The sequence below is a fragment of the Cupriavidus phytorum genome, from assembly GCF_003254285.1.
GTDB classification, from domain to species: domain Bacteria; phylum Pseudomonadota; class Gammaproteobacteria; order Burkholderiales; family Burkholderiaceae; genus Cupriavidus; species Cupriavidus phytorum.
On record NZ_QKZN01000002.1, the window covers coordinates 305,831 to 363,501 of the forward strand.

General features: G+C 67.0%; 47 protein-coding genes, 1 tRNA gene and 2 pseudogenes (2 of these 50 running past the window's edge). 41 read left to right on the plus strand and 9 right to left on the minus strand.

What is annotated here, in order from left to right:
- A protein-coding gene (locus C7416_RS06820; RefSeq protein ID WP_111517718.1) for an adenylosuccinate synthase crosses the window boundary here: on the plus strand, positions 1-1,241 show its 3' portion. The gene continues 100 nt to the left of window position 1, outside the view; the window shows 1,241 of its 1,341 coding nt (coding positions 101-1,341); the start codon falls outside the window, past its left edge; its stop codon occupies positions 1,239-1,241.
- Between the two features lie 126 nt (positions 1,242-1,367).
- Complete coding sequence (locus C7416_RS06825) at positions 1,368-1,937, plus strand: phosphoribosyltransferase (protein WP_111517719.1); 570 nt, start codon at positions 1,368-1,370, stop codon at positions 1,935-1,937.
- A gap of 12 nt (positions 1,938-1,949) precedes the next feature.
- Here the strand turns inward: C7416_RS06825 and C7416_RS06830 are convergent, their stop codons facing one another.
- From C7416_RS06830 to C7416_RS06840, 3 genes are all read right to left on the minus strand, one after another.
- On the minus strand, positions 1,950-2,561 hold the full coding sequence (locus tag C7416_RS06830) for an NAD(P)-dependent oxidoreductase (protein WP_111517720.1): 612 nt from the start codon (positions 2,559-2,561) through the stop codon (positions 1,950-1,952).
- 63 nt (positions 2,562-2,624) lie between these two features.
- Positions 2,625-3,059, minus strand: a complete 435-nt coding sequence (locus C7416_RS06835; RefSeq protein WP_111517721.1) for an Rrf2 family transcriptional regulator — start codon at positions 3,057-3,059, stop codon at positions 2,625-2,627.
- Positions 3,060-3,401: 342 nt separating this feature from the next.
- A tRNA-Leu gene (locus tag C7416_RS06840) sits at positions 3,402-3,488 on the minus strand.
- A gap of 70 nt (positions 3,489-3,558) precedes the next feature.
- Here C7416_RS06840 and rnr point away from each other — a divergent pair.
- The 3 genes from rnr to C7416_RS06855 all read left to right on the plus strand — a co-directional run bounded on the left by rnr (position 3,559) and on the right by C7416_RS06855 (position 7,758).
- The gene (gene rnr / locus C7416_RS06845; RefSeq protein WP_111517722.1) at positions 3,559-6,153 is read left to right on the plus strand and encodes a ribonuclease R; all 2,595 of its coding nucleotides are present in this window, start codon (positions 3,559-3,561) and stop codon (positions 6,151-6,153) included.
- Positions 6,154-6,242: 89 nt separating this feature from the next.
- Positions 6,243-6,986, plus strand: coding sequence for a 23S rRNA (guanosine(2251)-2'-O)-methyltransferase RlmB (gene rlmB / locus C7416_RS06850; protein ID WP_012353149.1), 744 nt, complete (start codon positions 6,243-6,245; stop codon positions 6,984-6,986).
- A gap of 4 nt (positions 6,987-6,990) precedes the next feature.
- Positions 6,991-7,758: an SIR2 family NAD-dependent protein deacylase gene (locus tag C7416_RS06855; RefSeq protein ID WP_111517723.1), complete on the plus strand. Its 768-nt coding sequence runs from the start codon at positions 6,991-6,993 to the stop codon at positions 7,756-7,758.
- A 33-nt stretch (positions 7,759-7,791) separates the two neighbouring features.
- Here C7416_RS06855 and tal read toward each other — a convergent pair whose 3' ends face one another.
- Positions 7,792-8,751: a transaldolase gene (gene tal, locus C7416_RS06860; RefSeq protein ID WP_111517724.1), complete on the minus strand. Its 960-nt coding sequence runs from the start codon at positions 8,749-8,751 to the stop codon at positions 7,792-7,794.
- Positions 8,752-8,920: 169 nt separating this feature from the next.
- On the opposite strand from tal, the gene rpiA reads away from it, so the two are divergent.
- Positions 8,921-9,607: a ribose-5-phosphate isomerase RpiA gene (rpiA, locus tag C7416_RS06865; protein ID WP_111517725.1), complete on the plus strand. Its 687-nt coding sequence runs from the start codon at positions 8,921-8,923 to the stop codon at positions 9,605-9,607.
- Between the two features lie 83 nt (positions 9,608-9,690).
- Here the strand turns inward: rpiA and C7416_RS06870 are convergent, their stop codons facing one another.
- Complete coding sequence (locus C7416_RS06870; RefSeq protein WP_018007757.1) at positions 9,691-9,963, minus strand: oxidative damage protection protein; 273 nt, start codon at positions 9,961-9,963, stop codon at positions 9,691-9,693.
- A gap of 98 nt (positions 9,964-10,061) precedes the next feature.
- Positions 10,062-11,525 (minus strand): amino-acid N-acetyltransferase, encoded by a 1,464-nt coding sequence (argA, locus tag C7416_RS06875; protein WP_111517726.1) that lies wholly within the window; start codon positions 11,523-11,525, stop codon positions 10,062-10,064.
- A 23-nt stretch (positions 11,526-11,548) separates the two neighbouring features.
- Between argA and hrpA the strand changes: the two genes are divergently transcribed.
- From hrpA to C7416_RS06905, 6 genes are all read left to right on the plus strand, one after another.
- Positions 11,549-15,595: an ATP-dependent RNA helicase HrpA gene (gene hrpA / locus C7416_RS06880; protein ID WP_111517727.1), complete on the plus strand. Its 4,047-nt coding sequence runs from the start codon at positions 11,549-11,551 to the stop codon at positions 15,593-15,595.
- A gap of 142 nt (positions 15,596-15,737) precedes the next feature.
- On the plus strand, positions 15,738-16,724 hold the full coding sequence (locus C7416_RS06885) for a YVTN family beta-propeller repeat protein (RefSeq protein ID WP_111517728.1): 987 nt from the start codon (positions 15,738-15,740) through the stop codon (positions 16,722-16,724).
- 24 nt (positions 16,725-16,748) lie between these two features.
- Positions 16,749-17,597 carry a polysaccharide deacetylase family protein gene (locus tag C7416_RS06890; RefSeq protein ID WP_181461162.1) on the plus strand — a complete coding sequence of 283 codons (849 nt, stop codon included), beginning with the start codon at positions 16,749-16,751 and terminating at the stop codon, positions 17,595-17,597.
- Positions 17,597-18,571: a sterol desaturase family protein gene (locus C7416_RS06895; protein ID WP_111517729.1), complete on the plus strand. Its 975-nt coding sequence runs from the start codon at positions 17,597-17,599 to the stop codon at positions 18,569-18,571. Before C7416_RS06890 ends, C7416_RS06895 begins: the two co-directional genes overlap by 1 nt.
- Positions 18,572-18,755: 184 nt before the next feature.
- Positions 18,756-19,643, plus strand: coding sequence for an EI24 domain-containing protein (locus C7416_RS06900; protein ID WP_111517730.1), 888 nt, complete (start codon positions 18,756-18,758; stop codon positions 19,641-19,643).
- 12 nt (positions 19,644-19,655) lie between these two features.
- A complete protein-coding gene (locus tag C7416_RS06905; RefSeq protein ID WP_111517731.1) occupies positions 19,656-20,480 on the plus strand; it encodes a competence/damage-inducible protein A in 825 nt (274 codons plus the stop codon).
- Between the two features lie 66 nt (positions 20,481-20,546).
- Here the strand turns inward: C7416_RS06905 and C7416_RS06910 are convergent, their stop codons facing one another.
- Positions 20,547-21,011, minus strand: coding sequence for a rhodanese-like domain-containing protein (locus C7416_RS06910; RefSeq protein WP_092309185.1), 465 nt, complete (start codon positions 21,009-21,011; stop codon positions 20,547-20,549).
- A gap of 493 nt (positions 21,012-21,504) precedes the next feature.
- Here C7416_RS06910 and C7416_RS06915 point away from each other — a divergent pair, with 493 nt between their 5' ends.
- The 5 genes and pseudogenes from C7416_RS06915 to C7416_RS29430 all read left to right on the plus strand — a co-directional run.
- On the plus strand, positions 21,505-22,920 hold the full coding sequence (locus C7416_RS06915; protein WP_062800560.1) for a 3-hydroxylaminophenol mutase: 1,416 nt from the start codon (positions 21,505-21,507) through the stop codon (positions 22,918-22,920).
- Between the two features lie 150 nt (positions 22,921-23,070).
- On the plus strand, positions 23,071-23,655 hold the full coding sequence (locus C7416_RS06920; RefSeq protein ID WP_111517732.1) for a DUF4124 domain-containing protein: 585 nt from the start codon (positions 23,071-23,073) through the stop codon (positions 23,653-23,655).
- Between the two features lie 4 nt (positions 23,656-23,659).
- Positions 23,660-24,838, plus strand: a complete 1,179-nt coding sequence (glnL, locus tag C7416_RS06925; RefSeq protein ID WP_111517733.1) for a nitrogen regulation protein NR(II) — start codon at positions 23,660-23,662, stop codon at positions 24,836-24,838.
- Positions 24,839-24,923: 85 nt separating this feature from the next.
- A pseudogene (ntrC, locus tag C7416_RS06930) lies at positions 24,924-26,061 on the plus strand (nitrogen regulation protein NR(I)); the annotation flags it as partial.
- 164 nt (positions 26,062-26,225) lie between these two features.
- Positions 26,226-26,486: pseudogene (locus tag C7416_RS29430) on the plus strand (helix-turn-helix domain-containing protein); the annotation flags it as partial.
- A 78-nt stretch (positions 26,487-26,564) separates the two neighbouring features.
- Here the strand turns inward: C7416_RS29430 and C7416_RS06935 are convergent.
- Positions 26,565-27,356: an HAD-IIB family hydrolase gene (locus tag C7416_RS06935; RefSeq protein WP_111517735.1), complete on the minus strand. Its 792-nt coding sequence runs from the start codon at positions 27,354-27,356 to the stop codon at positions 26,565-26,567.
- Positions 27,357-27,558: 202 nt separating this feature from the next.
- Between C7416_RS06935 and ugpB the strand changes: the two genes are divergently transcribed.
- From ugpB to C7416_RS07025, 18 genes are all read left to right on the plus strand, one after another.
- Positions 27,559-28,875 (plus strand): sn-glycerol-3-phosphate ABC transporter substrate-binding protein UgpB, encoded by a 1,317-nt coding sequence (ugpB, locus tag C7416_RS06940; protein ID WP_111517736.1) that lies wholly within the window; start codon positions 27,559-27,561, stop codon positions 28,873-28,875.
- A gap of 160 nt (positions 28,876-29,035) precedes the next feature.
- Entirely contained in the window at positions 29,036-29,917 is an 882-nt protein-coding gene (gene ugpA, locus C7416_RS06945; protein WP_062800547.1) for a sn-glycerol-3-phosphate ABC transporter permease UgpA, read from the plus strand.
- 11 nt (positions 29,918-29,928) lie between these two features.
- Entirely contained in the window at positions 29,929-30,777 is an 849-nt protein-coding gene (ugpE, locus tag C7416_RS06950; protein ID WP_092309164.1) for a sn-glycerol-3-phosphate ABC transporter permease UgpE, read from the plus strand.
- Positions 30,778-30,787: 10 nt separating this feature from the next.
- Positions 30,788-31,888 carry a sn-glycerol-3-phosphate import ATP-binding protein UgpC gene (locus tag C7416_RS06955; protein WP_111517737.1) on the plus strand — a complete coding sequence of 367 codons (1,101 nt, stop codon included), beginning with the start codon at positions 30,788-30,790 and terminating at the stop codon, positions 31,886-31,888.
- Between the two features lies 1 nt (position 31,889).
- Positions 31,890-32,636: a glycerophosphodiester phosphodiesterase gene (ugpQ, locus tag C7416_RS06960; protein ID WP_111517738.1), complete on the plus strand. Its 747-nt coding sequence runs from the start codon at positions 31,890-31,892 to the stop codon at positions 32,634-32,636.
- 328 nt (positions 32,637-32,964) lie between these two features.
- Positions 32,965-35,817, plus strand: coding sequence for a 2-oxoglutarate dehydrogenase E1 component (locus C7416_RS06965; RefSeq protein ID WP_111517739.1), 2,853 nt, complete (start codon positions 32,965-32,967; stop codon positions 35,815-35,817).
- An 87-nt stretch (positions 35,818-35,904) separates the two neighbouring features.
- Complete coding sequence (gene odhB, locus C7416_RS06970; RefSeq protein ID WP_111517740.1) at positions 35,905-37,161, plus strand: 2-oxoglutarate dehydrogenase complex dihydrolipoyllysine-residue succinyltransferase; 1,257 nt, start codon at positions 35,905-35,907, stop codon at positions 37,159-37,161.
- Between the two features lie 102 nt (positions 37,162-37,263).
- Positions 37,264-38,688 (plus strand): dihydrolipoyl dehydrogenase, encoded by a 1,425-nt coding sequence (gene lpdA, locus C7416_RS06975; protein ID WP_111517741.1) that lies wholly within the window; start codon positions 37,264-37,266, stop codon positions 38,686-38,688.
- An 88-nt stretch (positions 38,689-38,776) separates the two neighbouring features.
- A complete protein-coding gene (gene zapE / locus C7416_RS06980; RefSeq protein ID WP_111517742.1) occupies positions 38,777-39,874 on the plus strand; it encodes a cell division protein ZapE in 1,098 nt (365 codons plus the stop codon).
- Between the two features lie 104 nt (positions 39,875-39,978).
- Positions 39,979-42,582, plus strand: coding sequence for a heavy metal translocating P-type ATPase (locus tag C7416_RS06985; protein WP_111517743.1), 2,604 nt, complete (start codon positions 39,979-39,981; stop codon positions 42,580-42,582).
- Positions 42,583-42,584: 2 nt separating this feature from the next.
- Positions 42,585-42,731: a cbb3-type cytochrome oxidase assembly protein CcoS gene (ccoS, locus tag C7416_RS06990; protein ID WP_010809469.1), complete on the plus strand. Its 147-nt coding sequence runs from the start codon at positions 42,585-42,587 to the stop codon at positions 42,729-42,731.
- Between the two features lie 149 nt (positions 42,732-42,880).
- Positions 42,881-44,329: a cytochrome-c oxidase, cbb3-type subunit I gene (ccoN, locus tag C7416_RS06995; protein WP_111517744.1), complete on the plus strand. Its 1,449-nt coding sequence runs from the start codon at positions 42,881-42,883 to the stop codon at positions 44,327-44,329.
- Between the two features lie 18 nt (positions 44,330-44,347).
- Positions 44,348-45,007 carry a cytochrome-c oxidase, cbb3-type subunit II gene (gene ccoO / locus C7416_RS07000; RefSeq protein ID WP_111517745.1) on the plus strand — a complete coding sequence of 220 codons (660 nt, stop codon included), beginning with the start codon at positions 44,348-44,350 and terminating at the stop codon, positions 45,005-45,007.
- Between the two features lie 3 nt (positions 45,008-45,010).
- Positions 45,011-45,175 carry a cbb3-type cytochrome oxidase subunit 3 gene (locus C7416_RS07005; RefSeq protein ID WP_010809472.1) on the plus strand — a complete coding sequence of 55 codons (165 nt, stop codon included), beginning with the start codon at positions 45,011-45,013 and terminating at the stop codon, positions 45,173-45,175.
- A gap of 2 nt (positions 45,176-45,177) precedes the next feature.
- Positions 45,178-46,095, plus strand: coding sequence for a cytochrome-c oxidase, cbb3-type subunit III (ccoP, locus tag C7416_RS07010; protein WP_111517746.1), 918 nt, complete (start codon positions 45,178-45,180; stop codon positions 46,093-46,095).
- A 49-nt stretch (positions 46,096-46,144) separates the two neighbouring features.
- A complete protein-coding gene (gene ccoG, locus C7416_RS07015) occupies positions 46,145-47,617 on the plus strand; it encodes a cytochrome c oxidase accessory protein CcoG (RefSeq protein ID WP_111517747.1) in 1,473 nt (490 codons plus the stop codon).
- Positions 47,618-47,660: 43 nt separating this feature from the next.
- The gene (locus C7416_RS07020) at positions 47,661-47,870 is read left to right on the plus strand and encodes a FixH family protein (RefSeq protein WP_111517748.1); all 210 of its coding nucleotides are present in this window, start codon (positions 47,661-47,663) and stop codon (positions 47,868-47,870) included.
- The gene (locus tag C7416_RS07025) at positions 47,867-48,112 is read left to right on the plus strand and encodes a hypothetical protein (protein WP_111517749.1); all 246 of its coding nucleotides are present in this window, start codon (positions 47,867-47,869) and stop codon (positions 48,110-48,112) included. Before C7416_RS07020 ends, C7416_RS07025 begins: the two co-directional genes overlap by 4 nt.
- A 54-nt stretch (positions 48,113-48,166) precedes the next feature.
- On the opposite strand, the gene fnr is transcribed toward C7416_RS07025, so the two are convergent.
- Positions 48,167-48,892, minus strand: a complete 726-nt coding sequence (gene fnr / locus C7416_RS07030) for a fumarate/nitrate reduction transcriptional regulator Fnr (protein WP_018007730.1) — start codon at positions 48,890-48,892, stop codon at positions 48,167-48,169.
- A gap of 77 nt (positions 48,893-48,969) precedes the next feature.
- On the opposite strand from fnr, the gene C7416_RS07035 reads away from it, so the two are divergent.
- The 6 genes from C7416_RS07035 to infB form a co-directional block, all read left to right on the plus strand.
- Positions 48,970-49,728 carry a sulfite exporter TauE/SafE family protein gene (locus tag C7416_RS07035; RefSeq protein ID WP_111517750.1) on the plus strand — a complete coding sequence of 253 codons (759 nt, stop codon included), beginning with the start codon at positions 48,970-48,972 and terminating at the stop codon, positions 49,726-49,728.
- Between the two features lie 586 nt (positions 49,729-50,314).
- Positions 50,315-51,136 carry an SMC-Scp complex subunit ScpB gene (scpB, locus tag C7416_RS07040; protein ID WP_111517751.1) on the plus strand — a complete coding sequence of 274 codons (822 nt, stop codon included), beginning with the start codon at positions 50,315-50,317 and terminating at the stop codon, positions 51,134-51,136.
- A 5-nt stretch (positions 51,137-51,141) separates the two neighbouring features.
- Positions 51,142-53,013, plus strand: a complete 1,872-nt coding sequence (rluB, locus tag C7416_RS07045; protein WP_111517752.1) for a 23S rRNA pseudouridine(2605) synthase RluB — start codon at positions 51,142-51,144, stop codon at positions 53,011-53,013.
- A 302-nt stretch (positions 53,014-53,315) separates the two neighbouring features.
- On the plus strand, positions 53,316-53,804 hold the full coding sequence (gene rimP, locus C7416_RS07050; RefSeq protein WP_018007726.1) for a ribosome maturation factor RimP: 489 nt from the start codon (positions 53,316-53,318) through the stop codon (positions 53,802-53,804).
- Complete coding sequence (nusA, locus tag C7416_RS07055) at positions 53,801-55,276, plus strand: transcription termination factor NusA (RefSeq protein ID WP_012353109.1); 1,476 nt, start codon at positions 53,801-53,803, stop codon at positions 55,274-55,276. The genes rimP and nusA overlap by 4 nt, the downstream gene beginning before the upstream one ends.
- 89 nt (positions 55,277-55,365) lie before the next feature.
- A protein-coding gene (gene infB / locus C7416_RS07060) for a translation initiation factor IF-2 (protein ID WP_111517753.1) crosses the window boundary here: on the plus strand, positions 55,366-57,671 show its 5' portion. It continues 586 nt past the right edge of the window; only the first 2,306 of its 2,892 coding nucleotides appear in the window; the start codon lies at positions 55,366-55,368; its stop codon lies beyond the right edge, outside the window.

A 57,671-nucleotide genomic window follows, 5' to 3' on the forward strand; every position in this document is an offset into this window, starting at 1 on the left:
ATGCAAAGGGCGTGGTGCGGTTCCAGGGTGGCCACAACGCTGGCCACACGCTGATCATCGGCGGCAAGAAGACCATTCTCCGGCTGATCCCCTCGGGCATCATGCGCGCCGGCACGGTCTGCTACATCGGCAACGGTGTGGTGCTGTCGCCCGAAGCTTTGTTCCGTGAAATCGAAGAACTCGAAGGCGCCGGCCTGCAGGTACAGAGCCGGCTGCGCATTTCCGAGGCGGCCACGCTGATCCTGCCGTACCACGTCGCCATCGACAAGGCGCGCGAAGCGCGCCGGGGCGCCGCCAAGATCGGCACCACCGGCCGTGGCATCGGCCCGGCCTATGAAGACAAGGTGGCACGCCGCGCGCTGCGCGTGCAGGACCTGTTCGACCCGCAGCAGTTCGCCGAACGCCTGCGCGAGAACCTGGACTTCCACAACTTCATGCTGACCCAGTACCTGGGCGCCGAAGCCGTCGACTTCCAGCAGACCCTGGACGAGGCACTGGCCTACGCGCCGCGCCTGGCACCGATGGTCGCCGATGTCTCGGCCGAGCTGTACGCAGTCAACGCCGCCGGCGGCAACCTGATGTTCGAAGGCGCGCAAGGCACGCTGCTCGACGTCGACCACGGCACCTATCCGTTCGTCACCTCGAGCAACTGCGTGGCCGGTGCCGCCGCGGCCGGCGCGGGCGTGGGCCCGGGGCGCCTGAACTATATCCTCGGCATCACCAAGGCCTACTGCACCCGCGTCGGTGCCGGCCCGTTCCCGAGCGAGCTGTACGACAACGACAACCCCTCGCGCCAGGATGCGGTGGGCGTGCGCCTGGCCAATGTCGGCAAGGAATTCGGCTCGGTCACCGGCCGTCCGCGCCGCACCGGCTGGCTGGATGCGGCCGCGCTCAAGCGCTCGGTGCAGATCAACGGCGTGTCGGGCCTGTGCATGACCAAGCTGGACGTGCTCGACGGCCTGGAAAGCATCAAGCTGTGCGTCGGCTATACGCTCGACGGCAGCACCGTCGACATCCTGCCGCGCGGCTCGGATGCCGTGGCGCGCTGCGAGCCGGTCTACGAAGAATTCCCGGGCTGGAACGAGTCCACCTTCGGCGTGAAGACGTGGGACGCGCTGCCCGAGCAGGCCCGTGTCTACCTGAAGCGGGTGGAAGAAGTGGTCGGCATCCCGATCGACATGATCTCGACCGGCCCGGACCGCGACGAGACCATCCTGCTGCGCCATCCGTACAAGGCCTGAGCGCCTGCGCAGTACCCGCAGGACCGCCGCGCCACGAGCGCCGCGGCCTGCCAGAAAATAAATCGGCCCGCGCAAGCGGGCCGAGCCATATCGGTCAGCCGACCGAACGATATCACGAGTAAAACGATGAACCTGCCTACCAACGATGACGAGAACCTGTGGGTCTCCTGGGACGAATACCATCGCCTGATCGCACGCCTGTCGCTGAACGTGCATGAGTCGGGCTGGAAGTTCGACAAGATCCTGTGCCTCGCGCGCGGCGGGCTGCGCGTGGGCGACCAGATGTCGCGCATCTTCGACGTGCCGCTGGCGATCCTGGCGACCAGCAGCTACCGCGAGGCCGCCGGCACGCAGCAGGGCGAGCTCGACATCGCGCAGTACATCACCATGACCCGTGGCGAGTTGAGCGGCAAGATCCTGCTGGTCGACGACCTGGTGGACTCGGGCATCACGCTGGAGCGCGTGGGCCGCCATCTCAAGGAGCGCTATCCGGCGGTGACCGAGGTGCGCTCGGCAGTGCTGTGGTACAAGGCCTGCTCCAAGGTGGAGCCGGACTACCACGTCACCTTCCTGGAGTCGAACCCCTGGATCCACCAGCCGTTCGAAGAGTACGACACGCTGCGCCCGCACAACCTCGCCGCATGGCTCAAGCGCGGCAGGCGCGCCAGCCTGCTGGACGACGGCGCGCGCGACTGAGCGCGCTCGGGCTCAGTACCCCACCGTGAAGCGCTGGCGCGAATGCGCCGGCGTCTCGATTTCATCGAGCATTGCGATGGCATAGTCTTCCATCGAAATCCAGCTCTTGCCTGCTGCGTCGCTCAGCAGGTCTTCCTTGCCGATGCGGAAATGGCCGGTGCGCTCGCCCGGCTCGAACAATGCGGACGGCGACAGGAAGGTCCAGTCGATCTGCGGCTCGCCGCGCAGCGCGTTCAGGAAGTCGCGGCCGGCCAGCGCCTCGGCCTTGTAGGCATCGGGAAAATTCGGGGTGTCGACCAGCTGCACGCCCGGCCCGACCTGGAGGCTGCCGGCACCGCCCACCACCAGCAGTCGCGGCACGCCTGCCTGGCGCACCGCCGCGGTCACCTGCTGCGCGTTCAGCTGCACGAAGCGCGCGGTGCTGATGACGACATCATGGCCGGCGAGGGCGGCGCTCAGTGCCGCGCTGTCGGTCGCATCCACATCCTTGCTGGTCACGCCCGCGCGCGCCGGCAGTCGGCTGGCCTGGCGCGCGATGGCGGTCACCTGGTGGCCGCGGCGCACAGCTTCGTCGGTCAGGCGCGTGCCAACGCGGCCGCTGGCTCCAATGATGGCGATCTTCATGGTCACTCCTTGGTTGAGTCAGTGGATATGAAACTGATGTGGTTACACATCGGGATAAAAAAATCAGCGCTTGCGGCGCTGGCTGCCGCGCTCGACATCGGCAAGCATGCTGGCGATGGTGATGCCGGCCAGGGTCTCGTCCATGGCCGCCTGCGCGCGGTCGGCGACCTTGCGCAGCGCACCGGTGATCTCGCGCCCGACCAGGCAGGCCGGATTGGGGGCACTCTGGTGCAACGCGATCAGCGCGGTGGTTTCGACCACGCGGAAGACTTCCAGCAGCGTGATCGAAGCGGCCGGGCGCGCCAGCGTAGCGCCGCCGGTGCTGCCCATGGTGGTCGCCACCAGGCCTGCTTCAGCCAGCTGGCCGACCAGGCGCCGGATCAGCGCCGGGTTGGTGCCGACGCTGCCGGCAATCAGCGAGGACGGCACCGGCTCGGCGGAACTGGCCAGCAGGGTGAGGATATGGACGGCTACGGCAAACCGGCTGCTTGTGCTCATGGTGTCGTGCGAGATGTGAAACCATGATAGTTACACATCGGGGCACCGTCAAGCGTTCGGGGAAAGTGGTTGCGGTGAAATGATTTGCAGTGGCCGCCGGAATGCCGGAATCGCCACTGAAGCTGTTACACTCCCCGACATTGCCGTAACCTTGTGGTGCGGCTGCCGCGCGGGGTACGGTGCGCGGTTTCACGGACGGGAAAAAACCCGTACGCTCGCAGGTAAGACATCGCGGCAGTGCCGCCAAGCAAGGAGTGCAAGTTGCCGGATCTGATGCGCGAAACAGGCGTCAAAAACAAAAAACCCGCAGGGCTCGAAAGCGCTGCGGGTTTTCCGGTGATCTGGTGCCCAGGAGAGGACTCGAACCTCCACAGTGTTGCCACCGCTAGGACCTGAACCTAGTGCGTCTACCAATTCCGCCACCTGGGCAGGTGTCGAAACAACCGAAGCGCTCATTATAGAGAGCGCGAGAATTTTGTCAAATAGTTTCCAGAAAAAATTGAATCAGAATAACTATCCGATCCCCAGCCGGGAAGAAATCCTGGGCGTGCTGAGAACGTCGGGATCCCCCCAGTCGGCAGGCGATATCGCCAAGGCGCTGGCGGTCACGCGCAAGGAGCATGACGGCTTCCAGAAGCGCCTGGCCGCGATGGAGCGCGACGGCCAGATCGAACTCAACCGCAAGGGCCGCTACGAGCTGGCGCACCAGCCCAACTTCGTCACCGGCCGGGTGCAGGGCCACCGCGATGGCTTCGGCTTCCTGATCCGCGACGACGGCGAGGACGATATCTTCCTGCCCGAGCGCGAGCTGCAGAAGGCCATGCACAACGACCGCGCCCAGGTGCGCGTGGTCGGCTACGACCGGCGCGGGCGCCCCGAGGGCCAGATCGTCGAGATCATCGAGCGCGCCAACCGCTATGTCATCGGCCGCCTGCTCAGCGAGGGCGGCGTGCTGGTGGTCGCGCCCGAAGACAAGCGCATCAGCCAGGACATCCTGATCCCGCCCAAGGCGCAGGGCAAGGCCCGGGTGGGGCAGGTGGTCAGCGTCGAGCTGACCGAATTCCCCGACCGCTATGTGCAGCCGGTGGGCCGCGTGGTGGAAGTGCTGGGCGAGATCGACGATCCCGGCATGGAAATCGAGATCGCGGTGCGCAAGTACGGCGTGCCGCACCAGTTTTCGCCGGCCGCCGCCCAGGAAGCCGCGGGGCTGCCCGATGAGGTGCGCCAGGCCGACCTGGACCATCGCATCGACCTGCGCGACATCCCGCTGGTCACCATCGACGGCGAAGACGCGCGCGACTTCGACGACGCAGTCTATTGCGAGCCGGTCAAGATCGGCCGCGCCAAGGGCTGGCGCCTGATCGTGGCGATCGCCGACGTGTCGCACTATGTGCGTCCGGGCACGCCGCTCGATGCCGACGCGCTCGACCGCGCCACCTCGGTGTATTTCCCGCGGCGCGTGATCCCGATGCTGCCGGAGAAGCTGTCCAACGGGCTGTGCTCGCTCAATCCGCAAGTGGACCGGCTGTGCATGGTGTGCGACGCCGTGATCACCGCCAAGGGCGAGCTCAAGGGCTACCAGTTCTATCCGGCGGTGATGCACTCGACGGCGCGGCTGACCTACAACGAGGTCTGGGCGGTGCTGTCCAACACCAAGGGCCCCGAGGCGCACAAGCGCAGCGAGCTGGTGCCGCACCTGCAGAACCTGTACGAGCTGTTCCAGGTCCTGCTCAAGGCGCGGCGCGCGCGCGGCGCGATTGACTTCGACACTACCGAGACCTATATCGTCTGCAATGCGCAGGGCAAGATCGAGCAGATCCTGCCGCGCACGCGCAACGACGCGCACCGGCTGATCGAGGAATGCATGCTGACCGCCAACGTGTGCGCGGCCGATTTCCTCGAGCGCTTCAAGCACCCGGCGCTGTACCGCATCCATGCCGGCCCCAGCGACGAGAAGCTGAAGAACCTGCGCGACTTCCTGCGTACCGCCGGCCTGTCGCTGGGCGGTGGCGACAAGCCGCAGGCGTCGGATTACGCCGAGGTGATGGACAAGATCAAGTCCCGCCCCGACGCGCCGATGCTGCAGACCATGCTGCTGCGCTCGATGCAGCAGGCGGTGTACAGCCCCGACAATATCGGCCACTTCGGCCTGGCGTACGAGGCCTACGCGCACTTCACCAGTCCGATCCGCCGCTATCCCGACCTGCTGGTGCACCGCGCGATCAAGGCGGTGCTGGCGCACACCAAGTACCAGCCGGCCTTTGCCCACGGCACCGAGCTGAATACCGCGATCTCGCCGAAGGCGCGCAGGCTGCAGGCCAAGGACGCCGAGCAGAAAGCCGAGCTGACCGCGGCGCGCGCGCGCCGCAACGAGGCCATCTGGGACGAGCTGGGCCTGCACTGCTCGGCCAACGAGCGCCGCGCCGACGAGGCCTCGCGCGATGTCGAGGCCTGGCTCAAGTGCTACTTCATGCGCGACAAGCTCGGCAGCGACTATGCCGGCACCGTCAGCGCCGTGACCTCGTTCGGCATCTTCGTGCAGCTCGACGAGCTGTACGTGGAGGGTCTGGTCCACGTGACCGAGCTGGGCAGCGACTACTTCCAGTACGACGAGGCCCGCAACGAGCTGCGCGGCGAGCGCACCGGCATCCGCTACCGGCTCACCGACCGCGTGCGCGTGCAGGTGTCGCGCGTAGACCTGGATGCGCGCAAGATCGATTTCCGCCTGGTGCAGGAGCCGTCGGCGAAAACGCTGCGCGCGCGCGTGACGGGGGCCGAGACCCAGCCGCGCGTGCCGGCCGCGCACGCGGTGCCGGCGCGCAAGAAGGGCCGCCAGCTGGCGGCGCTGCTGGGCGGTTCGTCCAAGCCGGAAGAGTCATTCGACGAGACCCTGGACCGGGTGATCGAAGAGCAACCGGTGTTCGAGGCGGTGATCACGCCGCTCAAGCCGCACCTGAAGACCGGCAAGCCGGGCAAGCGCGCCGCCAAGCCCAAGCCCGCGCACCTGGAAAAGCCGCGCAAGCCGGCGTCCAAGGCGCGGCCGGCCAAGCCGGCGGGCAAGACCGCCGCCAAGCGCACGCCGCGCAAGCGCTAGCGGACCGGCGTTGGATTGGCGTTGGATTGCCGTCGGGTTGCCGTCCCTGCGCACGCGGGGACGGCGGCCGGGCGGGTACAATCGCGCCCATGGCTAAACAAAAACTCCTGATCGGCTTTCACGCCGTGACCGCGCGCCTGCGGCAAGATCCCAAGGGCGTGTCCGACATCTACATCGAATCCGCCCGCCGCGACCGGCGCATGCAGGACTTCGTGCGCCTGGCCGAAAGCCTGGGTGTGCGCCTGCATCCGGTCGATGCCGAGCGCCTGCGCGGCATGGCCGGCACCGACCGCCACCAGGGCGTGGTGGCGCGTGCCGAAGACGTGGCGCTGGCGCTGAACCTGGACGAACTGCTCGACGGCATCGAAGGCACGCCGCTGCTGCTGGTGCTGGACGGCGTTACCGACCCGCACAACCTGGGCGCCTGCCTGCGCGTGGCCGACGGTGCCGGCGCGCACGCCGTGATCGCGCCCAAGGACCGCAGCGTCGGCCTGAACGCCACCGTGGCCAAGGTCGCCAGCGGCGCGGCCGAGACCGTGCCCTATATCACCGTGACCAACCTGGCCCGCACCCTGCGTGAACTGCAGGAGCGCGGCATCTGGGTGATCGGCACCGCCGACGGCACCGAGAAGTCGCTGTACGACATCGATTTCAAGGGCCCGACCGCGATCGTGATGGGCGCCGAAGGCGAGGGCATGCGCCGCCTGACGCGCGAGACCTGCGACGAGCTGGTCGGCATCCCGATGGCCGGCGGCGTGGAAAGCCTGAACGTGTCGGTGGCCAGCGGCGTGTGCCTGTACGAGGCCGTGCGCCAGCGGCGCCTGCCGCGCTGAGACCATGGCCGACGATTCCCGTCTGCCGGCACTCCCGGGGCTCGAGGAAGCGCGTCGGCTGATCGAGGGCGCCAGCAATATCTTCGTGCTGACCGGTGCCGGTATTTCCGCCGAGTCCGGCGTGCCGACCTTCCGCGACGCCATGACCGGGCTGTGGGAACAGTTCGACCCGGAAGAGCTGGCCAGCGAAGCGGCCTACCGCCGCCAGCCGGCGCTGGTGTGGCAGTGGTACCAGCACCGGCGCGAACTGGTGGCCGCGGTGCATCCCAATCCGGCGCACCACGCGCTGGTGGCGCTGGCCGCGCGGAAAGCGGTCACGCTGGTGACGCAGAATGTCGACGGCCTGCACCAGCGCGCCGGCAGCGCCGGCGTGGTCGAGCTGCACGGCAACCTGTTCGCCAACAAGTGGCTCGACGGCTGCGGCCGCTGCAGCGAGGCCACCGCGCTGCCCGGCATGCCGCCGCGCTGCAACCTGTGCGGCGCGCTGATGCGGCCGGGCGTGGTGTGGTTCGGCGAAGACCTGCCGCGCGTGGCGCGCTACCGCGCCGAGCATGCGGCGCAGACCTGCGACCTGTGCCTGGTGGTCGGCACCTCGGGGCTGGTGTACCCGGCGGCGGGGCTGCCGGGCGTGGCGCGCGAGCATGGCGCGCCGGTGATCGTGGTCAATCCGCAGCCGTCGGCGCTGGACCAGACCGCGGACATCGTGCTGTCGGCCGCGGCCGGCGCCTGCCTGCCGCGGCTGTGGCCGCAGCCGGCGCCATCGGCCGGCTGAAGCGAGGAGAAGCGCGCTGGCGCGCCGCAGTGCTTATTGCTGCGCCAGCCCGGCGATCAGCTTCTCGAGCTTGACCGCATCCGCCGCGAACAGTCGGATGCCTTCGGCCAGCTTTTCCGTCGCCATCGCGTCTTCGTTGAGCTGCCAGCGGAACGACGGCTCGTCGGCGGTGATGCGGGCGATATTGGCGGCCTGGGCCTGGTCCACCGACAGCTTGTGCGCCACCTGGCCCTCGCCGCCGGCGAGCTGCTCGAGCAGTTCAGGGCTGATGGTGAGCAGGTCGCAGCCGGCCAGCGACAGGATCTGCGCGGTGCTGCGGAAGCTGGCGCCCATGACCTCGGTGGGATAGCCGAACTTCTTGTAGTAGTCGTAGATCTGGCGCACCGAGCGCACGCCGGGATCGTTGTCACCGCCGTTGGCGGCCGCGTCCCATTGCTCGCCCGCCTGCTTCTTGTACCAGTCGAAGATGCGGCCGACGAACGGCGAGATCAGCTGCGCGCCGGCCTCGGCGCAGGCCACCGCCTGCACCAGCGAGAACAGCAGCGTCATGTTGCAGCGGATGCCGTCGCGCTGCAGGATCTCGGCGGCGCGGATGCCCTCCCAGGTGGAGGCGATCTTGATCAGCACGCGCTCGCGCGCGATGCCGCGCTGCTCGTACAGCTGGATCAGGTGGCGCGCCTTGTTCACGGTGGCGGTGGTGTCGAACGACAGGCGCGCGTCGACCTCGGTCGAGACCCGGCCCGGCACGATCGCCAGGATCTCGCAGCCGAACGCGATCAGCACTTCATCCATGACCGCGTCGACGCCGCCGTTGCCGTGGTGGTCCTGCACCGCGCGCTCCAGCAGGTGGCGGTATTCGGGTTTCTGCACCGCCTTCAGGATCAGCGACGGATTGGTGGTCGCGTCCTGCGGCGTGTACTGCTTCATCAGCTGGAAGTCGCCGGTATCGGCCACCACCGTGGTGAACTGCCTGAGTTGTTCGAGCTGGTTCATGGTCGCTAGGTCGTCTGCTTGAGCGTCTGCAAAAAGCGTTCGCGGGCTGTGAGGGGCGCATGCGGCACCGGTGCGGTCCATTGTACCTGCGCGGTCGCCACCGCTCGCGCGTCGCGCCACCGCAATCCGCTACACTACGCCTTTCCCCCAACGCAATCTGGCTGTTGTCATGACTCAGGATGAACTCAAGGCGCTGGTCGCGCAAGCCGCCGCCGACTACGTGAAGCAGGAAGTGCCCGAAGGGGCCGTGCTCGGCGTGGGCACCGGCTCCACCGCCAACCTCTTCATCGACGCCGTGGCGGCGTTCAAGGAGCGCTTCGCGGGTGCGGTGTCGAGCTCCGAGGCTTCGACGCGGCGCCTGCAGCAGCACGGCTTCAAGGTGCTGGACCTGAACGAGGTCGACGAGATCCCGGTGTATGTCGACGGCGCCGACGAGATCGATGCCAGCGGTGCCATGGTCAAGGGCGGCGGCGGGGCGCTGACGCGCGAGAAGATCGTCGCCTCGGTGGCCAAACGCTTTGTCTGCATCGCCGACGGCAGCAAGCTGGTGCAGACCATGGGCGCCTTCCCGCTGCCGGTCGAGGTGGTGCCGATGGCACGTGCCGCGGTGGCGCGCAAGCTGCAGGCCCTGGGCGGCCAGCCGCGCCTGCGCATGACCAAGGAAGGCGGCATCTACAAGACCGACAACGGCAACGTGATCCTCGACGTGGCCGGCCTGAAGATCGACGATCCGCGCGGCCTGGAGCAGACCGTCAACCAGGTGCCCGGCGTGGTCACGGTGGGCCTGTTCGCGCTGCGCGGCGCCGACGTGCTGCTGCTCGGCACCGGCGACGGCGTGCAGCGCACGGACTACTGAACGCACGGCCCGGCGCCCGCGCGCGCCACCAAGCAAAATGGGGTGCCTCGGGCACCCCATTTTTCATGATCCCAAGATCCGGATCAGGACTGCGGCGGCACGTAGCCCTGAGCCTGGTCGGCGCCTTCGCCGAAGAAGTACTTCTCGGTCTGCTTGAGCAGGTACTGGCGCGCACGCGCATCGGCCATGTTCAGGCGGTTTTCGTTGATCAGCATGGTCTGGTGCTTGAGCCAGCCGGCCCAGGCTTCCTTGGACACGTTCTGCCAGATCTTCTTGCCCAGTTCGCCGGGCAGCGGCGGGAAGTCGAGACCTTCGGCTTCCTTGTTCAGCTTGATGCAATGGACCGTGCGGGCCATGGGGACTCCTTGGTATGTTCGTGAGAGCTTCGGCGCTGGCGCTATTGTAGCCAAGCGGGGCGGCGCGCCGCGGCGCGGCGGCGATTGTCCCTACGCCGTCACAGCTTTTTCATCAGCACCATCGACTTGCGCTGCCAGTTGTAGAGCTTGCGCTTGTCCTCGGGCAGGTCGTCGACCGTGGCGTGGACGAAGCCGCGCTTGAGGAACCAGTGCTCGGTGCGGGTGGTGAGCACGAACAGCCGCTCCAGCCCGAGCGCGCGAGCGCGGCGCTCGATGCGCTTGAGCAGGCGCTCGCCGTCGCCGGTGCCCTGGGCCTCGGGCGACACCGTCAGGCACGCCATCTCGCCCATGTTCTCGCGCGGGTAGTCGTATAGCGCGGCGCAGCCGAACAGCACGCCGTCGTGCTCGATCACCGAGAAGTTGCCGATATCGCGCTCGATCAGGTGGCGCCCGCGTGGCACCAGCGTGCCGTCCTGCTCCAGTGGCGCGATCAGCTGCACGATGCCGCCGACGTCGTCGAGCGTGGCCTCGCGCAGGCTTTCCAGGTCGGTGTCGGACAGCATGGTGCCGACGCCGTCGTGCAGGAACAGTTCCAGCAGCACTGCGCCGTCGAGCGAGTAGGGGATCAGGTGCGCGCGCGGCACGCCGCCCTTGAGCGCCTTGACCAGGTGCTGCAGGTAATTGGCCACGTCTGGCGGCAGGTGGTTGTTCTGCAGCCGCTCGACCGCGGTGCGCAGCGACATTTCCTGCATCATCTTGCCGACCGGGTCGGGCACGCCCGGCACCTCGGTGATGAAGATCAGCTTGTCGGCCTTGAGCGCGGTGGCGGTGGCACTGGCCACGTCTTCCATCGACAGGTTGAAGGCCTGGCCGGTGGGCGAGAAGCCCAGCGGCGACAGCAGCACCACCTTGCCGTGCGACAGCGACATGCGCACGGACTCGGCGTCGATCTTGCGCACCAGCCCGGTGTGCTGGTAGTCGGTGCCGTTGACGATGCCGACCGGGCGCGCGGTGACGAAGTTGCCGGAGATCACCGACAGTTGCGCGCCGGCCATCGGCGTGTTGGGCAGGCCCTGGCTGAACGCAGCCTCGATGTCCAGGCGCAGTTCGCCGGCGGCTTCCTTGGCGCATTCGAGCGCGGCATTGTCGGTGACGCGCACGCCGTCGACGAACTGCGACTCGACATGGCGCAGCGCCAGCTGCTCTTCCACCTGCGGACGCGAGCCGTGCACCAGCACGATCTGCATGCCCATCGCGTGCAGCAGCGCGACATCGTTGACCAGCGCATTCAGCACGCCCGACTTGACCAGCTCGCCGGCGAAGGCGATCACGAAGGTCTTGCCGCGGAAGGCGTGGATATACGGCGCCACCATGCGCAGCCAGTCGACGAACTGCTGGTGGTCGGGGCCGCTGCGATCGGGATCGGCCGTGACCGGCACGGGAGAGGTCGGGGCGGGGGCGGGGAGCTCGGCCGCGGCGGGTGGCTCCGCCTGCGCCGGCGCGGCCGGGGTGGTGGGAGCGGAGGCAGGCGCCGTCTGCGGCGCGTCGGTTCTGGCGTTCATGCCGCGGATTATAATCCCGGCCAATGTCAGAACAACGCCCCGTCAAGCCCAAACCACCGGTGTCGCCGCGCCAGCGCGCCGGTGCCGGCCAGCCTGCTTCCTCCACCCAGTCCCGTCCGGCGCCCGGTCCGGCCCGGCCGCAGCAGGCCGGCCCGGCAAGGCCGGCCGGTGCGCGGCCCGCGGCCGAGGGCGGCCAGCGCCAGCCTCGCGGCGCACGTCCGCCGCGGCCACCGCGCCCGGTCAACCCGCTGCCGCCGATCACCTTCCCCGAAGCCCTGCCGGTATCGACGCGCCGCGACGAGATCGCCGCGGCGCTGCTGGCCAACCAGGTGGTGATCGTGTCCGGCGAGACCGGGTCCGGCAAGACCACGCAGCTGCCCAAGATCTGCCTGTCGATCGGGCGCGGTCCCGGCCGCGAGGGCGGGGGGCTGATCGGCCACACCCAACCGCGGCGCATCGCGGCCACCTCGACCGCCAAGCGCATCGCGCAGGAGCTGGGCACGCCATTGGGCGAGCACGTGGGCTACCAGGTGCGCTTCAACGACACCATGTCGTCGGGCGCGTCGGTCAAGCTGATGACCGACGGCATCCTGCTCGCCGAAACCCAGAACGACCCGCTGCTGCGCGCCTACGACACGCTGATCATCGACGAGGCGCACGAGCGCAGCCTCAACATCGACTTCCTGATCGGCTACCTGCGCCAGATCCTGCCCAAGCGGCCCGACCTGAAGGTGATCATCACCTCGGCCACCATCGACGCGCAGCGCTTTGCCCAGCATTTCGCCACGGGCGACAAGCCGGCGCCGGTGATCGAGGTCAGCGGCCGGCTGTACCCGGTGGAGGTGCGCTACCGCCCGATCGCCGACGACGCGCCCGCCGCCGGCGCGCCGCGCAGCCCGCAGGCGCGCGAGCGCGACCTGTACGACGGCATCGTCGATGCCGTCGACGAGCTGTGCCGCGCTGGCCCCGGCGACGTGCTGGTGTTCCTGCCCGGCGAGCGCGAGATCCGCGAGGCCGCCGAGGCGCTGCGCAAGCACCACCCGCCGCATACCGAGATCCTGCCGCTGTTCGCGCGGCTGTCGGTGCAGGAGCAGGAGCGGGTGTTCAGGCCGTCGAATGCGCGCCGCATCGTGCTGGCGACCAACGTCGCCGAAACCTCGCTGACGGTGCCGGGCATCCGCTACGTGGTCGATACCGGGCTGGCGCGCGTCAAGCGCTATTCGTACCGCAACAAGGTCGAGCAGCTGCAGGTCGAGGCGATCTCGCAGGCCGCCGCCAACCAGCGCGCCGGCCGCTGCGGCCGGGTCGCCAACGGGGTTTGCATCCGGCTGTACGAGGAGTCCGACTTCACCGGCCGGCCGCGCTTTACCGACCCTGAAATCCTGCGCTCGTCGCTGGCCGCGGTGATCCTGCGCATGAAGGCGCTGCGGCTGACCGATATCGAGTCGTTCCCGTTCATCGAGCCGCCGCTGGGCCGCGCGGTCGCTGACGGCTACCAGTTGCTGCAGGAGCTGGGCGCGGTCGACGACGCCAACCAGCTGACAGGCATCGGCCGCCAGCTGGCCAAGCTGCCGCTCGACCCGCGCGTGGCGCGCATGATCCTGGCCGCGCGCGAGCACCAGTGCCTGCGCGAGGTGCTGATCATCGCCAGCGCGCTGTCGGTGCAGGACCCGCGCGACCGCCCGCAGGAGGTGCAGGAAGCCGCCGACCAGGCCCACCGCAAGTTCATGGACGAGAAGTCCGAGTTCCTGGGCTGGGTCCGGCTGTGGAAGTGGTTCGAGGACGCGGTCGCGCACAAGAAGTCCAACCGCCAGCTGCAGGACCAGTGCCGCGCGCACTTCCTGTCGCACCTGCGGCTGCGCGAATGGCGCGACGTGCATTCCCAGCTGCTGACCACGGTGACCGAGCAGGGCTGGCGCCTGAACGACAGCGAGCCGACCTACGAGCAGGTGCACAAGGCCCTGCTGACCGGCCTGCTCGGCAACGTCGGCTGCCGCATCGAGGACGGCGACGGCAAGGGCCGCGAGTACCTGGGCGCGCGCGGCATCAAGTTCCACCTGTGGCCGGGCTCGCTGATCGCGCGCAAGGTCGGGCGCTGGGTGGTCGCGGCCGAACTGGTCGAGACCAGCCGGCTGTTCGCGCGCACGCTGGCGCGCATCGAGCCCGAATGGCTCGAGCAGGTGGGCCGCCACCTGCTCAAGGTCAGCTGGAGCGATCCGCACTGGGAGAAGAAGGCCGGCCAGGTGCTGGCGCTGGAGCGCGCCACGCTGTACGGGCTGGTGGTCTACCAGCACCGCCGCGTGCACTACGGCCCGATGAACCCGCGCGAGGCGCGCGAGCTGTTTATCCGCCGCGCGCTGGTCGAGGGCGAGTTCGACACGCGCCTGGCGTTCTACGCGCACAACCAGCGCCTGGTGCGCGAGATCGAGAACCTGGAGCACAAGTCGCGGCGCCAGGACGTGCTGGTCGACGATGAGCTGATCTACGCCTTCTACGACCGTGCGATCCCGGCCGACATCTGCCAGCAGGCCGCGTTCGAGCAGTGGTACCAGGCCGAGAGCGCGCAAGACCGCAAGCTGCTGTACCTGAACCGCGACGAGCTGATGCGGCACGAGGCCGCCGGCATCACCACCGACCTGTTTCCCAAGACCATGGCCGTGGCCGGCGTGGACATGGGCCTGACCTACCATTTCGAGCCGGGCAGCCACCGCGACGGCGTGACCCTGACCGTGCCGCTGTATGCGCTCAACCAGGTGCGCCCCGAGCGTGCCGACTGGCTGGTGCCGGGCATGATCAAGGAGAAGGTGCACCTGCTGCTCAAGTCGCTGCCGCAGAAGCTGCGCCGCCACTGCGTGCCGCTGCCGGACTATGCCGCCGGCTTCGTCGCGCGCCAGCCGTTTGGCGAAGGCGAGCTGCTGGACGTGCTGATCGCAGATATCCGCGAGCAGACCGGCACCATGGTGCGGCGTGCCGACTTCAAGCTGGAAACGCTGCCCGCGCACCACGCGATGAACTTCAAGGTGATCGACGAGCACGGGCGTCAGCTCGACATGGGCCGCAACCTGGCCCAGCTGCGCGCCGAGCTGGGCGGCCAGGCGCAGCAGTCGTTCCAGCGCGTGGCGGCGCAGGCCGCGGCGCAGGCCGCCACCCAGGCCCCGGGGCAGTCACCGGAACAGGCGCCGGCGCTGGCCGCGGCGGAGCCTGGCAAGTACGAGGGCCTGACCGGCTGGAGCTTCGGCGAGCTGCCGGAGCTGCTCGAGATCCGCAAGGGCAGCCAGACCCTGTTCGGCTATCCGGCGCTGGTCGACCGCGGCACGCACTGCGATGTCGAGGTCTTCGACGACCCGCAGGAAGCGGCCCGCATCCACCACCTGGGTTTGCGCCGGCTGTTCGCGCTGCAGTTGCGCGAGCAGGTCAAGTTCATCGAGAAGAACATCCCCGGGCTGCAGCAGATGGCGATGCAGTACATGACGCTGGGCACGCAGGAGATGCTGCGCGAGCAGATCGTGATGCTGGCGCTGGAGCGCGCCTGCATGCAGGCGCCGCTGCCGCGCAACGACCCCGAGTTCAATGCCCGCAAGGACGAGGGCCGTACCCGGCTGTCGCTGCTGGCGCAGGAAATCGCGCGGCTGGCGGGCGCCATCCTGGCCGAATACGCCGGGCTGCCGCGCAAGCTGCTGCAGGCCAAGCCGTTCCCCGGCGCCCATGCGGACATGGAGGCCCAGCTCGGCCGGCTGATGGGCAAGCGCTTTATCGACGAAACCCCGTACACGCAGCTGGTCCATTTCCCGCGCTACCTGAAGGGCATCGCCATGCGCGTCGACAAGCTCAAGGGCGATCCGGCCCGCGACAGCCAGCGCATGCAGGAGATGGCGCCGCTGGTGCAGCAGTGGCAGCGGGCCGAGAAGCAGTTGCGCACCCAGGGCCGCGGCGGCGAGGATGCGCGGCTGGAGGAATTCCGCTGGATGCTGGAAGAGCTGCGCATCGCGCTGTTCGCCCAGGAACTGCGCACGCCGGTGCCAATGTCGGTCAAGCGGCTGCAGAAGGTGTGGGAATCGATGCAGCGCTGAGGGCCGCGTGCCGGCATGGCGGTAAATGGTCGTGCCGGCGCAACAATCTGCCAAATACTTGTCTACCGCCAGCCGCGACGTCAGCGGAATTAGCCGGCCAAACGTTAGAATCGCCGATTCAGTTCTTCTGGTAGCGGGTCTTATGTTCGCATTGCGGCGGTGGGTGGCTGGTGGGATCACGGTAGGCGCGTTCGCGCTGGGCCTGATGGTGGTTCCGGCTCGGGCGGAGGTGGTGGTGATCCTCAATTCGGGTGATGCCACCGTCACGCTGATCGACAAGGACACGCAGAAGGTGCTCGAGACCTTCCCGATCGGCAAAGAGCCCCACCACCTGATTGCCACGCCCGACGACAAGTCGCTGATCGTCGCCAATGCGGTCGGCAACGACCTGGTCTTCCTGGATCCGGTCAGCGGCAAGGTCCAGCAGCGCGTGGCCAATATCGACGACCCGTACCAGATCGGCTTCTCGCCGGATCAGAAGTGGTTTGTCGCCACCGGCAACCGGCTCGACCGCGTCGACGTGTACCGCTGGGACGGGAAGGCGCTGAAGCTGGCCAAGCAGTATCCGCTGGCCAAGACCCCCAGCCATATCGCCTTTACCGCCGACAGCCGCATCGCCTTCATCACGCTGCAGGATTCCAATGAAGTGGCCGCCATCGACCTGGTCACGCAGAACGTGATGTGGCGCATGGAAACCGGTTCGGCGCCGGCGGGGATCTGGGTCACGCCCGACCAGAAATACCTGCTGGTCGGCATGACCGGCGCCGACTACGTGGCTGTGATCGACTGGCGCACCCGCACCGTGGTCAAGCAGATCCAGACCGGCAAGGGCGCGCACAACTTCCGCGCCGTCGGCGACCGGCGCCACCTGTTCCTCAGCAACCGCGTCACCGGCAGCATCAGCATCATCGACCAGCAGACGCTGAGCAAGGTCGGCGACATCACCGGCCTGCCACCGGGCCCGGACGACATGGAACTGACCGCCGACGGCAAGACCCTGTGGGTGACGTTCCGTTGGGCGCGCTCGGTCGGGCTGGTCGACGTCGCCAGCCGCAAGCTGGTCAAGACCGTGCGGGTCGGGCGCTCGCCGCACGGCATCTATTTCCGCACGCGCGCGCCGCTGTACTGAGGCAAAGCGGGCAGGGCTGGGACCATGGCAAGGATCAGGGGATTGCGCTCCGCGACGATCAACAAGTGGCTGGCCGCGCTGGTACTGGCGTGCGGCCTGCCGCTGGCGCAGCAGGCCGCTGCCGCGCCGGCAGCCAGGAGCTGCCCGGCCGGTACGCTCTACCTGACCTTCGACACCGGCAGCATGAGCCAGGCGCAGCTGATCGCCGACACCCTGCGGCGCCACCAGATCCGCGCCACCTTCTTCCTGGCCAACGAGCCGACGGTGCGCAAGGACGGTTCGCTCGACGCGTCGTGGGCCCCTTACTGGAAGTCGCTGGTGGCCGACGGCCACGCCTTCGGCACGCATACCTTCGACCATGTCTACCTGCGCAGCGTGCGCGCCGGCCAGGTCACCATGCGGCCGCAGTTCGGCGCACGGGCGGGCCAGGACGTGGCCATGGACCAGGCCGGCTTCTGCAAGGAATTGCGGCGCAGCGCCGAGGCGCTGCGCGCCATGACCGGTGCCGAGATGGTGCCGCTGTGGCGCGCCCCGGGCGGCCGCACCGCGCCGCAGACGCTGCAGTGGGCCGAGCAATGCGGCTACCGGCATGTCGGCTGGGCCCCGGCGGGCTTCCTCGGCGATGAGCTGTCGTCGCAGCGCTATCCCAATGCCGTGCTGCTGCAGCGCGCGCTGGCCGGCCTGCGCGACGGCGATATCGCCATGGCGCACCTGGGCATCTGGTCGCGCCAGGATCCGTGGGCGCCGGCGGTGCTCGAGCCGCTGCTCACCGGCCTCGAACGCAAGGGCTTCTGCTTCGCCACGCTGCGCGAACACCCGGCCTATCGCGACTGGATCGCGCGGCCCATCGGAACACAGGAGGGCGCACGCTGATGTGGGAGACACTGAACGGCTGGATCGGCCAGATCGAAGGCACGCTGTTCCAGGACGTGGTGCTGCCCGTGGTCTATGACCTGGGCTTCGGCCGCTACGCCGAGGAAGCGTTCACCGGCACCGAATGGCTGCTGGTGGGGCTGGTGCAGATCGCGGTGATGGCGCTGATCCTCGGACCGCTGGAGAAATGGCGCCCGGTCGAGGCCGTGGCCGACCGGGCCGCGATCCGCACCGACATCCTCTACACCGTGATCCATCGCCTGGGCCTGTTCCGGCTGGCGATGTTCTTCCTGCTGGCGCCGCTGACCGATGCGCTCGAAGGCCATCTGCGGCTGATGGGGTGGCACCGCATCAATGTGGAAGACTGGTGGCCGGGCGTGACCTCGGTGCCGCTGGTCAGCTTCTTTGTCTACCTGCTGCTGTTCGACCTGCTCGATTACTGGTACCACCGGCTGTCGCACTCGTTCCGCTGGTGGTGGCACCTGCATGCGGTGCACCACAGCCAGCGCCAGATGACGCTGTGGAGCGACAACCGCAACCATCTGCTCGACGACATGCTGCGCGACCTGGTGTTTGCGCTGGTGGCGCTGGGCGTGGGCGTGGAGCCGTCGCAGTATGTGCTGCTGGTGGCGCTGTCGCAGCTGCTGCAGAGCCTGCAGCATGCCAACCTGCGGCTGCATTTCGGCACTGTCGGTGAGCGGCTGCTGATTTCGCCGCGCTTCCACCGCACCCACCACGCGGTCGGCATCGGCCACGAAGCCGACGGTGCGCCGGCAAAGCTGGGCGGCTGCAACTATGGCGTGATCTTTCCCTGGTGGGACATGCTGTTCGGCACCGCGGTCTTCACCGAGACCTACCATCCCACCGGCATCCGCGACCAGCTGCCGCCGCCGGTGGGCAAGGGCCACGACTACGGCGCGGGCTTCCTGGCCCACCAGTGGTACGGCGTCAAGCGGCTGCTGCGGCTGCGTTAAAGGGGGCATTAGCGCTGCATTAGCCCGGCATTAGCGCTGCGCACAGCGGCGCCGGCGGCGCATTCGAGGCCATCCTCAAGCCGCGGCGGCCAGCGGCGTATGCTAGTGTTCCGGGTTGCCGCCGGCACGTCACCCCGCTGACCTGGCCGGCTCCCCGCGACTTTCCTGTTTTGCCTTCGACTGCATGAACGATATCTTCCGCTCGTTTGGCCGCGCGCTGGTCAGCCAGCTGCATCCGCGCATGCTGATGCTGACGGTGCTGCCTTTCGTCCTGGCCACGCTGCTGTGGGGCGGGCTGCTCTGGTGGGGCTGGGACCCCATCATGGGCGCCACGCGCAGCTTCCTGGAAAGCTCGGTGCTGACCAGCTGGATCTACAGCGCGCTCGACTGGTTCGGGCTGCAATCGCTGCGCTCGGTGGTGGCGCCGCTGTTCGTGGCGGCGCTGGCGATCCCGCTGGTGATCGCGTCGATGCTGATGTTTATCGGCGTGTTCTCGGTGCCGGCGGTGGTGCGGCACCTGGAGCGCAGCTACCCGGACCTGGCCAAGGCCCACGGCGGCAGCGTGCTGGGCAGCGTGTTCCATTCGCTCGGCAGCACCGTGGTGTTCCTGTCGCTGGTGCTGGTGACGCTGCCGCTATGGCTGATCCCGCCGTTCTTCGCGCTGATTCCGCCGGTGCTGTGGGGCTGGCTGACCTATCGCGTGATGACGTACGACGCGCTCGCCGACCACGCCAGCGCCGAGGAACGCAAGACCCTGGTGCGGCGCCACCGCACGCCGCTGCTGGTGATCGGCGTGGCGGTGGGGCTGCTGGGCTCGGCGCCGACGATACTGTGGGTGTCGTCGGCGGCGGTGATCTTCCTGTTCCCGTTCGTGCTGGCCGGCACGCTGTGGCTCTATGTGTTGATCTTTATCTTCTCGGCGCTGTGGTTCGGCCATTTCTGCCTGCGCGCGCTGGCGCAGCTGCGGGCCGAACGCGCCGCCGTGCCGGCCCAGCCGCCAACCGCGCCGTCGTCCGGCGGCGACGTCATCGAGCTGGCGCCGCACGACGTGCGCCGCATCGAAAACTCCTGAAGCGAGGGCAATATGGGTTTCGGCCTGATCGTCATTGGCGACGAGATTCTGTCCGGGCGGCGCGAAGACAAGCACCTGCGCCGCACCATCGAACTGCTGGTCGCGCGCGGCCTGGCGCTGGACTGGGCCGAGTACGTCGGCGACGACCGCGCCCGCATCACCGCCACGCTGCGGCGCACGCTGGCCGGCCCCGACGTGGTGTTCTGCACCGGCGGCATCGGCGCCACGCCGGACGACCACACGCGCCAGTGCGCGGCCGCGGCGCTGGGCGTGCCGCTGGTGCTGCATCCCGAAGCGCGCGAACTGATCGCGCTGCGCATCGCCGAGACCGCCGGCGGCGACCCGGCCAAGGGCGACCTGACCCTGCCGGAGAACCAGCACCGCTTCAAGATGGGCGAGTTCCCCGAGGGCGCGCGCATCATCCCCAACAGCTACAACCGCATCCCCGGCTTCTCGGTCGGCCACCATCACTTCATGCCCGGCTTTCCGGTGATGGCGTGGCCGATGATGGAGTGGGTGCTGGACCATGACTATGCGCACCTGTTCCACCAGGTGTCGCAGCAGGAGCGGGCCTTCTATGTGTTCGAGGCGCCGGAGTCGACGCTGACCCCGCTGATGGAAAAGGTCGAGGCCGCTCATCCGGGCATCCGCGTGTTCAGCCTGCCGTCGGTCGGCGACGTGCAGCGCGGCGACCGCTTCGCGCGCCGCCATATCGACCTGGGCGTCAAGGGCCCGGCCGAGCTGGTGGCCCCGGCCTATGCGATGCTGCTCGAAGGCGTGCAGGCGATGGGGTACGAGACCGTGGAGCAGCCGCCGCGGCAGGCGGCACCGGCCTAGACGTTCCAGCCGGCCAAAGAAAAGGGGCAGCGTTGGCTGCCCCTTTGCATTCAGGTCCGGGCGGAATCAGGCGCCATGCCAGGGCAGGCCGCGCACGCACCAGCCTTCGACGGTCTTGCGGTGGTGGTGATCGTCGCGGTTGCCCTCGAAACCTTCGAGCACGTCCATGGCGAAGTGGTAGCCGGCCTCGGTGGCCACCCGCGCCGCATGCTTGGAGCGCGCCGCGCTGCGGCACAGGAACAGCACCGGCACGTCCGACGGCACGCGTGCACGCAGTTCCTCGATAAAGCGCGCGTTCTGCGCGCCGCCCGGGTAGGACATCCATTCGACATGGGCGAACTGGGCATCCGGCACGTCTACGCCGCCGACCCAGTCCAGCTCGGCCTGCGTGCGCACGTCCACCAGCACGGCGGAAGGGTCGTTCTGCAGCAGGGCATAGGCTTCCTGCGGCGACAGCGCGCCGAAGTACGGCAACTGGTTTTGTTCCTGGCGCTGGCGGGCGGCCTGGAGGAGATCGTCTCGGGTGGTCATCGGCGTGACAAATTGAATGGGTGGAATCGTGGCGCAAGGGCCGCAACCCGTTATTCTATAGCGCCGCGCTTGCGGGGCGGTGGCTGCGCTGGCCGGGAGGGCCCGGAAAGCGCCGTCGCTGGGCAGGCACAGGGCAACACGGATCGATTTTGGTGCGGATGCACTAAGACGGTGCTTTGGCTTGCTGTTTGCACCATGATGGTGTTCCATGACGCTGGCAACCTTGCTTGCGCGTGTCGCGGGAGCGCCACATGGGCCCCCGGCCGGCCGGGAGGCGTTTTCGTTGCCGGCCAGCATGGTGCGCGATTCGCCGGAGTTGCACAATTTTCGGGCCCTGCGCCGCGTGGGACGTTTGGTTGGCACGCTTTCTGCTAACATCCGTCGTCCTTTCGCGGCGAGGCCAGTCAGGCGCGGCAACGATGCAGCGGCGCCGCTGGCGACAGTCCCAAGAATTGGCTTTCACAGACATTTGCCGAATACCCAGGAGATTGGCATGGCCCACAGCGTTGCAGACGTGATGAAGCTGGTGAAGGAAAACGACGTCAAATTCGTCGATTTCCGCTTCACCGATACCAAAGGCAAGGAGCAACACGTGTCCGTGCCCGTGTCGCACTTCGATGAAGACAAGTTCGAGAGCGGCCACGCTTTCGACGGCTCGTCGATCGCCGGCTGGAAGGGTATCGAAGCTTCGGACATGCTGCTGATGCCGGATTCGAACACGGCCCACATCGACCCGTTCTACGAAGAGCCGACGCTGGTGCTGTCGTGCGACGTGATCGAGCCGTCGGACGGCAAGGGCTATGACCGCGACCCGCGTTCGATCGCCAAGCGCGCCGAAGCGTACCTGAAGAGCACCGGCCTGGGCGACACCGCCTTCTTCGGTCCGGAACCCGAGTTCTTCATCTTCGACGGCGTGACCTGGAACGTCGACATGCAGGGCTGCTTCGTCAAGGTCCATTCCGAAGAAGCCCCGTGGTCGTCGTCGAAGGAATTCGAGCACGGCAACAGCGGCCACCGTCCCGGCAAGAAGGGCGGCTACTTCCCGGTCGCCCCGATCGACACCTTCCAGGACATGCGTTCGGAAATGTGCCTGATCCTGGAATCGCTGGGCATCCCGGTTGAAGTCCACCACCACGAAGTGGCGGGCCAGGGCCAGAACGAAATCGGCACCAAGTTCAGCACGCTGGTGCAGCGCGCCGACTGGACCCAGCTGCAGAAGTACGTGATCCAGAACGTGGCGCACACCTACGGCAAGACCGCCACCTTCATGCCGAAGCCCATCGTCGGCGACAACGGCTCGGGCATGCACGTGCACCAGTCGGTGTGGAAGGACGGCCAGAACCTGTTCGCGGGCAACGGCTACGCCGGCCTGTCGGAATTCGCGCTGTACTACATCGGCGGCATCATCAAGCACGCCCGCGCCCTGAACGCCATCACCAACCCGGGCACGAACTCGTACAAGCGCCTGGTGCCGGGCTTCGAGGCTCCGGTCAAGCTGGCCTACTCGGCCCGCAACCGTTCGGCTTCGATCCGTATCCCGTACGTGGCCAACCCGAAGGGCCGCCGCATCGAGACCCGTTTCCCGGATCCGCTGATGAACCCGTACCTGGGCTTCTCGGCGCTGCTGATGGCCGGCCTGGATGGCGTGATGAACAAGATCCACCCGGGCGAAGCCGCCGACAAGAACCTGTACGACCTGCCGCCGGAAGAGGATGCAAAGATCCCGACCGTCTGCTCGAGCCTGGACCAGGCACTCGAGTACCTGGACAACGACCGCGAGTTCCTGACCCGTGGCGGCGTGTTCTCGAATTCGATGATCGATGCCTACATCGAACTGAAGATGGAAGAAGTCACGCGTTTCCGCATGACCACGCACCCGGTCGAGTTCGAGATGTACTACTCGCTGTAAGCAGCCCGTGCCCGGCCATGACGCAGGTTGTGACCGGGCAACAGTTGCACCACAAGGGGGCGGCTTCGGCTGTCCCTTTTTGCTTTGCTCGCTAGAATGGGGAATCCGATTCTGTCCCGATCCACCCCCGTTCTAACTGACGCCATGCCCATGGATGCCTTTTCCCGCACGGCCCGCCGGACTCATGCCATGCCCCGTTCCGTGCACCAAAGCCGACGCCGATTCCCCGTTCTGGTGAGCGCCGCGGCGCTGGCGCCGGTGCTGTTGTTTGGTGCGTGGGCCGGGCCGTCGCTGGCGCAGTCCTCGGATGTCTATGTCTGCACCGGGCCCAACGGCGTGCCGGAGTACCGCAACGGCAATGCCGGCAAGGGCTGCAAGAAGCTGAACCTGCCCGAGGTCGTGACCGTGCCGGGCGGACGCATTGCCGCGCCGGCCAAGAGTGCGGGCAGCAGCGCCACGACCGCCGCCAGCACCGGTTTCCCGCGCGTGGACAGCGCCACCCAGCGCAGCCGCGACAGCGAGCGCCGCACCGTGCTGACGCAGGAGCTGCAGGCCGAGGAGGCCAAGCTGCAGGGCCTGCGCGCCGAATACAACAACGGCCAGCCTGAGCGCCAGGGCAATGAGCGCAACTACCAGAAATACCTCGACCGCACCGCGGCGCTGCGCGACGACATTGCCCGCAGCGAGGCCAACGCGGCGTCGCTGCGGCGCGAGCTCGGCAACCTGAAGGACTAGTCTTATGCGTCGCCTGATTCGCGGAGTGTCACGCAAGGCCGGCAGTGCCGATGGCGCGCGGGCCGAGCCGCCCGCGGCGGAGCCGGCATCGCCCGAAACCGGCGCGCGCGTGCTCAGCATCGGCGCGGCGGCATTCCATGCCGGCCTCGACGTGGTCGCCAACCCGGTGCTGCTGGTGCGCCAGCCGGGGCTGCGCGTGGTGTACGCGAATCCGGCCGCCGAGGCCACCTTCGGCGTGTCGCGCAAGGGCATGGTCGAGCTGACGCTGCCCGACCTGTTCGGCAAATCGGACGAGCTGCACAACATGCTCGACACCGTGGTGACGCGGCAGTTCGACGTGCGCCGCCAGGACCTGATCCTGCATCCGCCGCTGCAGGAACCGATCCATGTGCACGTGGTGATCGCCGCGCTCGAGGCGGTCGGCGACACCGTGGTGGTCGAGATCCTGCCCAACGAGCAGAAGGTGCGCAGCGACCGCGAAGAGCGCATCCTGGACCTGACCTCGGCCAACAAGGAGCTGATCCGCAACCTCGCCCACGAGATCAAGAACCCGCTCGGCGGCATCCGCGGCGCGGCGCAGCTGCTGGAGTTCGAACTGCCCGAGCGCTCGCTGCGCGAATACACGCAGGTCATCATCAAGGAGTCGGACCGGCTGCAGACGCTGGTCGACCGGCTGCTGGAGCCGCACCGGCATCCGCATATCGTATCGAGCCTGAATATCCACGAGGTGCTCGAGCGCGTGCGCTCGGTGGTGCTGGCGGAGTTTCCCAACGGGCTCGAGATCGTGCGCGACTACGATGCCAGCCTGCCCGAATTGCGGGGCGACATGGAGCAGCTGATCCAGGCCGTGCTCAACATCGTCCACAACGCCGCGCAGGCGCTGGCCGAGCGCATCGCGCGCGGCGACGCGCAGATCGTGCTGCGCACGCGCATCGCGCGCCAGGTCACCATTGCCAAGCGCCTGTTCAAGCTGGCATTGGACTTGCATGTGATCGACAACGGCCCGGGAATCCCCGAAGACATCCGCGAACGCATCTTCTATCCGCTGGTATCGGGCAGGGATGGCGGCAGCGGACTGGGTCTCACACTCGCTCAAACCTTCGTGCAGCAGCACGAGGGCTTGATCGAATGCGAGAGCAGGCCGGGCTGTACCGACTTCCGTATCCTGCTGCCGCTGCACTAGCCTTTGCCGGCGTCCGCAAGCGCGTGCACCGACGTGGCCAGGGCATGCGGAAGACCAACTGACACCGAGCAGACAAGCGACGCACATGAAGCCGATCTGGATAGTCGACGACGATCAATCAATCCGCTGGGTCCTGGAAAAGGCCCTCGCCCGTGAAAGCCTGCTCTCGCGCAGCTTCACCAATGTGCGGGACGCGCTGGCCGCGCTCGAGGAAGACCAGCCGCAGGTGCTGATATCGGATATCCGCATGCCCGGCGGTTCCGGCCTCGATCTGCTGCAGGCGATCAAGGCGCGGCATCCGGGCCTGCCGGTCATCGTGATGACGGCGTACTCCGACCTGGACAGCGCGGTGGCGGCGTTCCAGGGCGGCGCCTTCGAATACCTGGCCAAGCCTTTCGATGTCGACAAGGCGGTCGAGCTGATCCGCCGCGCGCTGGAAGAAAGCCTGCGCGAGGAAGAAATGGACGACCGCCTGGTCGACGCGCCCGAGATCCTCGGCCAGGCGCCGGCGATGCAGGATGTGTTCCGCGCCATCGGCCGGCTGTCGCAGTCGAACGTCACGGTGATGATCACCGGCGAGTCCGGCACCGGCAAGGAGTTGGTCGCGCGCGCTCTGCACAAGCACAGCCCGCGCGCCAACGGCCCGTTCATCGCGCTCAATACCGCGGCGATACCCAAGGATCTGCTCGAGTCCGAACTGTTCGGGCACGAGCGTGGCGCCTTTACCGGTGCCCAGACCATGCGGCGCGGGCGCTTCGAGCAGGCCGAGGGCGGCACGCTGTTTCTCGACGAAATCGGCGACATGCCGTTCGACTTGCAAACGCGGCTGCTGCGCGTACTGTCCGACGGCAACTTCTATCGCGTCGGCGGCCACAACCCCTTGCGCGCCAACGTGCGCGTGATCGCCGCCACGCACCAGAACCTTGAACTGCGCGTCAAGGAAGGGCTGTTCCGCGAGGACTTGTTCCACCGCCTGAACGTAATCCGGCTGCGCCTGCCGCCGCTGCGCGAGCGGCCGGAGGACATCACGCTGCTGGCGCGCCATTTCCTGCAGAAGAGCGCCAAGGAGCTCGGCGTCGAGCCCAAGCGCATGTCGGACGAGGCGCTGGCCTATGTCAGCACGCTGCCGTTCCCGGGCAACGTGCGCCAGCTGGAAAACCTGTGCAACTGGCTCACCGTGATGGCGCCCGCGCAGACCATCGAGGTCAAGGACCTGCCGCGCGAGATGCTGGAAGCGGGCACCAGCGAGCCGGTCAATGCGCCGCGGCCGGAGCGCGCACCCGAGGTGCGCGTGGCCGAGTATGAAGGTGCCGCTCAGGATCTGACCGACTATGGCGGCTTTGCGGTGCCGGTGGCCGAGGCCGACACGGCCACGGTGGTCCGCGCCGCGCCGGCCGCGGCGGTGGCCCAGGCTCCGCAGCACGCACAGGCGGCCGCCGGATGGGAAAGCCTGCTCGCCGCCGAGGCGCGCGCCATGCTGGAAGCGGGCCAGCCCGAAGTGATGGACCTGCTGACGCGCCGGTTCGAAAAGGCGGTGCTGGAAGCCGCGCTGGGCGTTACCCGCGGCCGCCGCGTCGAAGCCGCGACCCGGCTCGGGATCGGGCGCAATACCATCACGCGCAAGCTGCAGGAGCTGGGCTTCGACTGAGCCACCACGGTGCGCACAAGGCAAAGAAAAAAACGGCCGGGATTATTCCCGGCCGTTTTTTCTTTTGCGGGGCCGGGTTCAGCCGCGCGCTTCGATCAGCCGCTGCGCCATCTCCGCAAAACCCTCGCCGCCCGCGGCGGCGGTGATGTAAGCCGGCGGCACCGGCAGCTGCGGCAGGATATCGCGCACATTGGCCACGCCCACCGACAGCGGGAAATGCGCGAACATCGAGGCATCGTTGGCCGAGTCGCCGATAAACAGCCACTGGTCGCGCCGCGCATCGACGTCCTCGCCCAGCAACTCGGCCACGCACAGCTTGCTCATCGACAGCTTGTCATGCTGGCCGAACCAGCCGTTGACATGGATGGAACTGACGGTGGCGGTCATGCCGGCCTCGCGCATCAGCGCAGCAATGCGCGCGACGGCGTCCTCCGGCAGCGGCACCACGTCCTCGGCATGGTCGATGGCGAGGTCGGCGGCATGCCAGGCCTGGTCGGAAGCCAGCGCGCAGCCGGGCACCTCGCGCACGATGCGCTGGCCCAATGCGTGGATGCGCTCCAGGTTGCGCGCGCGCGTGGCGGCGTCGTCGAGGAAGCGGGTCTGCAGCCGGCCGTTGCGCAGGTGCGAATAGAACGCGCCGTTCTCGCCGATGATGGCATCGACCGGCCACAGCCGCGTCAGGATCTCGGCCCACGCGATGCAGCGCCCGGTCACCGGGATCACGTGCAGGCCGGAGCGGCGCAGCCCGTCGAGGGCCAGGTAAGTCGAGGCCGGCAGCCTTCCGTCGGTGGTCAGGGTGCCGTCGATGTCGGTCAGCACGCCGCGCACGTTGCGCAGCGCGGCATTAGAGAGTTTGTTCAGGGATTGCATGGCGGGCCATTGTAACCGTGGATCTCCCGGATCTGCGGTCAAGTTCCTTTATTGCACTGCAAAACGGCGCGGCGCGGCCATACTGGTGAATCTGCTGATTTGCTTGCGCAGGTGCGACCGGCGTAACATGCCGCTGTCACAAAAAAATCACAAGCTGTCGGATTTCGACTGACTGCAACAGACAGACCAAGGAGGGCCTTCGATGTCCGTATCCCGTACCGTGCTCAAACTCGCCGCGCTGGCCGCCCTGACCGGGGCCGGCAGCGCGCACGCCGCCGTTGAAATCCAGTGGTGGCACGCCATGCAGGGCGCGCTGAACGACAAGGTGAACGAGATCGCCAACAAGTTCAACGCCAGCCAGTCCGAATACAAGGTGGTGCCGGTCAACAAGGGCAATTACGACGAAACCATGGCGGCGGGCATCGCCGCCTTCCGCGCCGGCGGCGCGCCGGCAATCCTGCAGGTGTTCGAGGTCGGCACCGCCACCATGATGAGCGCCAAGGGCGCGATCAAGCCGGTGTCGACGGTGATGAAGGACGCCGGCGAGAAGTTCGACCAGAAGGCCTATATCCCGGCCGTGGCGGGCTACTACACCTCGTCCAAGGGCGAGATGCTATCGTTCCCGTTCAACAGCTCGACCACGGTGTTCTACTACAACAAGGACGCCTTCAAGAAGGCCGGCCTGGATCCGGAAAAGCCGCCCAAGACCTGGCCTGAGGTGATGCAGTACTCGGCCAAGCTCAAGGCCTCGGGCACCAACTGCGCCTACACCACCGACTGGCAGGGCTGGGTCCACCTGGAGAGCTTCTCGGCCTGGCACAACACGCTGTACGCGACCAAGAACAACGGTTTCGGCGGCACCGATACGCGCCTGATCTTCAACAGCCCGCTTCACGTCAAGCACATCAGCAACCTGCAGGACATGGTGAAGAAGGGCTACTTCAGCTATGGCGGGCGCAAGGCCGAATCGCAGGCCAAGTTCTACAACGGCGAATGCGCGATGTTCACCGGCTCGTCGGCGTCGCTGGCCAATATCCGCAAGAACGCCAAGTTCGCGTTCGCGGTGGCGCAGCTGCCGTACTACCCGGATGTGCAGGGCGCCCCGCAGAACACCATCATCGGCGGCGCCTCGCTGTGGGTGATGGGCGGCAAGAAGCCTGAAGAGTACAAGGGCGTCGCCAAGTTCTTCAATTACCTGTCGCGCCCCGAGATCCAGTCCGACTGGCACCAGGCCACCGGCTACCTGCCGGTGACCATGGCCGCCTACGAGGCCACCAAGAAATCGGGCTACTACGACAAGAACCCCGGTGCCGACGTCTCGGTGCAGCAGATGGTCGTCAAGACCACCGACAAGTCGCGCGGCGTGCGCCTGGGCAACATGGTGCAGATCCGCACCGTGGTCGACGAGGAGCTCGAAGCCGTCTGGGCCGGCAAGAAAGAGCCCAAGGCAGCGCTGGACTCGGCCGTGGCACGCGGCAACGACTTGCTGGAGCGCTTCCAGAAGACCGCGCGCGAATAAGGCGCCGGGTCTTGCCAGCAGGCTGACATGACAGGCGGGCGGCGGCGAAACCTCCGCCCGCTTGCTTTGTGGCCGGCACCGATCGGGTGCCGCCCGCTGCTTTGTACCTGATCCGTACTAGTCCGATGCCGCTATCCGCGGCATCCGCCGGAATCCGTTCATGGAAAAACGCGTGGTGTTCCGTTCGCCGTGGCTGCCGTATCTGCTGGTGTTGCCGCAGATCGCGATCACGCTGATCTTCTTTTTCCTGCCCGCCGGGCAGGCCCTGTACCAGTCGATGCTGCAGCAGGATGCCTTCGGCATCAACCTGGAGTTCGTCGGCCTGGACAACTTCCGCATGCTGTGGAACGACCCGCTCTATGTCGAATCGTTCCAGGTCACCGCCATCTTTGCCGTGGGCGTGACCGTGGTCGGGCTGACCACCGCGCTGGCGCTGGCCTATTTTGCCGACCGCGTGATCCGCGGCGCGGTGGGCTACAAGACCCTGCTGATCTGGCCGTACGCGGTGGCGCCGGCGGTGGCGGGCGTGCTGTGGATGTTCATGTTCAACCCGACCCTGGGCGTGGTGTCGTTTGCGCTGCGCAAGCTCGGCGTCGAATGGAACTTCCTGCTCAATGGCAACCAGGCTTTGCTGCTGGTGGTGCTGGCCGCGGCCTGGAAGCAGATCAGCTACAACTTCCTGTTCTTCCTGGCGGGGCTGCAAAGCATCCCGCGCTCGCTGATCGAAGCCGCCGCCATCGACGGCGCGGGCCCGTGGCGCCGCTTCTGGTCGATCGTGTTCCCGCTGCTGTCGCCGACCACCTTCTTCCTGATGGTGATCAACGTGGTCTACGCGTTCTTCGACACCTTCGCCATCATCGATGCGGTCACGCACGGCGGGCCGTTCAATTCGACCAACACGCTGGTCTACAAGGTCTTCCATGACGGCTTCCGCGGCATGGACATCGGCGGCTCGGCCGCGCAGTCGGTGGTGCTGATGGTGATCGTGATCGCGCTGACCGTGGTGCAGTTCCGCTACGTGGAACGCAAGGTCCAGTACTGACGGAGGCGGCCATGGTAGAACGACGTCCTTTCCTTGATTTCCTGACCCACGCGGTGCTGATCCTCGGCATCGTCATCGTGGTGTTCCCGGTGTACCTGACCTTCGTCGCGTCGACGCTGACCGCCGAAGAAGTGCTGGACGCGCCGATGACGCTGATCCCCGGCAGCCACCTGATCGACAACTATCGCACCGTGCTGTTCCAGGGCGTGGGCGAGGCCGCGTCGCCGGTCTCGACCATGATGAAGAACAGCCTGATCATGGCGCTCGGCATTGCGCTGGGCAAGATCGCGATCTCGATCATCTCGGCCTTTGCCATCGTCTATTTCAAGTTCCCGCTGCGCAAGACCTTCTTCTGGCTGATCTTCATCACGCTGATGCTGCCGGTGGAGGTGCGCATCCTGCCGACCTACAAGGTGGTGTCGGACCTGGGGCTGCTCGACAGCTACTTCGGGTTGACGATTCCGATCATCGCGTCGGCGACCGCGACCTTCCTGTTCCGCCAGTTCTTCCTGACCATTCCCGATGAACTCGCGGAAGCGGCGCGCATCGACGGTGCCGGGCCGCTGCGCTTTTTCTGGGACGTGGTGCTGCCGCTGTCGCGCACCAGCATCGCCGCGCTGTTCGTGATCCAGTTCATCTACGGCTGGAACCAGTACCTGTGGCCGCTGCTGATCACCACGCAGAAGTCGATGACGCCGGTGGTGGTGGGGGTGACGCAGATGATCTCGCGCTCGGGCGATGCCGCCACCGACTGGAACCTGGTGATGGCCACGGTGATGCTGGCCATGATCCCGCCCGCGGTGGTGGTGGTGCTGATGCAGAAGTGGTTCGTCAAGGGCCTGGTCGAAACCGAGAAATAAGCGGAACACAATGGCAAAACTGTCACTACGCAACGTTCAGAAAACTTACGCCGGCGGCGCCCAGGTCGTGCACGGCATCGACATGGAGATCGCCGACGGCGAGTTCATCGTCATCGTCGGGCCCTCGGGCTGCGGCAAGTCCACGCTGCTGCGCATGGTGGCCGGGCTGGAAACCATCACCGGCGGCGAGATCCATATCGGCGACAAGGTCGTCAACCAGCTGGAGCCGGCCGAGCGCGACATCGCCATGGTGTTCCAGAACTACGCGCTCTATCCGCATATGAGCGTGTACGACAACATGGCCTACGGGCTGAAAATCCGCGGCATGGCCAAGGCCGAGATCGCGCAGCGCGTCAACCACGCCGCCGGCATTCTCGAGCTCGCGCCGCTGCTCGAGCGCAAGCCGCGCCAGCTTTCCGGCGGGCAGCGCCAGCGCGTTGCCATGGGTCGCGCCATCGTGCGCGAGCCGGCGGTATTCCTGTTCGACGAGCCGCTGTCCAACCTCGACGCCAAGCTGCGCGTGCAGATGCGGCTGGAACTGAAGGAACTGCACCGGCGCCTGGGCACCACCAGCCTCTATGTGACCCACGACCAGGTCGAGGCCATGACGCTGGCTGACCGCATGATGGTGCTCAACGCCGGACGGGTCGAGCAGATCGGTACGCCGCTGGAGGTCTACGCGCGGCCGGCCAGCACCTTCGTGGCCGGCTTTATCGGCTCGCCGCCGATGAACCTGATCCCGGTGGCGCGCAATGCCGGCGGCGACACCAACGCGCAGATGCGCGTGGTGGCCAAGGAGGGCGAAGCCGCCAATGCCACGCTCGGTCACCTGCCGATGGGGCTGCACCTGCCGGAGCAGGCGCTGCTGGGACTGCGCCCCGAGCATATCGAGCCGTGCGCCGCGCATGAGGCGATCGCCGAGGTCGATGTGCGCGTGGTCGAGGCGCTGGGCGCGGACTCCTTCGCCTATGGCTCGCTCGGCGGGCAGGCCGTGGTGGTGCGGCTGGACAGCCATGCGCGCGTGCGTGCCGGCGATCGCCTGCCGGTGACCTCGTCGGCCGAGCACCTGCATTTCTTTGCGCCAGACACCGGCAAGCGCATCGAGGCCTGACATGACCACCGCCACCGACAACGCCTGGCGCTATCCCAGCCATATCGCGCACCGCGGCGCCGGCAAGCTGGCGCCCGAGAACACGCTGGCGGCGTTCCGACACGGCGCGGGCTTTGGCTATCGCATGTTCGAGTTCGACGTGAAGCTGTCGGCCGACGGCAAGCCGGTGCTGATGCATGACGCCACCCTGGAGCGCACCACCAGCGGCCGGGGCAGGGTGGATGCGCTGACGCTGGGCGAACTGGCGCTGCTCGACGCCGGCAGCTGGCACGGCCCGGCCTTTGCCGGCGAGCCGGTGCCGACGCTGGCGGCGATTGCGCGCTACACCCGCGCCAACGGCTTCCTGGTCAATATCGAGATCAAGCCGATGCCCGGCACCGAGGCGCGCACCGGCGCAGCCGTGGCGCTCGATGCCCAGGCGCTGTGGGCCGGCGCCGAGGTGCCGCCGCTGCTGTCGTCGTTTTCGGAAGAGGCGCTTGCCGCCGCGGCGCGTGTCGCGCCCGGGCTGCCGCGCGCACTGCTGCTGGACCAGCTGCCCGCAGACTGGCTGGAGCGGGTGCGCCGGCTCGGCTGCGTTGCGCTCGATGCCAACCATCGCGAGCTGGATGCCGGCGTGATTGCCGATGCGCATGCGGCCGGCCTGCGCGTGCTGGCCTACACTGTCAACGATCCGGCCCGGGCCGCGCAGTTGCTGGAATGGGGACTCGATGGGGTGATTACCGACGCCGTCGACCAGATCGCCCCCTGATTCAAATTGTTGTGCGGCTGTTGCGAATTCGCTGAACGCGGTTGGAATTGTCACGCGACTGTGTTTCGTATCGCGAAAAGTCCACATTGATCAAACGCAATCCGTGCTATCCTTACCGCCGTGAAGACTTAAGGTCCTTCCCCGCACAACTTGCCCTTTCGCGCCTTGTGAGGCGGCCATCACATGCGGCACCCTGGTGGTGCCGTTTGCGTACGTGCCTCCAATGGCTCCCAAGAGTTGTTTGCGATCCGCTAACCGGTCAAGCCGTGTCGCGGAAGGTTGAATAACCCGCTGAACTCCGGCAGACCCGGAGAAAAGTGAGCGTCCCATGATGCAGCAGTATCAGAGCAATTCGTACCTCTTCGGCGGTAACGCCCCCTATGTCGAAGAACTGTACGAAGCCTACCTCCAGAACCCCGCCTCGGTTCCCGACAATTGGCGCGCGTACTTCGACGCCATGCAGAACGTTCCCGCCGTCGACGGCTCGAACGGCCGGGATATCGCCCACGCTCCCATCGTTGCCTCGTTCGCCGAGCGCGCCAAGCAAGGTCCCATCCGCACCATCGTTGCATCGGCCGATTCCGACATGGGCCGCAAGCGCGTCGCTGCCACGCAGCTGATCGCCGCCTATCGCAACATCGGTTCGCACTGGGCCGACCTGGACCCGCTCAAGCGCCAGGAGCGTCCGCCCCTGCCGGATCTGGACCCCGCCTTCTACGGTTTTTCCGAAGCCGATCTCGATATCGTCTTCAACGCCAGCAATACCTACTTCGGCAAGGAGTCGATGAGCCTGCGCGAGCTGCTCAACAACCTGCGCGAAACGTATTGCGGCACCATCGGCTTCGAATTCATGTACGTGAGCGACCAGGCGCAGAAGCGCTGGTGGCAGGAGCGCCTGGAAACCACGCGTTCCAAGCCGGTGTTCACGCTGGAAAAGAAGAAGCACATCCTTGACCGCCTGACCGCGGCCGAAGGCCTCGAGCGTTTCCTGCACACCAAGTATGTCGGCCAGAAGCGCTTCTCGCTGGAAGGCGGCGAGAGCTTCATCGCCGCCATGGACGAACTGATCCAGCACGCCGGCAGCAAGGGCGTGCAGGAAATCGTGATCGGCATGGCCCACCGCGGCCGCCTGAACGTGCTGGTCAACACCCTGGGCAAGATGCCCGCCGACCTGTTCGCCGAGTTCGAAGGCAAGCACGTCGACGACCTGCCGGCCGGTGACGTCAAGTACCACAAGGGCTTCTCGAGCGACGTCTCGACCGAGGGCGGCCCGATCCACCTGTCGCTGGCATTCAACCCGTCGCACCTGGAAATCGTCAACCCGGTGGTCGAAGGCTCGGCCAAGGCCCGCCAGGAACGCCGCGGCGCCGTCGGCAACATGGAAGTGCTGCCGGTGCAAGTGCACGGCGATGCCGCCTTTGCCGGCCAGGGCGTGGTGATGGAGACGCTGAACCTGGCGCAGACCCGCGGCTACGGCACGGGCGGCACCATGCACATCGTCATCAACAACCAGATCGGCTTCACCACCTCCGACCCGCGCGACGCCCGCTCGACGCTGTACTGCACGGACGTGGTCAAGATGATCGAGGCGCCGGTGCTGCACGTGAACGGCGACGATCCCGAAGCCGTGGTGTACGCCATGCAGCTGGCGGTGGACTTCCGCATGGAGTTCAAGAAGGATGTCGTGGTCGACATCATCTGCTTCCGCAAGCTGGGCCATAACGAGCAGGACACGCCCGCGGTCACGCAGCCGCTGATGTACAAGAAGATCGCCCAGCATCCCGGCACGCGCAAGCTGTACGCCGACAAGCTGGCCGCGCAGAACCTGGTCCCGGCAGACTTCGGCGACGAGAAGGTCAAGGAATACCGCGCCGCGATGGACGCCGGCAAGCACACCGCCGATCCGGTGCTGTCGAACTTCAAGAACAAGTTCGCGGTCGACTGGATGCCGTTCCTGAACCGCAAGTGGACCGACGCCGCCGACACCGCCGTGCCGGTGACCGAGCTCAAGCGGCTGGCCGAACGCATCACCGCCATCCCCGAACACCTGAAGCTGCACCCGCTGGTCGAGAAGGTGGTCAAGGACCGCGCCAACATGGGCCGCGGCGACCAGCCGCTGGACTGGGGCATGGGCGAGCACCTGGCCTTCGCCTCGCTGGTGGCCTCGGGCTACCCGGTGCGCATTACCGGCCAGGACGCCGGCCGCGGCACCTTCACCCACCGCCACGCCGTGCTGCACGACCAGAACCGCGAGCGCTGGGATGCCGGCAGCTACGTGCCGCTGCAGAACGTGTCGGAAAACCAGGCACCGTTCACGGTGATCGACTCGGTGCTGTCGGAAGAGGCCGTGCTCGGCTTCGAATACGGCTACTCGACCGCCGAACCGAACGCGCTGGTGATCTGGGAAGCCCAGTTCGGCGACTTCGTCAACGGCGCCCAGGTGGTGATCGACCAGTTCATCTCGTCGGGTGAAGTGAAGTGGGGCCGTGCCTCGGGCCTGACGCTGATGCTGCCGCACGGCTACGAAGGCCAGGGTCCGGAACACAGCTCGGCGCGCATCGAGCGCTTCCTGCAGCTGTGCGCGGACCACAACATGCAGGTCTGCCAGCCGACCACGCCGGCGCAGATCTTCCACCTGCTGCGCCGCCAGATGATCCGCCTGTTCCGCAAGCCGCTGGTGATCATGACGCCGAAGTCGCTGCTGCGTAACAAGGATGCGGTGTCGCCGCTGTCCGATCTGGCCAAGGGCCACTTCGAGACCGTCATCGGTGACCACGAAGAACTGAACGCCGGCAAGGTCAAGCGCGTCATCATGTGCTCGGGCAAGGTCTACTACGACCTGGTCAACACGCGCAAGGAACGCGAGGCCAACGACACCGCGATCATCCGCCTGGAACAGCTGTACCCGTTCCCGCACAAGGCGCTGGCCGCGGAACTGAAGAAGTACCCGAACGCCAACGAGATCCTGTGGTGCCAGGACGAGCCGCAGAACCAGGGCGCCTGGTTCTTCGTGCAGCACTACATCATGGAAAACATGACGGACGGCCAGAAGCTCGGTTATGCCGGTCGCCCCGCTTCGGCTTCGCCGGCGGTGGGCTACTACGCAAAGCACAACGAGCAACAGAAGGCGCTGCTGGACGCGGCCTTCGGCAAGCTCAAGGGCTTTGTTCTGACCAAGTAATCAGTCGGCAGCCACGGCGGCGCGCGCAGGCGCCCCGTGGCCTCGCCAGCATCACGACAACACGCATAACACGAGGAATTCACCACCATGGCTATCGTTGACGTCAAGGTTCCGCAACTCTCCGAATCGGTCGCCGAAGCGACCATGCTCAACTGGAAGAAGAAGCCAGGCGAAGCCGTTGCCCAGGACGAGATCCTGATCGAAATCGAAACCGACAAGGTTGTGCTCGAAGTGCCGGCCCCATCGGCTGGTGTTCTGTCGCAGATCGTCAAGAACGACGGCGACACCGTCGTGGCCGATGAAATCATCGCCAAGATCGACACCGAAGCCACCGCCGGCGCCGCCGCCCCGGCCGCCGCTGCTCCGGCTGCCGCTGCCCCGGCTCCGGCCCCGGCCGCTGCTGCCGCGCCGGCCGCGCCGGCCGCCGCCGGCGCCGTGGCGATGCCGTCGGCTGCCAAGCTGATGGCCGAAGCCGGCCTGTCGGCCGGCCAGGTTGCCGGCACCGGCAAGGACGGCCGCATCACCAAGGGCGACGCGATCGCCGCCGCCGCCGCTCCGGCCGCCAAGGCAGCGCCCGCTCCGGCCGCGGCCAAGCCGGCCCTGCAGCAAGTTTCGGCCCCGGTCGACTTCGCCGCCCTGGGCGACCGCCCGGAAGAGCGCGTGCCGATGAGCCGCCTGCGCGCCCGTATCGCCGAGCGCCTGCTGCAGTCGCAGGCCACCAACGCCATCCTCACCACCTTCAATGAAGTGAACATGAAGCCGGTGATGGACCTGCGCAACAAGTACAAGGACCGCTTCGAGAAGGAACACGGCGTGAAGCTGGGCTTCATGTCGTTCTTCGTCAAGGCCGCGGTGCACGCGCTGAAGAAGTTCCCGCTGATCAACGCCTCGATCGACGGCAACGACATCGTCTACCACGGCTACTTCGACATCGGTATCGCGGTCGGCTCGCCGCGTGGCCTGGTTGTGCCGATCCTGCGCAACGCCGATCAGATGAGCCTGGCCGACATCGAGAAGAAGATCGCCGAGTTCGGCGTCAAGGCCCGTGACGGCAAGCTGTCGCTGGAAGAGCTGAGCGGGGGCACCTTCTCGATCTCCAACGGCGGCGTGTTCGGCTCGATGCTGTCGACCCCGATCATCAACCCGCCGCAATCGGCCATCCTGGGCGTGCACGCCACCAAGGACCGTCCGGTGGTGGAAGACGGCCAGATCGTGATCCGCCCGATGAACTACCTGGCGATGTCCTACGACCACCGCATCATCGACGGCCGCGAAGCCGTGCTGGGCCTGGTCGCCATGAAGGACGCACTGGAAGATCCGGCGCGCCTGCTGCTGGACCTGTAACAGCCGGTCCCTCCGCGCACGCGCTGGCGTGCGCGGGGAGCGCGCTCCCGTGATCACGGCGCGCCGGCACAAGTTGCCGCCGGCGCCCAACAAGGAATTTCCATGAGCAAACAATTCGACGTGCTGGTGATCGGCGCCGGCCCCGGCGGCTATATCGCCGCGATCCGTGCCGGCCAGCTGGGCCTGAACGTGGCCTGCTGCGAAGGCAATGCGTATGACGATCCCAAGGGCGAAGCCCGCCTGGGCGGCACCTGCCTGAACGTTGGCTGCATCCCCTCCAAGGCGCTGCTGGCTTCCTCGGAAGAATTCGAGAACGTCCAGCACCACCTGGGCGACCACGGCATCACCGTCGGCGACGTCAAGGTCGACGTGGCCAAGATGCTCAAGCGCAAGGACGATATCGTCGGCAAGATGACCAAGGGCATCGAGTTCCTGTTCCGCAAGAACAAGGTGACGCTGCTCAAGGGCTACGGCAAGTTCGTCGGCAAGAGCGCCGAAGGCTTCCAGGTCGAGATCGCCGGCGAAGTCGTGACCGCCAAGCAGGTCATCATCGCCACCGGCTCGAAGGCCCGCCACCTGCCCGGCATCACCGTCGACAACGACCTGGTCAGCGATAACGAAGGCGCGCTCAAGTTCCCGTCGGTGCCGAAGAAGCTGGGCGTGATCGGCGCCGGCGTGATTGGCCTCGAGCTGGGCTCGGTGTGGCGCCGCCTGGGCGCCGACGTGACCGTGCTGGAAGCGCTGCCCGCCTTCCTGGGTGCCGCCGACGAGGGCGTGGCCAAGGAAGCGCAGAAGCAGCTGACCAAGCAGGGCCTGAAGTTCAGCCTGGGCGTGAAGGTGGACGAAGTCACCACCGGCAAGAAGGGTGTGACCGTCAAGTACACCGACAAGGACGGCGCGGCGCAGACCCTGGAAGTCGATCGCCTGATCGTGTCGGTCGGGCGCGTGCCGAATACCGACAACCTGGGCCTCGACGCAGTCGGCCTGGCGGTGGACCAGCGCGGCTTTATCGAGGTGGACGACCACTGCGCCACCAAGGTGCCGGGCCTGTGGGCCATCGGCGACGTGGTGCGCGGCCCGATGCTGGCGCACAAGGCCGAGGACGAGGGCGTGGCCGTGGCCGAGCGCATCGCCGGCCAGAAGCCGCATATCGACTACAACTGCATTCCGTGGGTGATCTACACCTTCCCGGAAATCGCATGGGTCGGCAAGACCGAAGCCCAGCTCAAGGCCGAAGGCCGCGAGTACAAGGCCGGCCAGTTCCCGTTCATGGCCAACGGCCGTGCGCTGGGCATGGGCCACGCCGACGGCTTCGTCAAGATGCTGGCGGATGCCAAGACCGACGAGATCCTGGGCGTGCATATCGTGGCCGCCAACGCCTCGGACCTGATTGCCGAAGCCGTGGTGGCGATGGAGTTCAAGGCCGCCAGCGAAGATATCGGCCGTGTCTGCCATCCGCACCCGTCGATGTCGGAAGTCATGCGCGAAGCCGCGCTGGCCGTCGACAAGCGCCAACTCAATATGTAAGGCGCGTGTCCGCCGTTGCCTGAGTACCGGCGCGCCGTCCTGCGGCGCGCCGTTTTCACTTGCGGCCCATGCCGCGTGAGCCCCTAGCATGAACGTCACCGAGTACTACGAGAAGGAACTGAAGGAGCGCGGCTACCAGTCCGACGAGGCCCAGCTGCGCGCCGTGGCCCGGCTGCAGCAGTGCTACGACGAATGGGTCGCCTACAAGGGGCGCCGCAACAACGCGCTGAAGAAGCTGCTGGTGCGCCCCGATGTGCCGCAGGGCGTCTATATGTGGGGCGGGGTGGGGCGCGGCAAGTCGTTCCTGATGGACAGCTTCTATACCTGCGTGCCGGTGGTGCGCAAGACGCGGCTGCATTTCCATGAATTCATGCGCGAGGTGCACCGCCAGCTGGAAGAGCTGCGCGGCCGTCCCGACCCGCTCGACGAACTGGCCAGGCGCATCGCGCGCCGGTTCCGGCTGATCTGCTTCGATGAATTCCATGTCAGCGACGTCGCCGACGCGATGATCCTGCATCGCCTGCTGCAGCAGCTGTTCGACAATGGCGTGCAGTTCGTGATGACCTCCAACTACCGGCCCGACCTGCTGTACACCGATGGCTTGCACCGCGATCGCGTGCTGCCCGCCATCGCGCTGATCCAGCAGAAGATGGACGTGCTCAATGTCGATGCCGGCATCGACTACCGCAAGCGCGCGCTGGAACAGGTGCAGGCCTACCACACCCCGCTGGACGCCAAGGCCAACTCGGCGCTGCGGGATGCGTTTACTTCGATTGCCGGCGTCGCCGACGAGTCGCCGCTACTGCATATCGAGCACCGCGAGCTGCGCTCGCTGCGCAAGGCGAACGGGGTAGTCTGGTTCGACTTTGCCACGCTCTGCGGCGGTCCGCGCTCCCAGAACGACTACCTGGAACTGGCCTCGCAATTCCATACGGTGATCCTGTCCGACGTGCCGCGCATGACGCCGCGGATGTCGTCCGAGGCGCGCCGCTTCACCTGGCTGATCGACGTCTTCTACGACCACAAGGTCAAGCTGCTGATGTCGGCGGAAGTGCCGGCCGACGAACTCTATACCGAGGGCCAGATGGCCAACGAATTCCATCGCACCGTGTCGCGCATCATCGAGATGCAGTCGCGCGAGTACCTGGAATCCGAACGCCGCACCATGGATACGACGCTTACCTGAGCGGTATTTCAGGCCCGGCGCAACCATAGCCGGGCCGCCTTGATCTATATCAAGTTGGAATCGAGGGGTGGCCTATATCCTCGACTGGGTAAAAAAAGCTTCCCATGTCGCCCCCCCCAGCCACCAGTCCTTCCGCCAGCTTGCTGGCGCCACAATCTCTCCTGCCGCCCCCGCCCGGCGGGCGCGATGGCGCCGACACCGCTGCGCGCGGCGCCGGCGCGGCACTGGCCTGCTTCCATTGCGGCTTGCCGGTCACCGATGCCGAACCGCTCGCCGCCGACCTGGACGGCAGCCGCCGCGTATTCTGCTGCGGCGGTTGCCAGGCCCTGGCGCAGACCCTCCATGCAGCCGGCTTTGCCCACCTGTACGGCGACGAAGCCCGCTTCGCCCGGCCCATCGACGACGAAGCCCGGCGCCAGGCAGAGCCGATCTGGGCTGCCTACGATGCCCCGGAACTGCGCGCGCAATTTGTCCGCCCGCTCGACGGCGGCCGCGCCGAGATTACGCTGGCTCCCGAAAACATCCGCTGTGCCGCCTGCGCCTGGCTGATCGAACAGCACCTGTCCCGCCAGCCGGGCGTGGAATCGGCGGTCGCCAACGTCGCCACGCGGCGCGTGGTGGTGCGCTGGCGCGACGGCGCCCAGACGGTGTCGGGGCTGCTGGCCGCGCTGGCCGGCATCGGCTACATGGCCTGGCCCTTCGAAGTCTCGCGTACCGACCAGCAGGACCGCCGCGCGCGCCGCGGCCTGCTGATGCGCATGGCGGTGGCCATGCTCGGCATGATGCAGGTGATGATGTACGCGTGGCCGATCTATACCCACGAAGCCACCATCGATCCCGGCCAGCTGCAGCTGATGCGCTGGGCCAGCTTCGCGCTGACCTTGCCGGTGGTGTGCTACGCCGCCTCGCCGATCTTCGCCGGCGCCTGGCGCAGCCTGCGCCAGCGCCATATGGGCATGGACGTGCCGGTGGCGATCGGCGTCGCCGCGGGCTTTGCCGCCAGTGCGCTGGCCACGGTGCGCGGCGTGGGCGAGGTGTATTTCGATTCCGTGACGATGTTCGTCGCCTTCCTGCTGCTGGCGCGCTACCTGGAACTGCGCGTGCGCCAGGCCTCGCGCAGCGGTGCCGAAATGCTGGCGCGCCAGTTGCCTGCCACGTGCGAGCGGCTGGCCACGGCCGGCGCGGCGGGCGAGCGTATCCCGGTCGCGCGCCTGCGCGCTGGTGACCTGATCCGCGTCAAGGCGGGCGAGATCGTCCCGGCGGACGGCGCAGTGACCTCCGGCACCAGCGAACTCGATGAATCCATGCTGACCGGCGAAAGCCGCCCGGTGCGCCGCTGCGCCGGCGACACCGTGCTGGCCGGCAGCTTCAATACCGCCAGCCCGCTGGAACTGCGCGTGTCCAGCGTCGGCGCCGGCACCCGCCTGGCCGAGATCGTCGCGGTGCTGGACCGCGCGCTGGCCGAGAAGCCGCGCCTGGCGACACTGGCCGACCGCGTGGCGGGCTGGTTCGTGGCGACGCTGCTGGTGCTGGCGGCACTGACCGGCTTGGTCTGGGGCCTCTGGATCGATCCGTCGCGGGCCTTGCTGGTGACCATCGCGGTGCTGGTGGTCAGCTGCCCGTGCGCGTTGTCGCTGGCCACGCCCGCGGCACTGGCTGCGGCCGGCGCGGCGCTGTCGCGGCGTGGCGTGCTGCTGACCCGGGGTCACGCGCTGGAAACACTTGCCCGCGTCACCGACGTGGTGCTCGACAAGACCGGCACGCTGACCGAGGGCCGCTTTGCCGTGGCGGCGGTCGAGCCGCTGGGTGAAGCCGATTCCGCCCGATGCCTGGCGCTGGCCGCGGCGATGGAGCGCGGCGGCGAGCACCCGATCGCGCGCGCGCTGGTGGCGGCGGCACCCGATCTTACCGGCCTGCCGCTGCAGGTCAGCGACATGCGCAACGTGCCCGGCCACGGCCTCGAGGCGGTAGTCGCCGGTCGCCGGCTGCGCCTGGGCCGCGCCGACTTTGTCTTGGCGCTGGGCGGTGCTGGCCAGTCTGCGCCGGCCGCTGCCGACAACCTCATGCATCCCGGCGCCACGGTGGTCTGGTTGGGCGCCGAGACCGGCCCGCTGGCGCGCTTCGTCCTGGCCGACGTCGAACGCCACGAAACCCCGATGCTGCTGGCGCGCCTGCGCGAACTGGGCGTGCGCTGCCACCTGGTCTCCGGCGACAACCAGGCCGCGGTGCAATGGTGGGCCGCGCATTTCGGCATCGAGCGCATGGCCGGCGAGGTCACGCCCGAAGGCAAGCGCGACTACGTGGCGCGGCTGCAGCAGGGCGGGGCCGTGGTGCTGGCGGTCGGCGACGGCATCAACGACGCGCCGGTGCTGGCGCAGGCGCAGGTATCTATTGCCATCGGCAGCGGCGCGCCGCTGGCCCAGGCCGGCGCGGACGCGGTGCTGACGCACGGCGGCGTGGCCGAGATCGCGACGGCGCTGGCCGTGTCGCGCCAGACGCGCCGGGTAGTGCGCCAGAACCTGGGCTGGGCCTTCTTCTACAACGTGGTTGCCATTCCGCTGGCGGCGACCGGGCTGGTGACGGCCTGGATGGCCGGCATCGGCATGTCGCTGTCGTCGCTGCTGGTGGTCGCCAATGCCTGGCGCCTGCTGCGCGCCGGCAAACCGCCGCGCACGTCGCGGCGCACGTGGCGGCATAACGGAGCCTGACGATGGAAACGCTTTACCTGCTGGTGCCGATGAGCCTGGTGCTCGTGGTGGTCATCGCGGGCGCGCTGTGGTGGGCGCTTCATGCCGGGCAGTACGACGACCTGGACCGGCCTGCCGAATCGATCCTGCTGGACAACGACAAGCCGTGAGCCCGCGCGCGTGCCTCGGACCGGAGCCGCGCGCGCAGGTTCAAGACGTGCCCGGAGCCGCTTGATAAAGATCAACGCACCCGCGGCATGGTTTTTCTAAAGTCACACTGTCAGTAGGTTTTTTATTTTCTCTAGCATTGGGGGTCTGAATGGATGTCACTGCCGCGTCTTCACGCGTCGACACCTTCAATTACGGCGTCGTAAGACAGTTCGCTGTCATGACGGTAGTCTGGGGGATCGTCGGCATGGCCGTCGGCGTGCTGCTGGCAGCACAGTTGATCTGGCCCGAACTCAATTTCAATACACCGTGGCTTTCGTTCGGCCGGCTGCGTCCGCTGCATACCAATGCGGTGATCTTTGCCTTCGGCGGCAGCGCGCTGTTTGCCACCTCCTACTACGTGGTCCAGCGCACCTGCCAGGCGCGCCTGTTCTGCGGCCCGCTGGCCGCATTCACGTTCTGGGGCTGGCAACTGGTCATCGTCGCGGCCGCCATCACGCTGCCGCTGGGCATCACCACCTCCAAGGAATACGCCGAACTCGAATGGCCCATCGACCTGCTGATCACCGCAGTCTGGGTGGCCTACGCCATCGTGTTCTTCGGCACCATCGTCAAGCGCAAGACCCGGCATATCTACGTCGCCAACTGGTTCTTCGGCGCCTACATCCTGACCATCGCGCTGCTGCACATCGTCAACAACATCGAGATGCCGGTGTCGCTGTGGAAGTCCTACTCGGCCTATGCCGGCGTGCAGGACGCGATGATCCAGTGGTGGTACGGCCATAACGCGGTCGGCTTCTTCCTGACCACCAGCTTCCTGGGCATGATGTACTACTTCATTCCCAAGCAGGCCGAGCGCCCGATCTTTTCCTACCGCCTGTCCATCGTCCACTTCTGGGCGCTGAACTTCACCTACATGTGGGCCGGCCCGCACCACCTGCAGTACACCGCGCTGCCCGACTGGGCGCAGTCGCTGGGCATGGTGTTCTCGCTGATCCTGCTGGCGCCCTCGTGGGGGGGCATGATCAACGGCATCATGACCCTGTCGGGTGCCTGGCACAAGCTGCGCACCGACCCGATCCTGAAGTTCCTGGTGGTGGCGCTGTCGTTCTACGGCATGTCCACGTTCGAAGGCTCGATGATGTCGATCAAGACCGTCAACGCGCTGTCGCACTACACCGACTGGACCATCGGCCACGTCCACTCCGGCGCGCTGGGCTGGGTCGCGATGATCTCGATCGGTTCGCTGTACTACCTGATCCCGCGGCTGTTCGGCGAGAAGCAGATGTACAGCGTGCGCCTGATCGAATGGCACTTCTGGATCGCGACCATCGGCGTGGTGCTCTATATCGCCTCGATGTGGATCGCGGGGGTGATGGAAGGCCTGATGTGGCGCGCCACGCAGCCGGACGGCACGCTGACCTACGCCTTCGTCGAAGCGGTCAAGGCCAAGTATCCGTTCTATCTGATTCGCCTGCTGGGTGGCATGTGCTTCCTGTCCGGCATGCTGCTGATGGCCTACAACATCGCCAAGACCATTGCCGGCAAGCCCGCCGTCGATGCGCCGATTCCGGCCAGCATCGCCGCCTCTGCCCACTGATCAATCCAGGATAGAAAGATGTCCGACAAACAACGCTTCTTTTCTCACGAAACGCTGGAGAAGAACATCGGCTGGCTGATCATCTGCACGATCCTCGTAGTCAGCATCGCGGGTCTGGTCCAGATCGTGCCGCTGTTCTTCCAGCACTCCACCACCGAGCCGGATCCGGGCATCACGCCGTATTCGCCGCTGCGGCTGATGGGGCGCGATATCTATATCCGCGAAGGCTGCGTCGGCTGCCACTCGCAGCAGGTGCGCACGCTGCAGGCCGAGACCGAGCGCTACGGCCATTACTCCACCGCCGGTGAATCGGTGTACGACCATCCGTTCCTGTGGGGCTCCAAGCGTACCGGCCCTGACCTGGCGCGCGTGGGCGGACGCTACTCCGACGACTGGCAGCGCATCCACCTGCGCAACCCGCGCGACGTGGTGCCGGAATCCGTGATGCCGTCGTACCCGTGGCTGGAAAAGGCCGAGCTGCCCACCAACGATATCCAGGCGCGCATGCGCGCGCTGGTCAAGCTGGGCGTGCCGTACACCGACGCCGACATCGCCAAGGCGCCGGACGAACTGAAAGGCAAGACCGAGGAAGACGCGCTGGTCGCCTATCTGCAGGGCCTCGGCACCAACCGCCGCAACGTGCGCGTCGATGCCGCAGCCGCGGCACCGAAGGAGTAAGCCATGGCCATGATCACCGCCATCGCGACCGTCGTGTCCATGGTCGTCTTCCTCGGCATTTGCTGGTGGGCCTGGTCCGCCGGCCGCCAGGCCGCCAACCGCGAATCCGCCATGCTGCCGTTCGCGCTGCCTGACGAAACTACGACAACATCGAGCCGGAACACCTAGCCATGAGCGATTTCATTTCCGATTTCTGGAGTTACTACATTGCCGCCATCGCGCTCATCGGCATCGTCTGGTGCGTATGGCTGCTGTTCTCCCAACGCAAGATCACCAAGACCCCTGGCGGCACGGAAGATACCGGCCATGTCTGGGATGGCGACCTGCGTGAACTGAACAACCCGCTGCCGCGCTGGTGGATGTGGATGTTCCTGCTGGCCTGCATTTTCGGCCTTGCCTACCTTGTGCTGTATCCGGGCCTGGGCTCGTACGCCGGCGTGCTGAAGTTCTCCACGCAGGGCGAACTGGCCGCGCATCGCGCGGCGCAGGAGCGCATGCAGAACGAGATCTACGGCAAGTACCTCAAGATGGATGTCAAGCAGGTGGCGGCGGACCCGCAGGCGCGCGAGATAGGCCAGCGCCTGTTCCTGAACTACTGTGCGCAGTGCCATGGCTCGGACGCGCGCGGCAGCCGGGGCTTCCCCAACCTGACCGACAACGACTGGCTGTACGGCGGCGAGCCAGAGACCATCAGCCAGACCATCGCCAAGGGCCGCAATGGCGTGATGCCGCCGTTTGGCGCTGTCATCGATGCCAAGCAGGCGGGCGACGTGGCGCAGTACGTGCGTTCGCTGTCCGGGCTGTCGTCGGATCCGATCCGCGTGTCGCGCGGCGAGGGCGCGTTCAAGACCACCTGCGTGGCCTGCCACGGCGCCGGCGGCAAGGGCAACCAGGCCCTCGGTGCGCCGAACCTGTCGGACAATGTCTGGCTCTATGGCAGCTCGGAAGCCAGCATCGTCGAGGCCATCCTGAAGGGCCACAACAACCATATGCCGGCGCACGAGGAAATCCTGACGCCCGAACGCATCCGCATGCTGACGGCCTATGTGTGGGGGTTGTCCAATACGGGAGGCGGAGCCGGGCAATGATCGACGACTCATGTGAGCGAGCGCTCGAGGCTCGCGGGAGAACTCGCCCATGAATGCGCCCGGGACCGAAGAAGTGGCCCGGGCGGCCGACCTGCAACGGTCGGCCGCTGCGCCGGGCGAGACCTCGGAAGAAACCCTCTACGAGGTCCGCCGCAAAATCTATCCGCGCTCAGTGAAGGGCGCGTTCTCCAGCTGGCGGGTCTGGCTGGTGATCCTGACCCAGCTGATCTACTACGGCACGCCCTGGCTCCAATGGAACGGACGCCAGGCCGTGCTGTTCGACCTTGGCGAGCGCAAGTTCTATATCTTCGGGCTGGTGCTGTGGCCGCAGGACGTCATCTACCTGGCGGTGCTGCTGGTCATCTCTGCACTGGCGCTGTTCCTGTTCACCGCGATCGCGGGGCGTTTGTTCTGTGGCTACGCCTGTCCGCAAACGGTCTACACCGAGATCTTCATGTGGATCGAGCGGCGGGTCGAAGGCGACCGCATCGCCCGCATCCGCCTCGACGGGGATCCGTGGAGCCTGCGCAAATTCCGCATCAAGGCAACCAAGCATTTCCTATGGGTGCTGATCGCACTGTGGACCGGCTTCACGTTCATCGGCTACTTTGCGCCGATCCGCGAGCTGGGCGGCGAAGTGCTGGCGCTGTCGCTGGGTCCCTGGCAGGCGTTCTGGATGCTGTTCTACGCGTTCGCCACGTGGGGCAACGCAGGCTTCATGCGCGAGCAGGTGTGCAAGTACATGTGCCCCTACGCGCGTTTCCAGAGCGTGATGGTGGACCGCGACACCTATGTCGTGACCTATGACGTCGGCCGGGGCGAGCCGCGCGGCAGCCGCTCGCGCAAGACCGACCATCACCAGGCCGGGCTTGGCGATTGCGTCAACTGCAGCATCTGCGTGCAGGTGTGCCCGACCGGCATCGACATCCGCGACGGCCTGCAGTACGAATGCATCGGCTGCGGCGCCTGCATCGATGCCTGCAACCAGGTCATGGACAAGATGGACTACCCGCGCGGGCTGATCCGGTACACCTCGGAAAACGCGATGCGCAAGGGCCTGTCCGCTGCGGCATCGCGCAAGCGCCTGCTGCGTCCGCGCGTCATCATCTACTCGGTGATCTGGGTGGCGCTGCTGGCGGGGTTCATGGCGTCGATCATGCTGCGCACGCCGCTGAAGGTCGACATCATCCGCGATCGCGGTGCGCTGGGCCGGGAGGTGGAAGGACGCTGGATCGAGAACGTCTATCGGCTGCAGTTGATCAACACCACCGAAGCGCCGATGCATATCCGCGTGCGCGCCGACAGCGATGAACTGAAGGACCTGACCGTCGAATACGACCAGCAGGCCGAATCACTGGCGCCAACCTCCAACCGGCTGCTGCCGATCCGCATCCGCGTGCCGATCGAGGCCGCCAGGCAGGGCACGCACAAGATCAACGTAACGGTAACGAGCGAAGGCACGGAGCAGGGGCATGCCGAAATCCGGCAATCCACCAGTTTTATCGTGCCGCGCGATTTGTGAAGCTAGGCGACTCTGACGTAGTCGCCAGGACGAAGGGGGCAAGATGAGTCAGCAAGGCAATCCGTGGTGGAAGGAACCGTGGCCGTGGCTGCTGATGGCCGGTCCGCTGGTGGCCATGGTGGCGTGCGGCGTGACGATCTGGCTGGCGTCGGCGCATCCCGACCTGCCGGTGCAGGGCGCGGCGCGGCATGGCCTGGTGGTCGAGAAGGTGGAAGCGGTGTCGCCCAGGTCCGCGGCAGCGAGACAGCCATGAGGTTGCGCTGGCTGATGTGGGTGCTGTGGCCGGGCTTCCTGATGGCTGGCCTGGCGACGGCGACGGTGTTTTCCGTCGTCGATCCGGGCGACCTGAAATTCTTCGGCCACCCGATCGAATCGTCGCGCGAGTCGGTCTATACCGTCAGCTTCCTGCTGGCGTGGGTGTTCTGCGCGTTGTCCAGCGGGCTGACGCTGTACACCATGCCGACGCGGCTGTCGGATACGGACGAACTGGAATAGGGAAGGAGCACCGCGTTGCCGGCGCCGCAGGGGGCGCGGCAACGCCGCGGTGGCTCAGCAGCTACGGCTGTAGAGTTGCTTGATGCCGTCGATGTCGATCAGCTTGACATGCCGCTGGCGAATCTGGATCAGCCCGGCTTCGGCGAAGCGCGAGAACAGGCGGCTGACGGTCTCGAGCTTCAGCCCGAGGTAGCTGCCGATCTCTTCGCGGCTCATGCGCATCACAAACTCGGACGCAGAATAACCGCGCGCGGACAGCCGTTCCGACAGGTTGATCAGGAAGGCGGCCAGGCGCTCCTCGGCGCGCATCGAGCCGAGCGTGACCAGCATCAGCTGGTCATGGGTGATTTCCTTGCCCATCAGGCGCAGGAACTGCTGTTGCAGCGAAGGCAGGTCGGCCGACAGCGTCTGCAGGTCGTTCATGCGGACCACGCATACCTCGGTGTCTTCGAGCGCGGTCGCATCGGATGCATGCTGCATCTCGCCCAGGCCGTCGAGTCCGACGATTTCGCCGGGCAGGTGGAACCCGGTAATCTGGGAGCGCCCGTCTTCGGTGGTCACATGCGTCTTGAGCGTACCGAAGCGGATGGCGTAGACCGCAGTGAGCGGGTCACCCATGCGATAGAGGGTTTCCCCCTTGTGCACGCGGATGCGTTCCTGCACCAGCGTGTCGATCTTGGCAAGGTCTTGCTGCGACATGCCGACCGGGAGGCACAGCTGTCCCATCGCACAGGTGGAGCAGCGGGGTGACATCTCGGTAATGGGGATGGAGGTGAGCAATTGGAACCTGCTAGAAATGGCAGCGGGGCACGATATGGTCATTTTACCGTGCGATGTGATGCGGCAGGGAGACAGAATTGACATTTGGAGTATTGATCAGCGTTTTCCTGCTCGCTCTGCTGGGCGGCGTGCACTGCGCCGCCATGTGCGGCGGGGTGGCGCTGGCCGTGGAGCAGCGGCGCGGCAAGGCAGCGCCGGTCAGCCTGGTGCGCAGCCGCACTGCATGGCTTGGCGAGTTGTTGGTGATGCACTTTGGCAGGATTACCACCTATATGCTGCTCGGTGCCGCGCTGGGCGCCGCCGGCGCAACCGCGTGGAAGCAGGATTACCTGCCGGTGCAGCGCTGGCTGTTCGGTGCAGGCAGCCTGATGCTGCTGTGGTCGGGCTGGCGTCTCCTGCGCGGCAGCACCTTTACCGTGAACTGGCTGGAGCGGATGGCGGCGCGTGCCGGCACTGCGGTGGCCGGCCGGCTCGGTGGACTCGCCGGCGCGATGCCGGCCTTCGTGCGGGCGCGCGGGGGGCTGGCACGGCGTTATGGCGTGGGCCTGGCCTGGGGGCTGGTACCGTGCGGCATGGTCTACGGCGCGCTGACGCTGGCGCTGCTGGCGGGCAATGCCGGTTCGGGCGCGCTGGTAATGGGCGTGTTCGGGCTTGGCACGCTGCCGAACCTGCTGGTGCTGTCCGGGCTGTCCGGCTATCTGAGACTGTGGTCGCGGCGACCGGGCGTGCGCCTGGGCGCGGGTCTTGCCGTGATGGCGTTCGGAGGTCTTGGCATCGCCCGAGCGGTGCTGCTGCCACATTCGCTGGCGGAACAGGGCTTCTGTCTGGTGTTTTGATGCGGCACGGGGCATCCTGCGGCGTTGGCACCCCGCGCAAGCAGGATGGTGGTTGCAGGCGGAGCCGGGAATGCCATACAATCGCCTGCATTGCGGTATCGCGCGGAGTCAGACAGGCTGCGGTAAGCAGCGGCGAGCAGCGCCTGGTGGTCTTCCTATCCGAAGGCGCGCTCGGGACGCGGGAAGCGGAAGGCTTTCGATGAGCGCCAGTCCCCGCGGTCCATCCGGTTCAAAAGATCTGGTTCAAAAGTCCGGTTGGCGCTGCGGCGTGGTAGATGCCGGCCTTGCTCCCGATACCCGTATTTTCTTGCGTCCGAGGCGTTCAGTTCGCCGACCGCGATGTCCGTTTGTGCGGACGAGCGACGCAAGAGGTTCGCTGGCCGATCCATGACGGCATGCGGACGATCTCCTGCCGGAAGCCCCGGCAACTCGATGCAAAGAAAGGGAAGTGCACGGCCTGGGTACGGCAGGTATCCGGCTCGCTGCGCAATGAGATGGCGGTGGCTTTGGCACCGCTGTATCCAAAATCTCCGGTGCCCCGGATCCGTCCGGGAGCAGGTGCAAAGACAGGCTGCACACCATCAACATGAATACCCAAGAGGCGAAGATCGTCCTCGAGACGGCGCTGATCTGCGCGCAGGAACCGTTGCGTGTCAACGATCTGCGCCGCCTGTTCGACGATGACGTCGGCGCAGACACCATCCGCGTGCTGCTGGACGAACTGCGCCAGGACTGGCGCCCGCGCGGCGTCGAGCTGGTGGCGCTGGCCAGCGGCTGGCGGTTCCAGAGCCGGCCCGAAATGCGGGAATACCTCGACCGCCTGAATCCGGAAAAACCGCCAAAATACTCGCGTGCGGTGATGGAGACCCTGGCGATCATCGCCTACCGCCAGCCGGTGACCCGCGGCGATATCGAGGAAATCCGCGGCGTGACGGTCAGCACGGAAGTGATCAAGAAGCTCGAGGACCGCAGCTGGATCGAGGTCATTGGCCATCGCGACGTGCCGGGCCGCCCGGCGCTGTATGCCACCACCAAGGCCTTCCTGGACGACCTCGGGCTGCGCACGCTGGACGAACTGCCGCCGCTGGAGGACGCCCAGGCGCAGGCGCAGGCCGCCTTGCTGGAGCAGCAGGCGATCAACTTCGAGGACCTGGCGGCGAACAAGCCGGCCAGCGCCGACGAGGAAGCCTTTGCCGAGCCGGCGCCGGCGCCTGAAAGCGAACCCGCAGCGCCCGAAGACGGCGCCGATGGCTTTGACGCGCAGCCGGCCGCCGACACGGTGGTTGAGGCGGGTGCGGGCGATGCCACCGAACCGGCCGCAACTTCTCCGGGCGGGGCGCGGGAACAGCTGCCGGACGACGGCATCCCGCCGCACCCGAGCGAGCACGACGAGCGCGTGCCGAACTGAACAACATGCAACATCCGATAGTGAATATCTTGTCTGATTCCGTTGAGCAAGACGCCCGCCATGCGGGCGCATCCGCCGACACCGGCGCCGCAGAACCCGGAACGGGCAGCGACGCCGCGCCCCGCCGCAAGGGGCTGCGCCGCGGTCTGAGGAACCTGGTGGCATCCCGCCGCCAGGCGGCGCAGGACCGCGCCGAGGGCGCCGAAGGCGCCGGCGCGGCCGGCCAGGGCGATGCCGGCGAGGCGGGTGCCACCGCCGGCGCGGGCGCCGCCGGTGCCGGGCGCGGCGGCCAGCGCGGCCGCGGCAAGCGCAAGACGGGCGAGGGCGTGCAGGGCGGGCAGGGCAGCCAGGGCGGCAGCAAGGCAGACAAGATCGACCGCGCGGCCCGCGCCGAAGGCGTCGACAAGCCGGAGCAGCCGGCCCGCAAGCGCAAGCAGGGACTGCGCGGCGGCAAGCCCGCGCCGACCGGTGACACCCAGGGCGCCGGCGCGCGCCCGCAGGGCCAGCGCAAGGATGGCGGCAAGCCGCAGGCCGCGCGCAAGGGCCAGGGCGGTGCCGACAAGGCTGCGGCGAGCAGCGAAGACCTGTTCCGCTTCGTCATTTCCGAGCAATACGACAGCGAAGACACCGTCATCCCGCGCACCAAGGCCAAGCCGGTGCGCGAGCTGTCCGCCGAAGACGACGCCCCCAAGCTGCACAAGGTGCTGGCCGAGGGCGGCCTGGGCTCGCGCCGCGAGATGGAAGAGCTGATCCTGCAGGGCCGCGTCTCGGTCAACGGGCTGCCTGCCCATATCGGCCAGCGCATCCTGCCGGCCGACCAGGTCCGCGTAAACGGCAAGCTGATCCACCGCAAGGTGTCGACCAAGCCGCCGCGCGTGCTGCTGTATCACAAGCCTGCCGGCGAGATCGTCAGCCAGTCCGATCCGGAAGGCCGTCCGACCGTGTTCGATAACCTGCCGCGCATCAAGACCGGCAAGTGGGTCGCGGTGGGCCGTCTGGACTTCAACACCGAAGGCCTGCTGATCTTCACCACCTCGGGCGACATTGCCAACCGCTTCATGCATCCCCGCTACGGCGTCGAGCGCGAATACGCGGTGCGTACGCTGGGCGAGCTGGCCGAGGCCGACCGCCAGCGCCTGCTGCACGGCATCAAGCTGGACGACGGCGAGGCCAACTTCCTGCGCATTGCCGACGGTGGCGGCGAAGGCGCCAACCATTGGTACCACGTGGCCCTGACCGAAGGCCGCAACCGCGAAGTGCGCCGCATGTTCGAGGCGGTCGGCCTGACCGTGTCGCGCCTGATCCGCACCCGCTACGGCCAGTTCCTGCTGCCGCGCGGCCTCAAGCGCGGCCGCTGGCAAGAGGTGGAGCCGAATGACGTCAAGACGCTGATGAGCAGCGTCGGCCTGAAGGTGCCCGGCAAGGGCGAGCAGGCGCCCAAGGGCGCCACCAAGGTGGGCGGGCGCAAGCAGCGCACCGAGGCGGCGATTGCCGGCATGCCGATGCATACCGGCATGGACGGCCTGCCGCGCTTCGACCAGGGCGGTCCTCGTGGCGGTGGCGGCGGCAGCCGCAGCAGCCAGCCGGATCCGATGAAGACGTCGATGGGCTATATCAGCCACGGGCCGACGCTGCTGACTTCGCATGCCGCCAACCTCGGCGGTGGCCGCGGCGCCGGTGCGCGCCAGGGACGTGGCGGCGCCGGCATGGGCGGCATGGGCTCCGGGAAGGGGCAGGCCGGCCAGGGGCAGGGCAAGGCGCGCCGCGGCGGCGAAGCCAATGGCAACGTGATGCCGAAGGCAGCGAAGTCGGGCGGCAACCGTTCGCAGCGTGGTGGTGGCGGCAATCGCGGTGGCAACCGCGGCGGCAACCGTTAAGCGCTGTATGCGGCGCGCGGCGGGCGGAACGCCTGCCGGCGCCGGGTGCGGTCCGCGGTAATGTCTGGCTTTTGCCTTTTCGACATAATCCGCGTATAATTCAAGTCTATTCAAAAAGCCATCCTCGTCCGAGGATGGGCGAATGATGGGCATTGCGCCCATTTTTTTTTGGTTCGCCCGTTTTCGGTACCTCCGCCTGGGGCGGAAGGGGGTGGCGGACAGGCAGCGCTGCAGTGGGTCGTCCCGGACGGCACCGGCGGGTTTGCCTGCCACGGTGTTGATGGCCATTACTCGGGATAACAGTGCATCTGGCAGATTTGATCGAAACCACCCTAAGCGGCATGGGATATGAGCTGGTCGAGCTCGAGCGTGCCCCGGCCGGATTGCTGCGTGTCTATATCGATCAGCCTGAAACCGGCATTGCCATCGAGGATTGCGAAAAGGTGAGCCGCCAGCTCACCCACGTGTTTACGGTCGAGAACGTCGACTATGAACGCCTCGAGGTCTCGTCGCCCGGACTGGACCGGCCGCTGAAGAAGCTGGCCGACTTCATCCGCTTTGCCGGCGCGGAGGCGCGCGTGACGCTGCGCCTGCCCGTCAACGGACAGAAGAACTTCACCGGCATCCTGCGCGAGCCCACCGGCGCCGCGGGCGAAGAGAAGATCGGCCTGGAGTTCGAGGGCAAGGATGGCCCGGCGCTGCTGGAATTTGCCGTATCCGATGTCGACAAGGCACGCCTGGTGCCGGTGATCGACTTCAAAGGAAATCAAAGAAAAGGGAACAAGCAATGAGCCGCGAAGTTCTGTTGCTCGTCGATGCGCTTGCGCGTGAGAAGAACGTCGACAAGGATGTGGTATTCGGTGCCCTGGAGGCGGCGCTCGCCTCGGCCACCAAGAAGCGTTTCGAGGAAGACGTGGATATCCGTGTCGCGATCGATCGCGAGTCGGGCGAGCATGAAACCTTCCGCCGCTGGCTGGTCGTTCCCGACGAACTGGGCCTGCAGGAGCCGGACAAGCAGATCCTGCTGTTCGAGGCCCGCGAGGAAAACCCCAGCATCGAGCTGGGTGACTATATCGAGCAGCAGATCGAGTCGGTCGAGTTCGGCCGCATCGGCGCGCAGGCCGCCAAGCAGGTGATCCTGCAGCGCATCCGCGATGCCGAGCGCGAGCAGATCCTGAACGACTACCTCGATCGCGGCGAGAAGATCATGACCGGCACGGTCAAGCGTGCCGACAAGAAGGGCCTGATCGTCGAGTCCGGCCGCGTCGAAGCGCTGCTGGCCCGCGACCAGATCATCCCCAAGGAAAACCTGCGCACCGGCGACCGCGTGCGCGCGTATATTCTGAATGTGGACCGCGCCGCGCGCGGCCCGCAGATCGAGCTGTCGCGCACCGCGCCTGACTTCCTGATCAAGCTCTTCGAGAACGAAGTGCCGGAGATGGAACAGGGCCTGCTGGAAATCAAGGCGGCTGCCCGCGACCCGGGCGTTCGCGCCAAGATCGCGGTGGTCGCGCACGACAAGCGCATCGACCCGATCGGCACCTGCGTGGGCGTGCGCGGCACGCGCGTCACCGCGGTGCGCAACGAGATCGGCGGCGAGGCGGTGGACATCGTGCTGTGGTCGGAAGACCCGGCGCAGTTCGTGATCGGCGCGCTGGCGCCGGCGCAGGTGCAGTCGATCGTGGTCGATGAAGAGAAGCACAGCATGGACGTGGTGGTCGACGAGGAAAACCTCGCCGTCGCCATCGGCCGCAGCGGTCAGAACGTGCGCCTGGCGTCCGAGCTGACCGGCTGGCAGATCAACATCATGACGCAGGAAGAATCGGCGCAGAAGCAGGCCGAGGAAAGCGATGTGGTGCGCAAGCTGTTCATGTCCAAGCTGGACGTGGACGAGGAAGTCGCCGACATCCTGATCGAGGAAGGCTTCTCCACGCTGGAAGAAGTGGCTTATGTCCCCATCAGTGAAATGATGGAGATCGAGGCCTTTGACGAAGACACCGTCAACGAGCTGCGCAATCGCGCGCGTGATGCGCTCCTGACGATGGAACTGGCCCGGGAAGAAAAGGTGGAAGAGGTGTCGCAGGACCTGCGCTCGCTCGACGGCCTCAACCCGGAACTGATCGGCAAGCTGGCCGAAGGCGATATCCATACGCGTGACGACCTGGCCGAACTGGCCGTGGACGAGCTGGTCGAGATGACCGGTGTCAGCGAGGAAGAAGCCAAGTCGCTGATCATGAAAGCACGGGAACATTGGTTCAACTGAGGGACACGCCCTGGCCGCTGAAACCGGGCAGGGCGCGCTTTCCGCAACAATTTGTCCCGACGTAGAAACCAAGCATTGAAAGGGTTTGAATGGCAAGCACAACAGTTGCCCAACTGGCCGCAGAACTGAGTCGCAGCGCAGCTGCCCTGCTGGAACAATTGCAGGCGGCTGGGGTGGGCAAAGCGACGCCAGAAGACATCATCACGGAATCGGATAAGACCAGGCTGCTGGACTATCTGAAGCGCTCGCACGGCCAGGCCGACGACAGCGCCCGCAAGAAGATCACACTGACCAAGCGCGAAACCTCCGAGATCCGCCAGTCGGACGCCACCGGCAAGACCCGCACGGTCCAGGTGGAAGTGCGCAAGAAGCGCGTGCTGATCAAGCGCGACGACGCTGCGCCGGAATCGCAGGCCGATGGCGCCGAGGCCCAGGCCCAGGTCGTCGACGCCGCCGAGGAGGCGCGCCGCGAAGCGGAAGAGCGCCGCCAGGCCGAACAGCTGGCGCGCCAGGAAGCCGAGGCCAAGGCTGCCCGCGAGGCCGCCGAGCGCGAGGAAGCCGAGCGCCGCGCGCGCCAGGAGGCACTCGAGGCCGAACAGCGCCGCCAGGCCGAACTCGCTGCCCGCAAGGCCGAGGAAGAGGCTGCCGCGTCGCGCGCCGTGACCGAAGCCAACGAGGACGCCTCGCGCAAGAAGGCCGAGGACGAGAAGGCCCGCGTCGCCGCCGAACGCGCCGAGGCGCAGAAGGCCGCCGACGAGGCCAAGGCTGCCGCCGACAAGGCCCGTGCCGAACAGGAAATCGCCGCGCGCAAGCGCCGCGAGGCTGCCGAAGCCGAAGCCCGCGCGATCCAGCAGATGCTGAATGCGCCGGCCCGCGTGCTGAAGGCGCCGTCCGAGCGCAAGGCCGAGGAAAAGAAGGCCGAGCAGACCGGTACGCTGCACAAGCCGGTCAAGCCGGCCGGCACCGAAGCCAAGCCGGGCGAGAAAAAGCCGGTGACCGCCACCGCTACCACCACCACCGACAAGAAGGGCAAGGTCGTCAAGGCCGGCACCTCGTCGACGTGGCAGGATGAAGGCAGCCGCAAGAAGGGCAGCGGCCTGAAGACGCGCGGCGATTCGTCGGGCGGCGTGGGCGGCTGGCGCGGTGGCCCGCGCGGCCGTGGCGGCCGTCAGCAGCAGCATGACGACAGCCGCAGCAACTTCCAGGCGCCGACCGAACCGGTGGTGCGCGAAGTGCACGTGCCGGAAACCATCTCGGTGGCCGACCTGGCCCACAAGATGGCGGTGAAGGCATCCGAGGTCATCAAGCAGATGATGAAGCTCGGCCAGATGGTGACGATCAACCAGGTGCTGGACCAGGAAACCGCCATGATCGTGGTGGAAGAAATGGGCCACAAGGCGTACGCCGCCAAGCTGGACGATCCGGAAGCGCTGCTGGTGGTCGACGGCGAAGAGCACGAAGACGCCGAACTGCTGCCGCGTCCGCCGGTGGTGACCGTGATGGGCCACGTCGACCACGGCAAGACCTCGCTGCTGGACTACATCCGCCGCACCAAGGTGGCCGCGGGCGAAGCCGGCGGCATTACGCAGCATATCGGTGCCTACCATGTGGAAACCGACCGCGGCGTGATCACCTTCCTGGACACCCCGGGTCACGAGGCCTTCACGGCCATGCGTGCGCGCGGTGCCAAGGCTACCGACATCGTGATCCTGGTGGTCGCGGCCGACGACGGCGTGATGCCGCAGACCAAGGAAGCGATCGCGCACGCCAAGGCTGCCGGCGTGCCGATCGTGGTGGCGATCAACAAGGTCGACAAGCCCGAAGCCAACCCGGACCGCGTCAAGCAGGAACTGGTGGCCGAGCAGGTGGTGCCGGAAGAATACGGCGGCGATTCGCCGTTCGTGCCGGTGTCCGCCAAGACCGGCGCCGGCATCGAGGACCTGCTGGAGCAGGTGTCGCTGCAGGCCGAAGTGCTGGAACTGAAGGCACCGGTGGACGCCCCGGCCAAGGGCCTGGTGGTGGAAGCCCAGCTCGACAAGGGCAAGGGCCCGATCGCAACCATCCTGGTCAGCAGCGGCACGCTCAAGCGTGGCGATGTGGTGCTGGCTGGCAGCGCCTACGGGCGCGTGCGCGCCATGCTGGACGAGAACGGCAAGGCGACCAAGGAAGCCGGCCCGTCGATCCCGGTGGAAATCCAGGGCCTGTCGGAAGTGCCCGCCGCCGGCGAGGAAGTGCTGGTGCTGCCGGACGAGCGCAAGGCGCGCGAAATCGCGCTGTTCCGCCAGGGCAAGTTCCGCGACGTGAAGCTGGCCAAGCAACAGGCCGCCAAGCTCGAGAACATGCTCGAGCAGATGGCCGAAGGCGAAGTCCAGACGCTGCCGCTGATCGTCAAGGC

Bases quoted from the DNA above. Each gene is read 5' to 3' on its own strand.
- ugpA (WP_062800547.1), top strand. From the start codon at position 29,036: ATGGAAAAACGCGTGGTGTTCCGTTCGCCGTGGCTGCCGTATCTGCTG.
- rpiA (WP_111517725.1), top strand. From the start codon at position 8,921: ATGACTCAGGATGAACTCAAGGCGCTGGTCGCGCAAGCCGCCGCCGAC.
- argA (WP_111517726.1), bottom strand. From the start codon at position 11,525: ATGAACGCCAGAACCGACGCGCCGCAGACGGCGCCTGCCTCCGCTCCC.
- rlmB (WP_012353149.1), top strand. From the start codon at position 6,243: ATGGCTAAACAAAAACTCCTGATCGGCTTTCACGCCGTGACCGCGCGC.
- C7416_RS06955 (WP_111517737.1), top strand. From the start codon at position 30,788: ATGGCAAAACTGTCACTACGCAACGTTCAGAAAACTTACGCCGGCGGC.
- C7416_RS06885 (WP_111517728.1), top strand. From the start codon at position 15,738: ATGTTCGCATTGCGGCGGTGGGTGGCTGGTGGGATCACGGTAGGCGCG.
- ccoG (WP_111517747.1), top strand. From the start codon at position 46,145: ATGAATGCGCCCGGGACCGAAGAAGTGGCCCGGGCGGCCGACCTGCAA.
- tal (WP_111517724.1), bottom strand. From the start codon at position 8,751: ATGAACCAGCTCGAACAACTCAGGCAGTTCACCACGGTGGTGGCCGAT.
- C7416_RS06890 (WP_181461162.1), top strand. From the start codon at position 16,749: ATGGCAAGGATCAGGGGATTGCGCTCCGCGACGATCAACAAGTGGCTG.
- C7416_RS07025 (WP_111517749.1), top strand. From the start codon at position 47,867: ATGAGGTTGCGCTGGCTGATGTGGGTGCTGTGGCCGGGCTTCCTGATG.
- C7416_RS07020 (WP_111517748.1), top strand. From the start codon at position 47,661: ATGAGTCAGCAAGGCAATCCGTGGTGGAAGGAACCGTGGCCGTGGCTG.
- C7416_RS06905 (WP_111517731.1), top strand. From the start codon at position 19,656: ATGGGTTTCGGCCTGATCGTCATTGGCGACGAGATTCTGTCCGGGCGG.
- nusA (WP_012353109.1), top strand. From the start codon at position 53,801: ATGAGCCGCGAAGTTCTGTTGCTCGTCGATGCGCTTGCGCGTGAGAAG.
- scpB (WP_111517751.1), top strand. From the start codon at position 50,315: ATGAATACCCAAGAGGCGAAGATCGTCCTCGAGACGGCGCTGATCTGC.
- C7416_RS06855 (WP_111517723.1), top strand. From the start codon at position 6,991: ATGGCCGACGATTCCCGTCTGCCGGCACTCCCGGGGCTCGAGGAAGCG.
- ccoS (WP_010809469.1), top strand. From the start codon at position 42,585: ATGGAAACGCTTTACCTGCTGGTGCCGATGAGCCTGGTGCTCGTGGTG.
- C7416_RS06835 (WP_111517721.1), bottom strand. From the start codon at position 3,059: ATGAGCACAAGCAGCCGGTTTGCCGTAGCCGTCCATATCCTCACCCTG.
- C7416_RS06900 (WP_111517730.1), top strand. From the start codon at position 18,756: ATGAACGATATCTTCCGCTCGTTTGGCCGCGCGCTGGTCAGCCAGCTG.
- C7416_RS06825 (WP_111517719.1), top strand. From the start codon at position 1,368: ATGAACCTGCCTACCAACGATGACGAGAACCTGTGGGTCTCCTGGGAC.
- ugpQ (WP_111517738.1), top strand. From the start codon at position 31,890: ATGACCACCGCCACCGACAACGCCTGGCGCTATCCCAGCCATATCGCG.
- ccoO (WP_111517745.1), top strand. From the start codon at position 44,348: ATGTCCGACAAACAACGCTTCTTTTCTCACGAAACGCTGGAGAAGAAC.
- C7416_RS07005 (WP_010809472.1), top strand. From the start codon at position 45,011: ATGGCCATGATCACCGCCATCGCGACCGTCGTGTCCATGGTCGTCTTC.
- odhB (WP_111517740.1), top strand. From the start codon at position 35,905: ATGGCTATCGTTGACGTCAAGGTTCCGCAACTCTCCGAATCGGTCGCC.
- C7416_RS06915 (WP_062800560.1), top strand. From the start codon at position 21,505: ATGGCCCACAGCGTTGCAGACGTGATGAAGCTGGTGAAGGAAAACGAC.
- glnL (WP_111517733.1), top strand. From the start codon at position 23,660: ATGCGTCGCCTGATTCGCGGAGTGTCACGCAAGGCCGGCAGTGCCGAT.
- C7416_RS06920 (WP_111517732.1), top strand. From the start codon at position 23,071: ATGGATGCCTTTTCCCGCACGGCCCGCCGGACTCATGCCATGCCCCGT.
- hrpA (WP_111517727.1), top strand. From the start codon at position 11,549: ATGTCAGAACAACGCCCCGTCAAGCCCAAACCACCGGTGTCGCCGCGC.
- ugpE (WP_092309164.1), top strand. From the start codon at position 29,929: ATGGTAGAACGACGTCCTTTCCTTGATTTCCTGACCCACGCGGTGCTG.
- C7416_RS06910 (WP_092309185.1), bottom strand. From the start codon at position 21,011: ATGACCACCCGAGACGATCTCCTCCAGGCCGCCCGCCAGCGCCAGGAA.
- C7416_RS06895 (WP_111517729.1), top strand. From the start codon at position 17,597: ATGTGGGAGACACTGAACGGCTGGATCGGCCAGATCGAAGGCACGCTG.
- ccoN (WP_111517744.1), top strand. From the start codon at position 42,881: ATGGATGTCACTGCCGCGTCTTCACGCGTCGACACCTTCAATTACGGC.
- C7416_RS06830 (WP_111517720.1), bottom strand. From the start codon at position 2,561: ATGAAGATCGCCATCATTGGAGCCAGCGGCCGCGTTGGCACGCGCCTG.
- C7416_RS06985 (WP_111517743.1), top strand. From the start codon at position 39,979: ATGTCGCCCCCCCCAGCCACCAGTCCTTCCGCCAGCTTGCTGGCGCCA.
- C7416_RS06870 (WP_018007757.1), bottom strand. From the start codon at position 9,963: ATGGCCCGCACGGTCCATTGCATCAAGCTGAACAAGGAAGCCGAAGGT.
- zapE (WP_111517742.1), top strand. From the start codon at position 38,777: ATGAACGTCACCGAGTACTACGAGAAGGAACTGAAGGAGCGCGGCTAC.
- C7416_RS06935 (WP_111517735.1), bottom strand. From the start codon at position 27,356: ATGCAATCCCTGAACAAACTCTCTAATGCCGCGCTGCGCAACGTGCGC.
- rluB (WP_111517752.1), top strand. From the start codon at position 51,142: ATGCAACATCCGATAGTGAATATCTTGTCTGATTCCGTTGAGCAAGAC.
- ugpB (WP_111517736.1), top strand. From the start codon at position 27,559: ATGTCCGTATCCCGTACCGTGCTCAAACTCGCCGCGCTGGCCGCCCTG.
- ccoP (WP_111517746.1), top strand. From the start codon at position 45,178: ATGAGCGATTTCATTTCCGATTTCTGGAGTTACTACATTGCCGCCATC.
- lpdA (WP_111517741.1), top strand. From the start codon at position 37,264: ATGAGCAAACAATTCGACGTGCTGGTGATCGGCGCCGGCCCCGGCGGC.
- C7416_RS06965 (WP_111517739.1), top strand. From the start codon at position 32,965: ATGATGCAGCAGTATCAGAGCAATTCGTACCTCTTCGGCGGTAACGCC.